At 43.3% G+C, this 57,671-nt stretch carries 55 protein-coding genes and 1 riboswitch (1 of these 56 running past the window's edge); of the genes, 16 read left to right on the forward strand and 39 right to left on the reverse strand.

All coding sequences use genetic code 11. The annotated features are described in order from the left end of the window. A partial coding sequence (locus FC07_RS12760; RefSeq protein WP_057905475.1) for a Cna B-type domain-containing protein occupies window positions 1–4,608 on the reverse strand: 4,608 nt, incomplete at its 3' end. A gap of 64 nt (window positions 4,609–4,672) precedes the next feature. Then, a complete protein-coding gene (locus tag FC07_RS12765) occupies window positions 4,673–5,368 on the reverse strand; it encodes an EAL domain-containing protein (protein ID WP_083483320.1) in 696 nt (231 codons plus the stop codon). A gap of 827 nt (window positions 5,369–6,195) precedes the next feature. On the opposite strand from FC07_RS12765, the gene FC07_RS12770 reads away from it, so the two are divergent. Continuing rightward, the gene (locus FC07_RS12770; protein ID WP_057905477.1) at window positions 6,196–7,041 is read left to right on the forward strand and encodes an oxidoreductase; all 846 of its coding nucleotides are present in this window, start codon (window positions 6,196–6,198) and stop codon (window positions 7,039–7,041) included. 43 nt (window positions 7,042–7,084) lie between these two features. Here FC07_RS12770 and FC07_RS12775 read toward each other — a convergent pair whose 3' ends face one another. From FC07_RS12775 to FC07_RS12815, 8 genes are all read right to left on the reverse strand, one after another. Continuing rightward, window positions 7,085–7,645: a sugar O-acetyltransferase gene (locus FC07_RS12775; protein WP_057905478.1), complete on the reverse strand. Its 561-nt coding sequence runs from the start codon at window positions 7,643–7,645 to the stop codon at window positions 7,085–7,087. An 84-nt stretch (window positions 7,646–7,729) separates the two neighbouring features. Further along, window positions 7,730–7,939 (reverse strand): hypothetical protein, encoded by a 210-nt coding sequence (locus tag FC07_RS12780; protein WP_057905479.1) that lies wholly within the window; start codon window positions 7,937–7,939, stop codon window positions 7,730–7,732. Between the two features lie 86 nt (window positions 7,940–8,025). Beyond that, entirely contained in the window at window positions 8,026–8,349 is a 324-nt protein-coding gene (locus FC07_RS12785; RefSeq protein ID WP_057905480.1) for a YnfA family protein, read from the reverse strand. A gap of 269 nt (window positions 8,350–8,618) precedes the next feature. Beyond that, on the reverse strand, window positions 8,619–9,614 hold the full coding sequence (locus FC07_RS12790; RefSeq protein WP_057905481.1) for a D-2-hydroxyacid dehydrogenase: 996 nt from the start codon (window positions 9,612–9,614) through the stop codon (window positions 8,619–8,621). 568 nt (window positions 9,615–10,182) lie between these two features. Further along, on the reverse strand, window positions 10,183–11,598 hold the full coding sequence (locus tag FC07_RS12795) for a 4-hydroxyphenylacetate 3-hydroxylase N-terminal domain-containing protein (protein ID WP_057905482.1): 1,416 nt from the start codon (window positions 11,596–11,598) through the stop codon (window positions 10,183–10,185). Between the two features lie 333 nt (window positions 11,599–11,931). Continuing rightward, a complete protein-coding gene (locus FC07_RS12800; RefSeq protein ID WP_057905483.1) occupies window positions 11,932–12,249 on the reverse strand; it encodes a type II toxin-antitoxin system mRNA interferase toxin, RelE/StbE family in 318 nt (105 codons plus the stop codon). Window positions 12,250–12,251: 2 nt separating this feature from the next. After that, window positions 12,252–12,539 carry a type II toxin-antitoxin system RelB/DinJ family antitoxin gene (locus FC07_RS12805; protein WP_057905484.1) on the reverse strand — a complete coding sequence of 96 codons (288 nt, stop codon included), beginning with the start codon at window positions 12,537–12,539 and terminating at the stop codon, window positions 12,252–12,254. Between the two features lie 202 nt (window positions 12,540–12,741). Then, complete coding sequence (locus tag FC07_RS12815) at window positions 12,742–12,963, reverse strand: hypothetical protein (protein WP_057905486.1); 222 nt, start codon at window positions 12,961–12,963, stop codon at window positions 12,742–12,744. A gap of 143 nt (window positions 12,964–13,106) precedes the next feature. Between FC07_RS12815 and FC07_RS15930 the strand changes: the two genes are divergently transcribed. Next, window positions 13,107–13,520 (forward strand): hypothetical protein, encoded by a 414-nt coding sequence (locus tag FC07_RS15930; protein WP_155797799.1) that lies wholly within the window; start codon window positions 13,107–13,109, stop codon window positions 13,518–13,520. 118 nt (window positions 13,521–13,638) lie between these two features. Here FC07_RS15930 and FC07_RS12825 read toward each other — a convergent pair whose 3' ends face one another. Beyond that, entirely contained in the window at window positions 13,639–18,246 is a 4,608-nt protein-coding gene (locus FC07_RS12825; protein ID WP_057905488.1) for a MucBP domain-containing protein, read from the reverse strand. 421 nt (window positions 18,247–18,667) lie between these two features. On the opposite strand from FC07_RS12825, the gene FC07_RS12830 reads away from it, so the two are divergent. Then, complete coding sequence (locus FC07_RS12830; protein ID WP_191981097.1) at window positions 18,668–19,696, forward strand: NADP-dependent oxidoreductase; 1,029 nt, start codon at window positions 18,668–18,670, stop codon at window positions 19,694–19,696. Window positions 19,697–20,153: 457 nt separating this feature from the next. Here the strand turns inward: FC07_RS12830 and FC07_RS12835 are convergent, their stop codons facing one another. Beyond that, on the reverse strand, window positions 20,154–21,230 hold the full coding sequence (locus FC07_RS12835) for a lipocalin-like domain-containing protein (protein ID WP_057905489.1): 1,077 nt from the start codon (window positions 21,228–21,230) through the stop codon (window positions 20,154–20,156). Between the two features lie 119 nt (window positions 21,231–21,349). Here FC07_RS12835 and FC07_RS12840 point away from each other — a divergent pair, with 119 nt between their 5' ends. Next, the gene (locus FC07_RS12840) at window positions 21,350–21,862 is read left to right on the forward strand and encodes a TetR/AcrR family transcriptional regulator (RefSeq protein ID WP_057905490.1); all 513 of its coding nucleotides are present in this window, start codon (window positions 21,350–21,352) and stop codon (window positions 21,860–21,862) included. A 567-nt stretch (window positions 21,863–22,429) separates the two neighbouring features. Here FC07_RS12840 and FC07_RS12845 read toward each other — a convergent pair. After that, entirely contained in the window at window positions 22,430–23,110 is a 681-nt protein-coding gene (locus tag FC07_RS12845; protein WP_057905491.1) for a type 1 glutamine amidotransferase domain-containing protein, read from the reverse strand. A gap of 1 nt (window position 23,111) precedes the next feature. Beyond that, the gene (locus tag FC07_RS12850; protein WP_057905492.1) at window positions 23,112–23,444 is read right to left on the reverse strand and encodes an ArsR/SmtB family transcription factor; all 333 of its coding nucleotides are present in this window, start codon (window positions 23,442–23,444) and stop codon (window positions 23,112–23,114) included. Window positions 23,445–23,656: 212 nt separating this feature from the next. On the opposite strand from FC07_RS12850, the gene FC07_RS12855 reads away from it, so the two are divergent. From FC07_RS12855 to FC07_RS16010, 3 genes are all read left to right on the forward strand, one after another. Then, window positions 23,657–24,229, forward strand: coding sequence for a DUF2975 domain-containing protein (locus tag FC07_RS12855; RefSeq protein WP_057905493.1), 573 nt, complete (start codon window positions 23,657–23,659; stop codon window positions 24,227–24,229). 17 nt (window positions 24,230–24,246) lie between these two features. After that, the gene (locus tag FC07_RS12860; RefSeq protein WP_057905494.1) at window positions 24,247–24,453 is read left to right on the forward strand and encodes a helix-turn-helix domain-containing protein; all 207 of its coding nucleotides are present in this window, start codon (window positions 24,247–24,249) and stop codon (window positions 24,451–24,453) included. 240 nt (window positions 24,454–24,693) lie between these two features. Continuing rightward, window positions 24,694–25,086, forward strand: coding sequence for a pentapeptide repeat-containing protein (locus FC07_RS16010; protein WP_162255883.1), 393 nt, complete (start codon window positions 24,694–24,696; stop codon window positions 25,084–25,086). Between the two features lie 93 nt (window positions 25,087–25,179). Here FC07_RS16010 and tenA read toward each other — a convergent pair whose 3' ends face one another. Then, window positions 25,180–25,845 carry a thiaminase II gene (gene tenA, locus FC07_RS12870; RefSeq protein ID WP_057905496.1) on the reverse strand — a complete coding sequence of 222 codons (666 nt, stop codon included), beginning with the start codon at window positions 25,843–25,845 and terminating at the stop codon, window positions 25,180–25,182. Window positions 25,846–25,906: 61 nt separating this feature from the next. After that, window positions 25,907–26,002, reverse strand: a riboswitch (TPP riboswitch). 163 nt (window positions 26,003–26,165) lie between these two features. Next, the gene (locus FC07_RS12875; protein WP_057905497.1) at window positions 26,166–26,729 is read right to left on the reverse strand and encodes an NADPH-dependent FMN reductase; all 564 of its coding nucleotides are present in this window, start codon (window positions 26,727–26,729) and stop codon (window positions 26,166–26,168) included. Between the two features lie 113 nt (window positions 26,730–26,842). Between FC07_RS12875 and FC07_RS12880 the strand changes: the two genes are divergently transcribed. From FC07_RS12880 to FC07_RS12895, 4 genes are all read left to right on the forward strand, one after another. Next, window positions 26,843–27,310 carry a MarR family winged helix-turn-helix transcriptional regulator gene (locus tag FC07_RS12880; protein ID WP_057905498.1) on the forward strand — a complete coding sequence of 156 codons (468 nt, stop codon included), beginning with the start codon at window positions 26,843–26,845 and terminating at the stop codon, window positions 27,308–27,310. A 63-nt stretch (window positions 27,311–27,373) separates the two neighbouring features. Continuing rightward, window positions 27,374–27,838: a MarR family winged helix-turn-helix transcriptional regulator gene (locus FC07_RS12885; protein WP_057905499.1), complete on the forward strand. Its 465-nt coding sequence runs from the start codon at window positions 27,374–27,376 to the stop codon at window positions 27,836–27,838. A 168-nt stretch (window positions 27,839–28,006) separates the two neighbouring features. Next, window positions 28,007–28,903 carry an MDR/zinc-dependent alcohol dehydrogenase-like family protein gene (locus FC07_RS12890; protein ID WP_057905500.1) on the forward strand — a complete coding sequence of 299 codons (897 nt, stop codon included), beginning with the start codon at window positions 28,007–28,009 and terminating at the stop codon, window positions 28,901–28,903. Window positions 28,904–28,917: 14 nt separating this feature from the next. Beyond that, window positions 28,918–29,457 (forward strand): serine O-acetyltransferase, encoded by a 540-nt coding sequence (locus tag FC07_RS12895; protein ID WP_057905501.1) that lies wholly within the window; start codon window positions 28,918–28,920, stop codon window positions 29,455–29,457. A gap of 101 nt (window positions 29,458–29,558) precedes the next feature. On the opposite strand, the gene FC07_RS12900 is transcribed toward FC07_RS12895, so the two are convergent. The 3 genes from FC07_RS12900 to FC07_RS12910 all read right to left on the reverse strand — a co-directional run bounded on the left by FC07_RS12900 (window position 29,559) and on the right by FC07_RS12910 (window position 32,082). Next, a complete protein-coding gene (locus FC07_RS12900) occupies window positions 29,559–30,776 on the reverse strand; it encodes an LPXTG cell wall anchor domain-containing protein (protein WP_057905502.1) in 1,218 nt (405 codons plus the stop codon). Between the two features lie 24 nt (window positions 30,777–30,800). Continuing rightward, window positions 30,801–31,172, reverse strand: coding sequence for a hypothetical protein (locus FC07_RS12905; protein WP_057905503.1), 372 nt, complete (start codon window positions 31,170–31,172; stop codon window positions 30,801–30,803). Between the two features lie 466 nt (window positions 31,173–31,638). After that, window positions 31,639–32,082, reverse strand: a complete 444-nt coding sequence (locus FC07_RS12910; RefSeq protein WP_057905504.1) for a flavodoxin — start codon at window positions 32,080–32,082, stop codon at window positions 31,639–31,641. A 463-nt stretch (window positions 32,083–32,545) separates the two neighbouring features. Between FC07_RS12910 and FC07_RS12915 the strand changes: the two genes are divergently transcribed. Both FC07_RS12915 and FC07_RS12920 read left to right on the forward strand, forming a co-directional pair. Continuing rightward, on the forward strand, window positions 32,546–33,187 hold the full coding sequence (locus FC07_RS12915; RefSeq protein ID WP_057905505.1) for a hypothetical protein: 642 nt from the start codon (window positions 32,546–32,548) through the stop codon (window positions 33,185–33,187). Between the two features lie 55 nt (window positions 33,188–33,242). Next, window positions 33,243–33,782: a hypothetical protein gene (locus tag FC07_RS12920; protein ID WP_057905506.1), complete on the forward strand. Its 540-nt coding sequence runs from the start codon at window positions 33,243–33,245 to the stop codon at window positions 33,780–33,782. 644 nt (window positions 33,783–34,426) lie between these two features. Here FC07_RS12920 and FC07_RS12925 read toward each other — a convergent pair. The 4 genes from FC07_RS12925 to FC07_RS12940 all read right to left on the reverse strand — a co-directional run bounded on the left by FC07_RS12925 (window position 34,427) and on the right by FC07_RS12940 (window position 38,520). Continuing rightward, window positions 34,427–35,923, reverse strand: a complete 1,497-nt coding sequence (locus FC07_RS12925; protein ID WP_057905507.1) for an RNA-binding domain-containing protein — start codon at window positions 35,921–35,923, stop codon at window positions 34,427–34,429. Window positions 35,924–36,128: 205 nt separating this feature from the next. Beyond that, the gene (locus FC07_RS12930) at window positions 36,129–36,380 is read right to left on the reverse strand and encodes an AbrB/MazE/SpoVT family DNA-binding domain-containing protein (protein WP_057905508.1); all 252 of its coding nucleotides are present in this window, start codon (window positions 36,378–36,380) and stop codon (window positions 36,129–36,131) included. Window positions 36,381–37,500: 1,120 nt separating this feature from the next. Then, the gene (locus FC07_RS12935) at window positions 37,501–37,722 is read right to left on the reverse strand and encodes a hypothetical protein (RefSeq protein ID WP_083483325.1); all 222 of its coding nucleotides are present in this window, start codon (window positions 37,720–37,722) and stop codon (window positions 37,501–37,503) included. 108 nt (window positions 37,723–37,830) lie between these two features. Then, window positions 37,831–38,520 (reverse strand): 2,3-diphosphoglycerate-dependent phosphoglycerate mutase, encoded by a 690-nt coding sequence (locus FC07_RS12940; RefSeq protein ID WP_057905510.1) that lies wholly within the window; start codon window positions 38,518–38,520, stop codon window positions 37,831–37,833. Between the two features lie 159 nt (window positions 38,521–38,679). Here FC07_RS12940 and FC07_RS12945 point away from each other — a divergent pair, with 159 nt between their 5' ends. Beyond that, window positions 38,680–38,874, forward strand: coding sequence for a hypothetical protein (locus FC07_RS12945; protein ID WP_057905511.1), 195 nt, complete (start codon window positions 38,680–38,682; stop codon window positions 38,872–38,874). Here FC07_RS12945 and FC07_RS12950 read toward each other — a convergent pair. From FC07_RS12950 to FC07_RS12970, 5 genes are all read right to left on the reverse strand, one after another. Then, window positions 38,871–40,064: a MalY/PatB family protein gene (locus FC07_RS12950; protein ID WP_057905512.1), complete on the reverse strand. Its 1,194-nt coding sequence runs from the start codon at window positions 40,062–40,064 to the stop codon at window positions 38,871–38,873. The genes FC07_RS12945 and FC07_RS12950 overlap by 4 nt on opposite strands. Before the next feature lie 64 nt (window positions 40,065–40,128). Then, entirely contained in the window at window positions 40,129–41,184 is a 1,056-nt protein-coding gene (locus tag FC07_RS12955; RefSeq protein WP_057905513.1) for an AI-2E family transporter, read from the reverse strand. Window positions 41,185–41,211: 27 nt separating this feature from the next. Then, on the reverse strand, window positions 41,212–42,543 hold the full coding sequence (locus tag FC07_RS12960) for a thymidine phosphorylase (RefSeq protein ID WP_083483326.1): 1,332 nt from the start codon (window positions 42,541–42,543) through the stop codon (window positions 41,212–41,214). A gap of 8 nt (window positions 42,544–42,551) precedes the next feature. Beyond that, window positions 42,552–42,812, reverse strand: a complete 261-nt coding sequence (locus FC07_RS12965; RefSeq protein WP_057905515.1) for a hypothetical protein — start codon at window positions 42,810–42,812, stop codon at window positions 42,552–42,554. A gap of 17 nt (window positions 42,813–42,829) precedes the next feature. Next, window positions 42,830–43,396, reverse strand: coding sequence for a hypothetical protein (locus tag FC07_RS12970; protein WP_057905516.1), 567 nt, complete (start codon window positions 43,394–43,396; stop codon window positions 42,830–42,832). Between the two features lie 186 nt (window positions 43,397–43,582). On the opposite strand from FC07_RS12970, the gene FC07_RS12975 reads away from it, so the two are divergent. Beyond that, window positions 43,583–44,791, forward strand: a complete 1,209-nt coding sequence (locus tag FC07_RS12975) for an SAM-dependent methyltransferase (RefSeq protein ID WP_057905517.1) — start codon at window positions 43,583–43,585, stop codon at window positions 44,789–44,791. A gap of 135 nt (window positions 44,792–44,926) precedes the next feature. Here FC07_RS12975 and FC07_RS12980 read toward each other — a convergent pair whose 3' ends face one another. The 9 genes from FC07_RS12980 to FC07_RS13020 all read right to left on the reverse strand — a co-directional run bounded on the left by FC07_RS12980 (window position 44,927) and on the right by FC07_RS13020 (window position 54,945). Then, window positions 44,927–45,646, reverse strand: coding sequence for an aspartate/glutamate racemase family protein (locus FC07_RS12980; protein WP_057905518.1), 720 nt, complete (start codon window positions 45,644–45,646; stop codon window positions 44,927–44,929). Window positions 45,647–45,666: 20 nt separating this feature from the next. Further along, window positions 45,667–46,935, reverse strand: coding sequence for a carboxylate--amine ligase (locus tag FC07_RS12985; RefSeq protein WP_057905519.1), 1,269 nt, complete (start codon window positions 46,933–46,935; stop codon window positions 45,667–45,669). A gap of 1 nt (window position 46,936) precedes the next feature. Continuing rightward, entirely contained in the window at window positions 46,937–48,484 is a 1,548-nt protein-coding gene (locus FC07_RS12990) for a UDP-N-acetylmuramoyl-L-alanyl-D-glutamate--2,6-diaminopimelate ligase (protein WP_057905520.1), read from the reverse strand. A 340-nt stretch (window positions 48,485–48,824) separates the two neighbouring features. Beyond that, entirely contained in the window at window positions 48,825–50,045 is a 1,221-nt protein-coding gene (locus FC07_RS12995; protein ID WP_235807521.1) for an MFS transporter, read from the reverse strand. A gap of 2 nt (window positions 50,046–50,047) precedes the next feature. Continuing rightward, complete coding sequence (locus tag FC07_RS13000) at window positions 50,048–51,259, reverse strand: MFS transporter (RefSeq protein WP_057905521.1); 1,212 nt, start codon at window positions 51,257–51,259, stop codon at window positions 50,048–50,050. 5 nt (window positions 51,260–51,264) lie between these two features. Further along, entirely contained in the window at window positions 51,265–52,140 is an 876-nt protein-coding gene (aroE, locus tag FC07_RS13005) for a shikimate dehydrogenase (RefSeq protein WP_057905522.1), read from the reverse strand. A 27-nt stretch (window positions 52,141–52,167) separates the two neighbouring features. Beyond that, window positions 52,168–53,046: a shikimate dehydrogenase gene (locus FC07_RS13010; RefSeq protein ID WP_057905560.1), complete on the reverse strand. Its 879-nt coding sequence runs from the start codon at window positions 53,044–53,046 to the stop codon at window positions 52,168–52,170. Between the two features lie 112 nt (window positions 53,047–53,158). After that, entirely contained in the window at window positions 53,159–53,998 is an 840-nt protein-coding gene (locus FC07_RS13015) for an SDR family NAD(P)-dependent oxidoreductase (protein ID WP_057905523.1), read from the reverse strand. Between the two features lie 113 nt (window positions 53,999–54,111). Then, window positions 54,112–54,945: a sugar phosphate isomerase/epimerase family protein gene (locus tag FC07_RS13020; RefSeq protein ID WP_057905524.1), complete on the reverse strand. Its 834-nt coding sequence runs from the start codon at window positions 54,943–54,945 to the stop codon at window positions 54,112–54,114. 158 nt (window positions 54,946–55,103) lie between these two features. On the opposite strand from FC07_RS13020, the gene FC07_RS13025 reads away from it, so the two are divergent. After that, a complete protein-coding gene (locus tag FC07_RS13025; RefSeq protein ID WP_057905525.1) occupies window positions 55,104–55,985 on the forward strand; it encodes a LysR substrate-binding domain-containing protein in 882 nt (293 codons plus the stop codon). A gap of 67 nt (window positions 55,986–56,052) precedes the next feature. Here the strand turns inward: FC07_RS13025 and FC07_RS13030 are convergent, their stop codons facing one another. Together FC07_RS13030 and aroD are read right to left on the reverse strand one after the other, a co-directional pair. Continuing rightward, window positions 56,053–57,225, reverse strand: coding sequence for a GGDEF domain-containing protein (locus FC07_RS13030; protein WP_057905526.1), 1,173 nt, complete (start codon window positions 57,223–57,225; stop codon window positions 56,053–56,055). Window positions 57,226–57,276: 51 nt separating this feature from the next. Beyond that, a protein-coding gene (aroD, locus tag FC07_RS13035) for a type I 3-dehydroquinate dehydratase (protein WP_057905527.1) crosses the window boundary here: on the reverse strand, window positions 57,277–57,671 show its 3' portion. Its footprint extends 355 nt past the window's final position; the window shows 395 of its 750 coding nt (coding positions 356–750); its start codon lies beyond the right edge, outside the window — the gene reads right to left on this strand; it ends in the stop codon at window positions 57,277–57,279.

A 57,671-nucleotide genomic window follows, 5' to 3' on the forward strand; every position in this document is an offset into this window, starting at 1 on the left:
CATAATGTTACCTTGATCATGCTGATCAATTTGAGTGGTATAGCCTGGTATTTTTTGGGCCTCTTTGACCACATACTTAATTTGTTTACCATTTTGTTTGGCAGCTAAGTCCTTCCAAGTATACGTCCAATCCGTGGCTTCACTTAAAATAACTGGTGCCCCAGATTTCTTACCATTAGCGTATAGCTGTACTTTAATGCTCTTTGGACGTAACCCATCTTGATCAGCCTGATCATTCCAATGCTTCGTCACGGTCACACCTGTTTTCATCGGCGTGTAATGGTTGATCACATCATGATTCTTAACTTGAGTTGTGTAATCTTTTACCGTCGCTTCAGTAATGGTGTACACGATTTTTTTACCATTCTGATACATCGGTAAATTTTTGAAGTGATAACGCCAATGATCGGCAGCTGTCACTTGTTGCTGGGCAACTTGCTGGCCGTTAGCTAATAAGTTGATTGTTACCGCCTTTGGTCGCAATCCATCTTGATTCTGATTATCATCCCATTTTTTAGTCCCACTAACTTTAGTCACACTTGGTTGGTGGGTATTCGTGATCATCATATTACCTTGGTTTTCAGCAACAACTTTGGTGGTATAGCCCGGTACCTTTTGGACTTCCTTAACAACATATTTAATAGATTGGCCTTGCTTTTTTAAGGCTAATCCCGTCCAGGTATAGGTCCAATTCGTAGCTTCGCTTAAACTAACTGGCGCACCGGATTTTTTGCCATTGGCATAGAGTTGTACTTTAAGTTGGTTCGGACGTAAGCCATCCTGATCATGTTGGTCAACCCAATGTTTCGTCACTGTAACGCTGGTTTGTTCCGGTGTGTAACTATTTTTAATATTACTACCGTTAATTTCTGTTGAATAATCAGTAACTTTATTTTCCGTTACTGTATAATTTATTTTCTGACCATTTTGGAATTTAGGTAAATTCGTAAAGTGATACTGCCAATGCTGCTCTGCTGTCACCTGCTGACTCTGAACTAGTTTACCATCAGCTAACAAATTAACCGTAATCGTACTTGGACGGATTCCGTCTTGATCGTTATGATCGTTCCACGTCTTAGTACCTTGTACACGAGTTGTTTCTGGTGTATGTCGATTCGTTAAATTAAGCCCAGTTACTTGCGTCGTATACCCCGTTACTTTTGCTTCTTGAATCGTATAAACAATTTTCTGACCTGATTGATCATACAGGGACTGGTGCTTAAATTCGTACTGCCAATTATTGGCGGCAGTAACGGTTTGCTGCGCAACACGTTTACCATTGGCCAACAAATAAACAGTCACTTGATTAGGCCGTAAGCCGTCTTGATCATCGTGATCATCCCAGGTCTTTTTCCCCGTAATCGTTGTGACGGCCTCATTGTCGAGCTTGATAGCTGTGTTCAATGAATCGTCGTCTGTATCACTTACCGTCACTGTTTTACCAGCCGCAAGTTCTGGTGAGATCTGATAACCTGCCGGTGCTTCGGTTTCAATAATTTTATACTGGCCAAGCGTTAGGTTCTTAAATTTTAATTGCCCCTGCTCATCAGTCGGTTGATCTTGCAATACTGCGTTGCCTAAATTGCCATTCGCCTGCACACGATAAAGTGAGAATTTTGCATTTTGTAAAGCCTTGTGGGTCACGGCATCTTGTTTCGTTAGCGTAATGCTGCCCATGAGTCCTTCGGCACTTCCACCTGCGTTCGGGGCAGTCAACGTTACTGTTTTATTCGTTTGTGAGCCACTAATTTTATTTCCAGAAATCGTCACAGTATTACTAGGCTGAATATTTTGACCAGGCAATGTCCCTGCGGGAATCAAAATGGTGGCGTCATACGTAATATTAATTTCCTGATCAACAATGTCATTAAACGTCAGCGTGAAACCTTGTTCACCAGCAGCTAGCTTATATTGTGATTCAGGCAGGAGATTTCCTTTTTGATCCGTAATTTTAAAGGAACTTGGATCGACCCGTAAAATGCTTGTATCATCTGGTTTATCTGCAATCACAACATCTTTCAGTTTCAGTTTATGCGTTCCAGAATTCGTGGCTGTATCAGGATTCACCTTCACAGTATAGGTTACTTTTTTACCATTTTGTTGTGCATCTTTCTGCAAAAGATCACTAGTAGAATTGTAACTGACCCGCGCTGTTAAATTGGCTGTTTGATTATCATCATCTGAATACTTGGCAGTATTTGTGACATCTAAATTAGGTAACGTGCTATCTTGATTTGAATCAATATCAGTTGTCAAAACAATTTGATAATCGGCCTGACTGCCTTTTTCAAAACCGGTAAACGTAAGCTGCCGTGTTTTTGCATTGTAGGTTGCTGTCAGATGATCGACCGATTTTTCGTTTTGCGTCACCTGGTAGTCTTTTTCCGGAACCGTTTGATCACCTTCGGCATTGGCATCGATGCCCGCTAACGAGATGCCCTGCGGTAACGTGTCAACTAGCTTGCCATCGGCACCAAAAGTCGACTTTTGATCATCATTTAGCTTGATCGTCCAATCAACTGTTCGCTGTAACGGATTGATTGCACCACTTTTAGAACCCTTCATTGTTGCCCGGGCCCCAGGCGTAATATTGATTGTCGTCCGATCTGAATAATCAAAGCCATTAGTCTCGTACGTATAAGTTGCAGTATTGGCTTGCTGCTCCCCACGCTTAGACGCATCGTAATTCGTGGTGTATTTAATGATAAAAGTATCCGTCGTACCGTCTTTCACGGCCTTGTCAAGGTTAAGCGTAAATTTCGTAAAAGGCGCTTCTCCATCAGTTGTGATGGTATAGTCATTTGGATCCACCACTGTTTCCTTACCTGAAGCAGCCCCTTTACTCAGTCGATAAACTTTAATCCCCTTGATTTGCGTCTGATCCATGGACAACCCAGCCTGTTTATCAGTGTCCATTTCATCGACAACAGTTGCTTTGTTGATTGTGGCATTATTTTTATTCACCGTAATTTGGTAATCGGCCGTATGGTTGGCTGTATCGATTTTGGTGTTTTGCTTAACAACGCCACTCGTTTTATCGATTTTACCAGTTGTGCTATGCTGGCCATTCCAACTGATCGTATTATTATAAACGGCATTCGGTTGTTGACCCGTTGCTTTGGTATAATAGGTCAGCTTAAATTCTGTTTGATCAGCGGCTTCATCCAAAGTAAAGGTATAATTGCTTTGACTACCTGAAGCAACTATTTTAGGACCAGTACTTTTAACGGCATCACTAATATCTGTTAAGGCCTGACCGGAGGCATCTGTTAGCACTTGATCATTATCCATTTTATCCGTAAAGGCTGTGCCCTTTGGAAGCGCCATGCCTGAACGGTTAACAGTGATCGTCCACTTAATGACACCATTTGTTGCCATTGTTCCTTCTTTTTTAAAGTTAACATTATAGCCAAAATGAGTCGAGGCACTGGCATTGACAGCAGCTTCCCCTGGTTGGATCAATTGTGCGGTATTTTTTATGGCAATCGAATCCGCATTAGCGTCCGTATCAACTTTTGTGAAATCAACTTGGGTATCAAATTGTAATTCGTAATACTTTTGATGATCTGCGCTATCTTTTAATTTAAAGCTGACTTTTCCGGATTGCTGATCAACCGTAAAAACATCCTTAAAAGCCACTGTCTTTTCATTGTGTAAAGAACCGTCCGCATAGACATCGTAGGCTTTTAGCACTTCATTACCAGTGTAGGTGACACCGGCTGGTAATGTATCAGTGATCGTCGTCCCATCTTTTAAAGTCGAAGTGGTTTTATTAATACCTAATGACCAAGTAATGACCGCTTTATTATTTTTAATATCAGTATCTGGTGTCTGATCCACCACTTTTTTACTGAGGCTTACCTGGTCCGATGCAACGATATCGGGAACTGTGACATTATTGGAATCGACAAAAGGAATATCCAGTCCTGGATTAGTGCCATCATCACGCATCGTCACTTTACCAGAAACAAATAAGGTCCCTTTGATTTTAGAGTGCTTCTGAACATTGTCAGTAAACGTAATTTTAGCACTGCCATCCGAATTGATTTCAAAGTGGCCGAAAACTGTGCCTTGTGAATCGGATAAATCACCTGTTAGCTGTTGATCTATTTTCATCCCCTTTGGCAACGTAAATGAGAATGTATCGCCAGCATTGATCTGATCCCGAATACTTTCTGGAATTGCCCATTCATATTGGAGCAAAACGTCATCACCAACATGCACCTCTTTAATGGTGTTGCCTGCTTTGTCTGTGATTTTGGCGCTTGTGAAAATGGTTTGGTTCCCTTCAGCGTCTTTTGGTAAGAGATCATTGATCGATTTTGATTCAGTAGGTGCACGTGGTTGAGCCGTTGTCTTAGTCGCTTCGCTGGACTTTGCATCGGTAGCGCTACTCTGACTATTGGTAGCGCTTGTGCTATTTGTATTGTCGGTTGCAGTTTGTTCTTCCTCAGCGGCTTTAGTTTTTGCATTCGTATTAGATTTTGTCATTGTGCTTTGCGTTGACGCTGTCGTATTATTACCATCGGCCGCAAACGCTGATACTGGTGTAATCATGACAGAGACCAGCATGACCAGCAATGCAAAATAAGTATTAAACTTTTTCAATGTCTTCCTCCTTAAATTCAAACGTTGTGAGCGATTGTTTATTTATAGCTACGCCAATTTTTCATTAAGCGAAATCGCTAGCAATCGGTAACAAATAGGGTTTTCCAAAATAATAACCTTGCACAACATCCGGTCGAAAAAGTTGAATCAGCGCAAGATCATCGAATGTTTCAAGCCCTTCTAACACAAACAATTTATGTTGCTGTTGCGCTCTTTCACGCCAAATGCCAATCTGCGTTTTCAGTTCTGTTAGCTGCACTAATTGCCGTATATTTTGTAATGCAAATTTATACTCAAATACAAATGGCGCTAACTGTTGGACCAACTCATATTGATTGGCACCAGTCCCTATATCGTCTAAACAGAGATACATGCCTGCCTGTTGATACGCCTTAGCCATTGTCACTATTTCAGAAGACTCACATGCCGTTTTATCAATAGCCTGCTGTTCTGTTAATTCAATTTGCAGCTTAATTGGTGTTTTTGGCTGTAAGGCTGTCAATAATTCGAAATAATTTAAATCGACAAACTGTTCTTGATTCAAATTAATCGAAATTGAATTTAGACCTCGAGGTAATGTTTTCAGAGTATCGGTCAATAATGTTATTATTTTCTTTGGTGTAAATTTGTTGAAATTTTCTGGTAAAAACCAAGTACTATCACGTGTCTCTCGTTTACGAATAAATAGTTCATAACCAGTCAGCTTTGCGTTTATAATCGAATATTTTGGTTGTGCAAAAAATCGAATCAAAGTTGCCATCTCCAATTTTTATTGAATAAAAACCACACAAAAAAGCCGTCTCATAACTGTTCAGTTATGAGACGGCTTCAAATTAAAGATAAAAATGACCCGTTTTATATTGTTTTAATTTATTTTATAGTGAAATTTAACCTAAATCATAAGAAACCATTTAGGAATAACACATATTTATAACAAAACCAGAAATCACATTGTAAGTGCTTCATTAACAATGTAATTGTACAATTATCTCACAACTTAACAGTTATGAGACCGATATCACCTACCATCAATAAATTAACATCACGCTACCATTATAAAAAATAGTAAAAAGTGTATCATGACAGTCTTCTAAAAACGCATCAATCTCCGTAAACTAACCATAAAAATACACATTGTAACCATTTTTGGAACATTCAGCTTCGATAAAATAAGATGGTTACTTACTTATTTTCTAATCATTCTTAATTTCAACGAAAATCAATCAACAAGCCCTAGCATTAAGACCGACATTTTTAACCAATTTCTTCAAACTTGATACTTTAATACTACTCAGTTTTCAAGTGAAATACAATCTCTTTTTTTACAATTATTATAATATATACAACTGATTTTTGAGTGTTCCTTTTTAAAGAGATACAACACCATCAACTTATTAAAGATAGAAATAATAGCTGATCACAATTTTAACACGACCTGACGTGTCTTATCATAAATGGCCCCCCGTCTAAACCTTAAAGTGGACTTTAAGGCAAGGCCAAAAATAAAAAAGTTATTCAGTTGACGTGCTTCACGTGAAAGCATACGCTTACGAAGTACATTTCATTTGTAAAGGAGCGTTTCAAAAAATGACAACTAAAACTTGGTTGATTACCGGTACTTCCACTGGTTTCGGCCGCGAACTGGCCACACTATTGGCCCAAAAAGATGGCGTCAACTTAGTGGCCACTGCACGCCACACGGAACAGTTAGCCTATTTAGATCAATACGACCACGGCCAAATTCAAAAACTGACCCTGGATGTTACGGACCGTGATCAAATTCAAGCGGCCGTTAAAGCCGCCACTGCAAAGTTCAGTACCATTGACGTACTGGTTAACAACGCCGGCCTTGGCTACTTTGGTACCTTTGAAGAAAGTGACCGGGATGCAGTTCGTTACATGTTTGACGTGAACGTGTGGGGCTTAGTGGACATGACCCGTGCGGTTTTACCAGCCATGCGCCAACAAAAATCTGGCGTCATCGTCAACTTCTCATCGATTGGCGGTTTGTTCTCCTTCCCAACTATTTCCTTCTACCATGGCACCAAGTATGCCGTTGAAGGCATCAGTGAATCCTTGGCCAAAGAAGTGGGCGACCTTGGTATTAAGATCATGCTTATCGAGCCAAGTGGTTTCCGCACAGACTGGGCTGGCCGTTCTTCCCAAAAGAAATTCCCAGAAATTGACGACTACGCGCAATTTAAAGATTCCATTCAGTGGAATGTGAATACAGCTCATCATGAAAATGGCGATCCCCAGCGGGCGGCTGAAATCATTTATGACCAAGTTACCAACCATACGGCTAACTTGCCATTACGGCTTCCACTAGGTCAATTTGCTACTGATACGGCGATTGATAAATACCGCAAGACGTTGAAAGAATTTGAAGCTTTACATGATTTATCAGCTTCAGCCGACCGGCCAGAGGCCTAAAAAAATCCATATCGCAAGTTGAGTGCTTGCGGTATGGATTTTTTTAGCGGGTTGGTAATTTTTTGATTACTTTTGCCGGGACACCACCGACTAGCATATTATCAGGGACATCTTTAGTCACCACAGCTCCAGCGGCAATCACCACGTTGTTCCCAATGGTGACGCCAGGGGTAATTGTCACCTTACCACCGATCCAAACATCATTGCCAATGACAACCGGACTACCTTTGCCTAAATGATCTCGCCGGCCTTGTGGGGTCAAGGGATGGTTCACAGTGTAAATGTCCACGTTTGGCCCGATCATCACATTGTCACCAATCGTAACTGGCGCAATGTCTAAAATCGTTAAATTGTAATTGCTGAGAAAATGATCCCCAACATGAATATTCTGTCCATTATCACAATTAAAGGTACTTTGCATGGATAGAGCCACACCAGCCGATCCCAAAATTTCCCGGGCTTTGGCCACCTGTTGAGCGGGTTGCGTTGCTGGAATGGCATTAAATTCCTGGCACAATTGTGCAGCGCGCGTTTTACGTGCTACAACCGCTGGGTCATCAAAGTGATACCACTCACCTTGTTCTAATTTATCTAGTTCACTCATTACGTCTGCTTCCTTTCCTGTTTAGTCTAACACGACCAGCAAAAAACGACTTCACACCCTACTTTTAGATGTGAAGTCGTTCTTTTAATTGGCATCATCGCCGCAACGTTGATGAATATAGCAGCGCTTACCAGCCTTAAATTGATTGGGGCTCAAATTAAAGGAAAAGCAACACTGATGTTTGATTTTTAAAAGCTCATTGGGATTACCATGATATTCATCGAGCCATTGATATTCATGACCGTCTGCTGCTTGCGCCAATACTTCTGTCAAATAATCTTGTTCTGCTGCCATGTGCGTCCCCACCTTTCTATCCAACTATGAAAGCACCTTCAGTTTACACGATAACCTGCTTGATGAAAAGAAAATAACCCGACAATTTATGACCGTGGCCATAAAATCACCACGGCCCCCACCAAACAGATCAATGCGCCTAGCACATCTAACCGATCTGGTACTTTATGATCGATGCCCCAGCCCCACAGCAAACTTAGCACAATAAACACGCCACCATAGGCCGCGTAAACTTTTGAGAAATCCGGAAAGTGTTGCAACGTAGCTACGATGCCGTAAAGAAACAGAACCAGCCCACCGATTAAGCCAATGATGACGCTCCGTCCTTCCCGTAACCATTGCCAAACCAAATAGCCACCGCCGATTTCACAAATACCGGCTAATATGAAAAATAGACTTGCTCTCAGCATTCGTTTACCTTCTTCATAGAATCAACACTCAAAATCAAAATGTCATTATCCGCCCAAACCCACAAAACCTGCAGAAAATAATCAGAAACCTGCAGAAAAAAATAATGATTAAAATGGTAATCTACCTATATTCTATCTAAAATAGGATCAGGAAACTAGGTTGAATCGATTTACTAAGCGCCTACACAAAAATCCCGCTAAACCCTTATCCAGGTCTAACGGGACTTTCGCCTAAAACTGTTTATGTCATCAATTACGTATGACCGATTTTAAAAAGCGACTTCGCTATCATCTGAGCCGGTTTCGATCAGATTTTTATTACTCGTTAATGCAAACTGCACCATATTTTTAACAGCAGTTGTGGTATAAAAGGCAATATGTGGGGTGACTAAAACGTTATCCCGCAGCATTAAATCCTTTAAACGGGCGTCTGGAATGGCATCGAAACTGCCAAAGTCGGTATTAAATACCCCAACTTCATCTTCATAAGTATCAATGGCGGCGCCAGCAATCTTACCGCTATCCAGCCCTTTAATCAGTGCATCTGTATCGATCAATGCACCTCTGGCAGCGTTGACTAAGAAGACGCCGTCTTTCATTTTTGCAATTGATTCATCGTTGATCATGCGATCATTATCTTTAGTGGCAGGTGCATGTAAGGTGATCACATCTGCTTGGGCATATAACTCATCCAAGGTATCCACGTACATGCCTTCCGCTTCCAAAGTGGGGTTGCGGAACACATCATAGGCAATCACTTTGGCCCCAAAACCTTTATAAATTTGAATCGCAGCACGACCGATCCGGCCGGTTGCCACAACCCCAACGGTCATTTGGTTTAATTCCAAAGCAATATCAGGCGCCCATTTCAAATTCCCAGCGGCTTGCTTTTTGTCGAAAATATTCGTATACCGCAACAAACGCATGAGTTGGGTCACACTTAATTCCGCAATTGCGGCTGGTGAATAAGCTGGGACATTGGTGACTTTAAACCCATTGCGCTTAATGGCGTCCGCATCAATGTTGTCCACCCCAACATTACGAAGGGACAAGGCAGTAATGCCATAACTGGCTAATTTGTCTAAAACTGCGGCAGTATAAGGCTTTTGCTGATACACAACTGCCCCGTCATACCCTTTGGCTTGTTCAACGGTGTCTTCATCTAATAATGCACTGACAATCTTGACTTCAACATTTTGACTTTCTGACCACTGCGCGACATAGGGACGTTCATCATCACGAATACCATAAGCAACTATCTTCATAACTTACCTCCGTGCCTTTGCTTTGCCTGCCTAACTTCACTTGTCAAAAGTTCTCCTCAACAGTACGTTAACATCCAGACGGAAAGCTCGGTGCCCCCGACTCATGTCATCTCCAAGCCTAATTGAAAATGAGATTCGTCATCAGCTAGAACCAATCCATACATTAGTTAAACCTAATTACACTATGAGTGTGTCTATCATAGCATGTAAGCGCTTTATTATCAATAACTTTTGTGACATTTTGAAGTGAAATGTAAGTGAGCTACAAATTGTGAATACAAGTAGCCCTTTCATTTTGCCCCTCATAAAAGCTGGTTGCGCAATTGAATTATAATAATTCAATAATAAAATTACTATACCAATTGATAGACAGCTTTTAAAAATCAACCCATCCACAGAAATAAATGCTTTTCATTAAGCGACTTTCATTTTGAGAAACAGCTTAGAAATAAGCAACCAATTCTGATTTAACATCAACAGAATGACCTCAGAAAGCCGAATCATGTTTGTCTTATTCAGGACGGATCGAAAAAAGCCTCCCACCTTAAAATAGCAGAAGGCAATCATTTTATTCCGATAAAATGCGATATAACATATCGCGGCCTTTATCCAGTGCTTCATTTTGGTAATGGTTGGCCCGAATCCGAATCGGATCACCACCGTGATAATACTCATACATCAATTGACGTTGCCCAAAAGCCTCACCCGTTACATCCCAGCCTAAGTTCAACAACTTCGCCCGGAAAGTGGCATCCATTAAATGACTCCCCATGGTTGCCTCTAAAGTGGTTCCTAATTCGCCGTCGAAATCGCGAAAATCAGGAACGCTCATCATCGAACCTGCTCCTAATAACTGAATCGTTTTAATGGCTTTTTCGTACATTTTCGGCAACTGCGCGCGAATGGCCAAAATGGCCTGCATATTAGGGCCAAATACCCCGGCATCATCCAACTCACCTGAAACTTCTGCATTTAAAAGGGCGCCGCGAATCAACTCTAAGTTGGCCGTTAAATCGCCAAGCGATTCCTGAACATTTAAGAAATGGTCCACCCCAAGCCGTTCCGCAATTTCAATGGCCAACGTGGTGACAAATTCCAATTTGATGACGCCACGCGCCTGATCTTGATGGGAGGTGTGGTCAAATAACCCACTGTCCATAAAGAATTTGTTCGACTGTACCACATCCTGGAACACATAAACTTGTTCCCAAGGCACAAATACCTGGTCGAAGACGATATAAGCGTCGATTTCATCAAATGCATTGGAGAGTGGGTAATCATCCCGACTGTACCCCGGCCGATTAAACGGCTTGCGGCAAATGATCTTCAACCCGTCTGCATTGTTTCGCAGTGAAAAGGCCAGCGCATAGGCTTCATCCCCAGGTGACAAAGTTGGGGTGTTGAAAATCAACAGTTCATCTGACAACGGCGCCAAGGTGTTCACCATTTTTGCCCCCGAAACATAAATACCTTGCGCGGTGACTTTTGTCGCTTGCACCCCAGTGGCGCCACGCTTCACATCATGCAGTTCCTGCGCCCGATCAATTTGCGGATTCTGTAAGGCATGGGACACAAATACATCGTCTTGCTGAATATGCTGACAATAAGCCTTGGCATTTGCCGCAAAATCGGTGTACTGGCCTTGCCCTAAAAAATCAGTGTGTGCCGCAAAAGCCGGAATACCAGCATTAATGAAATCCGGTGTCCGCCCTAACATGCCGTAAGACAGTTCCGCAATGTCCTGATAAACTTGCCGCTTAGCTGCCAAGTCAGCTGCCGACCGTGGCGTTTTAAACACGGTATCAGCTTGTTTGCCAGCCGCATCCGTAAACAAATGCGTTTCTGGCCGTTCTTCCTGTAACCGATAGTAACCATTCACATACGTCAACGTATCCCGAAACAACTGAACGGTGGAAGGCTGTTGCACCCGTTCACCGTTCAAATAAATCGTACGTCCATCATCTAAACTTGCCAATTCAATCATTTCGATCCATCCCCTTCGATGTCGTTAGCGCTTTCTGCCAGTATACCGCATGTTTCAAGCGCTGACCAATCTGACTTCTAAGGTAAATTTAAGCGAAAAATCACAAGCCAAGGTTAACTGATACTGGCCTTTCAATTTAATGAAATTAGCCTACGCACTGCCTATACCAATGAAAAATATTTTGTGCGTGTTCAGTGGCTTTCCAGGCGGCTCAATCAGTTCAAAGTTTCATTATGGATAAATACACGCGCTAATAACATATTTTATATGAAATTTAATCTTGTTCACGATTACGTTTGCATGGCTTTTAAAATATAACTATTTTTAACTTCATTAAAAGCGTTTGCCTGACGCAAACTCTTGATGATTTGTAATTGTTACCATTCGAATTCGTCGCTCTACATCTATTTTAGAATAGACAACCAATAAGTCTGCTAAAACATGAAATTCACGGTAGCCACGCCATGGTTCATGTTCCAGTACATGATCATCATACATGGCTGGTAACTGCCCCTCGACTGCCAATAATTCAACCGCATCAAGAATTGCTTCACGAGCATCTTTTGTATCCTGAACCGACAAATTAAACAACGTCGTCAAATGATCCATACGTTTTATAAATGTTTTTTCAAGTCTGATATCATAGCTCATCGTTATCCCCATCGCTGCCGTAATGCTTGAAAATTAGTTACCTGCTCACCAGTGTCAGCTAACAAGCTTTGCTCTTCCGCTTTCGCAATTAGCATTGCATTTTCTACAGCTTCCGGTAGTTGTGGCGTCTCCTTTGCATTCACCGGATAGCTAAATCCCTTATCGCGATTAAACTTTGCGATAAACATTTTAAGCGCCGCCGCAGGGGTTAGACCAATAGCTTTTGCATTTTTTTCAAATTCGCGTTTCTCTTTTTCATCAAGGCGAAAACCAATTTGTGATAAGGCCATAATGACCACCTCCTGTATTTATTATGCAGCATTATTTAAGCAATTGGCTAGTAAATTGCTAGTATTTAAAAGCTATTTACTATTCTTTTCATTAACAATTCACGACTTAACGATTGACACAACTACAAAGACACTACAATCTTGGAACAAACAAAAAGGCCGCAAGTCATTTGAACTTGCGGCCTGAATCGTCCTTCAAACCCTAATTGGTGATCACATGCTGAAACTGAATGGTATGATCCGCCAGACTAGCATGAAACAACCCTTTCACGCTGGTTTTGGCGTCAACCATGACCACGGTGTAATCCTCACCGCCGGTTTCGCAATGCGCAATGCTGGCATATTCCCCACGAAAACCATTTTTCCGAAATAAACTGACTAATTTCATTGTTTCTGCTGGTGTGACTGTTGCGAGATTCCCCAAAATAATGTCCCCTCTATTTCTCATTCAATAACACGTCTTTTCCAGTGCTATCCCTATCGATTTTACCGCAATTCAAAATGAAATGTAACGGCTTTCTCATTGTGTATTTTAAAACCAAAATCGACCTGTTATACTGAATTAAAATGGGTTATGTCATCGCTGAACTGGAGGAGGTTCACCGTGAAAATCAAGCGCTATTGGCCAACACTGTTACTTGTGATCATCTGGGTAGCAGGCTTCCCCTACTGCCTCAATTAAACCCCTATGCTGTTCTGGTATTCGATATCGTCCTGCTGATTATTGTCATAATTGGTGCCCTTTGGAGTCGGCGGCGGTTGCGCGGTGAGCTGCGTGAATTATGGGCCTTAGCGGCGCAATTAGGTTACACCACCCAGCAAGTCCGGGCCATTGCTGAAACCGCCTATCCGCAATTCAAATATGGCCTGATCGACTGGGACCAATCCCGTGGCGCAACCCCGCAATTTTTTCCCAGTCGGCGGGTGTTAGTCATTTTAAAACAGCGTTTGGCAACCACCCTTGAAACAAACAACCTTTGAATCCTAACCTGATATGTTAGCGTTGCTTGCGGCTTTGCTGGTCAACGCTTTTTTTGCGCCTACAAAAAAGCACCTAGGTCCCTTAAGGCCTAGATGCTTCCAAAATAAAGCTCAGTGTTTACTGCTTACGGCGCCGTTGCGCACCCAATCCAAACAGACTAGCAACTGCCACTAATCCGATGCCACCTAATGTGCTGGCTGTGGTTGTCGCACTGCCGGTTTGTGGCAACGCGGTTTGCGTCTTACCGTTTGAAATTGTTTGACGCTGTTGTGCGATCGTTGTGTGGGTCGTAACCGGCGTGCTGGTAGTTGGCACTTTAACCGCTACCGCGGCCGTTGGCTTAGCTGTCACTTGCCCTACAACTGGTGTTGCTGTTGGTTGTTGCGGTGTCGCATTTGGTTGTGTCGGTTGTGCTGGTTGTTGCGGCGTTACATTTGGTTCTTGCGGCGTTACGGCTTGATAAACCAGCGTCAAGGTCATGGCATTGCCTTGATACTGACCGGTAAGCGTAGCTTGTGCTGGATTTTGTAAGGTATAGCCGTTGATAGTTGGCGCCGTAATGGTAAAGGCCGTTCCGACCAAACCGTTTTGCGTGGTGTCAGCGGCAATTGGATGCCCGTTTTCATCCACATAATGAACGGTTAATTGGGTCTGGGTCTGGCTTTCATCTGGCGTCACACCATCTTTTTGATAATGGAGCGTTAAAGTCATCGCGTTACCTTGATACGTCCCAGTAACTACTCTTTGCTGCGTCGTATAACCCGAAATTGTTGGTGCCGTGACAGTAAAATCAGTTCCAACTTGACCACTTTGCGTGGTATCCGCTGCAATCGTTTTGCCATTTTGATCCACATAATGCACCGTTAACTGCGTTTGTGTTTGGCTTTCGTCCACTTGCGGAATCGCTTGGTACGTATACGTAATGGCCATCGCATTGCCTTGATACGTGCCCGTTACCGTTTGATCCGGGCTCACCAGACTGTAATTGCCAATCGTTGCTGGCGCTGTCACGCTGAAAGCAGTCCCTTTAGGTGCCGTTTTAATAACACTTGGCGCCAACTCATTCCCTTGGTCATCTACGTAATGAACCGTTAACTGCGTTTCACCTTGACTTTCGTCTACTTCCGGAATTGCTTGGTACGTGTACGTGATCGTCATGGCGTTGCCTTGATACGTGCCCGTCACCGTTTGGTCTGGGCTGATCAGACTGTAACTGCCAATCGTCGCTGGTGCCGTCACACTAAACGCCGTTCCTTTAGGCGCCGTTTTAACAACACTTGGCGCTAATGTGTTGCCTTGATTGTTCACGTAATGAACCGTTAACTGCGTTTCGCCTTGATTTTCATCCACTTGTGGAATCGCTTGGTACGTATACGTAATCGTCATCGCGTTACCTTGATACGTGCCCGTCACTGTTTGATCCGGGCTCACCAGACTGTAACTACCAATCGTTGCTGGCGCTGTCACGCTGAAAGCAGTCCCTTTAGGTGCCGTTTTAACAACACTTGGTGCCAACTCATTTCCTTGGTCGTCTACGTAATGAACCGTTAACTGCGTTTCGCCTTGGCTTTCGTCCACTTGTGGCACCGCTTGATACGTATACGTGATGGTCATGGCGTTGCCCTGATACGTACCTTTGACTGTTTGATCTGGACTGATCAGAATATGATTGCCGATCGTCGCTGGTGCTGTGATGCTAAAGGCGGTTCCTTTAGGTGCTGTTTTAACAACACTTGGCGCTAATGTGTTGCCTTGATCGTCCACGTAATGAACCGTTAACTGTGTTTCGCCTTGGTTTTCTTCCACTTGTGGCACCGCTTGATACGTATACGTAATGGTCATGGCGTTACCTTGATACGTGCCTTTAACTGTTTGATCTGGACTGATCAGAATATGATTGCCAATCGTTGCTGGGGCCGTGATGCTAAACGCCGTTCCTTGCGGTGCTGTTTTGGTGATGCTTGGTGACAACACGTTCCCTGCCTGGTCTACGTAATGGACCGTCAAGTGCGTTTGCGTCTGCGTTTCATCAACCAACGTGCTGGCTGGCTGATACGTAAAGGTCACGGCTTTGGTAATATCAAACCGAATCAAATTCGGCATATTAACACTGCCATCCGTTCCAATCCCGGCGGCTGTTAGTTCGGCGGTTGCATCTGCGGTACTGAGTTGGGTACTACTGATGATGGTTGCTGGGTCATCATAAGTCTCGACCAACACGGTTTGGTCCGAATTAAAGGTATAACGAACGTACTTGGTGCTTGGTAAACCTAATTGGGCACCGATTCCAGCTGGTTGGAGTGCTTGTAAGGCATCTGACGTTTCCAACACGATTTGTTGCAAGGCACCGTGCGCATTCAGTGTCAGTTGCGCTGCCGTTAACGCGTCAGCCGTTGCTTGGGGTCCGCTTACCAGCGTTGATTGTAAAATATGGTCTGCGGTTAGCGCAATACCCTGTGTATTTTCGTAATGAGCCGTGATTTGGCTAGGGACTTCTTCAATTGTTTGCACTAAGTTAGTGGGTTGTGTTGGATCGATAATCGCAAAATTCTGATTGGTATAGCCTGGTATGGTCGTAACAGACCCTGTATCCGTAATATAACCGCCATCCCATTGATAATCAGCTGGTAATTCAACTAGATTTTGAGTCGCGGCTGTTTCGGTTAAGTCCTTGAAAATCCCAATAAACGGTAATGACACCTGAATGGGGTTTCCGTTAACATCTGTCAACGTTTGCGCATAGGCGCTAAACAAATAATGCGGTTGACCGTCTTCAATCACTGGCACCGAAACACTAGCCGACAGCAAGTCGCCTTTCAGCGAAACATTCGTTGGGTACACTGAAGTCGAAATCCGTTGACCAGTTGTGGTTTGTGCGGTATAAGTCACCTGGGCGATTTGGCCTGGATTGGCAAAACCTTGGCCAGCATAAACAAATTGAATCTGATCAAACTTGGCAAAATCAGCGTATGTGCTGAAATTAACGGTCCCATCGATACCAATTCCTTGCGCCAACAAAGTTGCCAATAACTTATCGGCCGCCTTGTTTGTGCTGTCATTTAAATATGGAATGCCAAAACCTAATTCAGTGGCATTTTCGTCATACCAATTTTTATCGTCTGTACCCGCTTGTAATTGGCTCGTTGCTTGGCTTGTCCCATCATCGTTATTGGCCTTCATGGTCACATAAATTTTATTAAAGGTGCCATTGTCATAATCGGACAGCGCATACGTATAAGTCCGATCGGCAGTGGTCAAAATAATCTGTTTCAGCGTGCCGCCTAATAGCGCATTATTCCGACTATCCCCGGCAATATTACTGTTTAAGGTGGTGGCATAGCCGCCAGTTGTAATTTGGTCATCCGCAGTTAGCTGACTGTCAGTGGCGGTTAAAATCGCCGCTGGTTCAGTCGGGTCGATTGCGGCACCATCAGCGTACGTATAGGAAACTGCCACTTGATGGGTCCCGGCAACAGCTGCTGGGTAACTGGTAAATTCGATGCGCTCATATTGGGCAAAATCAAGATAATTCGGAATATAAACTGTGCCATCTAATTGGATCCCGTTAGCAGCTAATGTTTGAACGGCCTCATCGTAGTCAATGGTTTCGGTGGTATCAGTGGTGAGTGTTGCCGTTTTGGCCTGTGAATCAAGTTCAAATGTGACTTTTGCAGGTGTTGCTGACCCGCTAAGCTGACCACTTTGGGCCAAAGCACTAAAATAAAGCGTAATGGTTTCTTTACCAGTGCTATCAAAATTCTGACTAGCATGGTATTCAGGCACACTGTCGGCCGTATAGCTCCCGATAATCTCAGACCCGGTCACCTGTTTGCCATTGTCGATCATATAAGCCACTGGCAGGCTTAACGCTGGGTCAACCGTATAATTTAAGGCCAACGCCACCGTATCTGCATCAGGAATGACGATTTTATCTGACTCAACTTGATTGCCGCCATTTAACGCATACCCCACATATTGCAACAAGTGTAGCTGACCGGCATTATCCGTCACGAGATACTGCGCATCCGGTGTCAGTTCGGTGCCCACTGGAATCGCAGTGGTGTTTTGGTCAAAAAGTTGCCCATCCGCTAAAATTTGCGTGGTGACTTGGGCGGTTGTTTCAGTCCGACCAGTCAACGCTGTTGTCGTTTGCTGATCCGTCGTTGTGGTGGCAGCAACGGCCGTTTTCGTTTGGCTAGCTGGTAAGGTCACGCTATTTTTGTCAGTGGTCACCTTCGCTGTTGTCGCTTGCGTCGTTGCAGTTTTGGCTGGCGTGGCCGTTGTCGCAGCTTGTTTGGAAGCGGTTGTATCCGTGGCCGTTGTCGTCATCTGTTGCGACACGGTTGTAGCAGCACTTGACGTATCTTGCTTGGTAGCCGTGGTATCAGCATTGGTTGTCGTCTGTTGGGCAGCAGTTGTATCAGTGCTCGTCGTAGTTGGCGCCGAACTTGTCACTGCAGCGGCAGCCGTTTTAGTCGTTTCACTGGTTAAAGTTGACGCCGCCGTGTCAGCACTGGCCCCCGTAGCGGCTGAATCAGCTGTGGTTTCAGTTGTGGCGGTGACTTGGCTAGTGGTCGCATCCGGTGTCGCGGCTTGAGCAGTTGGCGCTAACATGACAAAATCAAATAGTGCCACACTGGTTAATCCTGCAATTAGCCAAAGTTTGCCGCTTTTATATAACCGATAGCGGGTTTTAGTGTTCATTTTTGCTGCTTTTTGTTTCATCTTAAATTCCCCCTGGTTCCCCTGATCCAACTTTTTTAATGGTCGATTGCCCCATACTGGTACCCCTACTATATCGGGCTGGCACTAGCTGTTTCAACCTCATATTTTGAAATATTATTCGTTAAAATGTGACACAACCGCTAGTCGTCTACTTCATAGTTGTGCTGTTGATGCAATTGAAAGCGACGCTTTTTTCCATTTAGCTCTAAAAAGACCCTTTCATGACAGCTTGTGCCCTTAACTGGATCGACACACCGTTTTAAAACACGTTCTTTCCAGTAATTGCATTTAAACTAGCTATCGCACAAAAAGACGCCATTTCAATGGTTGACATTTTTAAACCAATTGGTTAAACTACAGTCATTAACCGTTTAAAAAAATAAACCATCAATCAAACTGTGGAGTCCTTTAATTGCAAACAATGATGAAAGCAGCCCAAATTACCCACTACAAACAAGCAATACCAGCCATCACGCAGGTGCCTATCCCGTCAATTGGTCCCCATGATGTGTTAGTGAAAGTCGTCACTGCCAGCATTAACCCAATTGATCTAAAAACCCAAGCTGGGGGCTTAAAAATGTTACTCACTTATCGTATGCCGTTAACCTTAGGCAGTGATCTAGCCGGCATCGTAGTCAAAACTGGCGCACAAGTAACCCGTTTTAAAGTCGGCGCTGCCGTTTACGGTCGAGTACAAAAAAAGCGGATCGGTACCTTCGCTGAATACATTGCGGTGACACAAAATGACTTGGCCTTAAAGCCCAAAAAGCTTTCTTTTGCGGAAGCAGCGGCCCTGCCTTTAGTGAGCTTAACCAGTTATCAAGCCCTACACGACATCCTGCGGCTCCAACCGGGACAAAAAGTCCTGATTCAAGGTGGTGCTGGCGGGATTGGCACGATTGCGATTCAAATCGCTAAAATGTTAGGTGCCTATGTGGCCACCACGGCTAGCCCGAAAAATTTTGACTTGGTCCGCGATTTAGGGGCAGATCAGGTCATTGATTATCACACCACCCCTTTTCAGAGTGTTCTACAGGATTATGACGCCGTTTTCGATACCCGCGGTGGTCAAACGTTACGAGACGCCTTTCAAATCGTTAAACCTGGTGGCCAAATTGTCAGCATTTCCGATGTTCCCACTGGGCGTTTTGCCAGAACTTATGGGCTACCGCTTTGGAAACAACTGGTGTTGCAATTCGCCACGCGCCGGGTCACCGCTTTGGCCAAACGGACGCAAGCCACATACACCTTTTTATTCATGCGACCTGATGGTCAACAATTGGCCACTTTAACCCCGCTTTTTGAAAATGGCACGCTAAAACCGATCATTGATCGGGTGGTACCTTTTGACGACCTATCAACGGCGCTGCGCTATGCCCGGGCAGGGCACGCAACGGGCAAGATCATTATTCAAATCGCTACTGATCAGGAAATGGCAGGCCGCCTATGATGCGCTTACTGAGTAGTATTTGTGTGAGTTTTCTGACCCTAACCTTGATTTTAAAGCGTCGTACCAGTCCACAACCTAGCCTACTTTTTCCTGCGCCACGTGATATGATTTTATGCTTATTGTGACCGGCTCAATAACGGTCACTACGGTTATTTCTTAAACCCCGTTGGATACATGCAAGCCACTGTATGGTCGCTGATCAGGCTATTGGTCGTCTACATCCTTTGAAAAATTTGCTTAAGTAAGGAATGGCAAGACAAATTGAAAATGAAACCAAATTCACAAAATTAATAACTATTTTTCAGCAAAATAAAAACCACTCGCTAGGATGAAGTACTCTCCAGGAAAGCTAATGGTTTTTGATCCGACTTAATATTTAGATGATTGTTGGCTTACATCTTTGCATACCACAAAGAAGACCATTAAGACTTTGAGTAGGCCCTCTTGCTCCGACTTACTATTCCTTGATTGTTTTGCCGAAATACATCAGCTCCCAGATACCGTCAGGGTTGACTTGCTGGTCCACTTCTTGACCGTTAATCAGTTTCTGTACAATAATATCACCAGTAAAACGCAAGTAGGCACCATCAAATCCGGCGAGTTTGGCTAAGGCTTTCTTAGCACCAGTAAGCTGATCAATCATCTTGAAACCTGAAATGACTTTCTTTTCAGCATACGTGACGATGTACTCGGTATCACCATTTTTCAAGCGGTAACGTAAGGTCTTTTGCACGGGTTTGTTGGTGTCTTCATCGATGAAAGTATCTGAGTCTTCGACAGTCATATTCGCTGCATCGCCACTGATGAGTTGCCCATGATCGTCAATCATCATTACAGGCAGTTTGGTATAACCAAATGCTTTTTCAGCAGTCGTTTCCGTGGAAATCACTTGATAATCTCCGACTGCGGCACGCCCCCAATACCAATGATGCATCAACTTAAGCATTGACTCGTTGCCCCAGTTATGGTCATGATAGCCTTTGCCGGTCAAAGTCGTGATTTGATCATTCATCTGAATCGTCGCCGAAACAGTTGCAGCAGGGACTGCTGGGAGCCAGGCAAAGTAATGATCACCAAATTCATTTGCGCCGGCACCTGGCCGCCACGCATGACGCGTATTTTCAAAGGTCAAGTCGGCGACAACATCATCTTTTTCAAAATGCACGGTGTAAGTCTTTAAGTCACCGCTTAACGTGTTTTTACCAATTTTCACATCACAATGTTCCTTAGACGCACTGAATTCTTCTGGTGAAACATCGACGCGCCATGATGTCGTCTGCCCCGCCTTATCAGTCCATTCAAAGGATACCCAAGGTGTCAGTTTGGTGCCAAAATTCATTGCGTCTTTGGTCATGTAGGTTAACACGACACTAGAACCGTCATTCATTGATGCATCGAGATACCACCATTCAAAGGATCTATCCGCGGCATTGGTACGCATGCCATCTTCCCAGGCTTCAACATAGTCCGGATTGACGTGATATTTTTTGAAATCTGCCGGTTGATTTGCGGCACGTGCAATTTGTACAGACATCATAAAACTTCCTTTCTAATTGGTTTGACAAAAAGATTATGAGTCGTATGATAAGTAAAAGTTTTACACGTGTCAATGATTTATCCATAAGTCGAACACATGAGAGGAAGTGTCAAACTTTGTATAAGGGAACCAATCCTTCCGCACTAAAATCGCGTGATATGATTATTTCAGCGATGTTTGCCTTACTTAAAACGACCCCATACACTAGCATTAACGTTAAATTACTGACTGATGAAGCCAAAGTTTCGCGGCAGACCTTTTATGCACTATTCGCTAATCGCGATGAGGTTATCCAGTGCCGCTTGGAAGCTGTTTTTAGTGATTATCAAGCAGCTTTGGCTAAACTTCCAACAACGATGCACGTTTTGGTGACATTGTTTTTTCAATTTTACGAAACGCACGCGGATTTGTTTAACTGTTTATTGGATAACCATTTGGAGAATTTACTAACGGTTAACGCAAAACGCTGCATGCAGGCATTGGATTTGGCCAATAAGTCTATCTATGCCAGTGATTTTATCGCCGCTGGCTTGACACAAATATTAAGCGATTGGCACCAACGACAAGATATCGATTTACAGACCTTAGTTGCACTAACCGAGTCGCTACTGAACCCTGCGGCAGTATGAGTTAAATCTACTTTGAGAGTATGGTCGTGCTGTCAATAATGTATTTGATTCTGCTTGAAGTTCGACCGTTGCAACTAAGATAACGTCATAACTGTTAGCGGTTGGTCCAAATGCCTGCCCAAATCAGGGTTCATCACTATCAACTCAGGGGTGTAACCAATTGTAGGGCTTTTCTGATGATCAAGTATAGTTGTGCGTTCAAGGTGAAAATTGTATCAAAGTATTTAAAATTATAAGGATCGAGTTGTACCAATTGGCGTTGTTATCACGATATTGACATTTGGCAAGCCAGCTACTTCCGTCATTTTGACAGGCGTTTTCAACGACACACTTGATACCATCATTGAAAGTGACGTCAAAGTACCTTCGTTATGTTCTGGTGCAGATTATGTGACTTCTTCTCGAAAATTCACCTGATTGAGGTTAATTCCAAGCTACTCAAAACCTGCTGGTTGATCCATCAGTCTGCTTTGATACCAAACCTTATTCCAAATCAAAGGTGCTAATCGTCTTGTAACAAAGCGGTTAGCCCTTTTTAGTGAAAAAAAGCCGCCAAGGAGGCGACTTTTAAACCGTTAATTGTTTGATCAAACGTTGGGCAACAGCATGCACTGAAAATGGGTTTTGCCCGGTGATTAACTGACCATCTTGAATGGCGTATTCACTGTAAAACCGCTTCTTTCTAAAATGGGCCCCATGCGCTTCCGCTACGGTGCGGTTTAGAAAGGGAACCACTGACTTTTTACCGGCTAAAATTTCTTCAGCTGTGGTAAACCCTGTGATATTTTTACCAGCAATTAAATATTGTCCGGTTTCGGTTTTTAAATTCAGTAAACCGGCGATACCGTGACAAACTGATGTGACATACCCACCATTTTGATAAATCGTCAACGCAATTTTTTGTAACGCCGGATCGTCTGGAAAGTCCCACATGACACCGTGACCGCCGGTATAATAAATCGCCGCATAATCAGCTGGGTCAACCTGATCTGGGCGCAACGTCTGGGTCAGCCCGCGTTGAACAAAATCAGCACTTTCATAAACTTTTAAAATCGTTTCATCCGTATATTTCATGCTGCGTGGATCAAGTGGCACAAACCCACCTTTAGGACTGACATAATCCACTGCGATACCAACCTGTTGCATGTCGGCCACAAATTCTGCGGCCTCCCCTAACCACAACCCAGTTGGATCCGTGGTCTTGCCGTAGCGGGTCACATTGGTTTCAACAATTAAAACTTTTATCATCTTAGTTGGCCTCCGCAGTCATCACCTGCACCACATCCTGTAACAATTGCTGTAATTGTTGAACAGCGGCCGTTTCATGCACAATATAATAGAAGTTTTTGGTTCCTTCACGACGATAGTCCACTAATTTGGCCTCTTTCAAAATTTTCAAATGATGTGAGATAGCCGGGCGCGATAACTGAGTGGCCGCCGTTAACTCGCTTACCCGGACCCCTTGACAGGCGCGATCCGCCATTAAAGCTAACAAAATGGCCTGACGTTTTTCATCCCCCAATGCCACCAAAAACTGACTAGACGCTGTAAATTCTGCTTTTATTTTCGATAAATCTGCCATTGTACGGCCTCCGTTCATTTCTTTAAACCATTAAAGCATCCCGCTAAATACTTGTCAATTGATTCGTTTATTTTTTTGAACTAATTTTCATTAATAAAATCTAACAACGCTAGTTAAGTTTTAAAACTCAATAGATATATCGAATAACGATATTTTATTATCGATAAACAATATGGTATACTGGATTCGATAAAATTAAAGGGGAAATTCAAATGTCTAAAGCACTCAGTATAAGTAGTCGCGTTTTAATCTTGTTGTTCTATTTCATTCTATTTTGTCTGTATGTATCTTTTCTTAAACCACTGACCTTTCTTTATACCGGTTTTAATGGCAATGTTGCGCAAAGTATCGTAACCGATCGTAATTATTTGTTGATTTTAAATCATACGCAACTTTCGGCACAGGCAGTTCAAAACTTTCCTAGTAAAACATACAGTGTTTTTCTGGCCATTGGTATTTTATTTGCACTGATTGCAGCTACATTGCTCATGCGTGCAGGTATTCAAATCCTTCGCAGCTTGCAACGCCAACAATACTTTTCTTTACACAATGTCCATCAATTAAAGCATATCGTCATTGCACAACTATTTGGTATTAGCGCTGATTTATTTATTGCAACCGCAAACCAAATACTTCGAACAAATCTATATCGTATTAATAGTCAATTGACCATCAGTTGGTCTGATTTACCACAAGATATCATTTTACTTATTGTTTTAGGATTGGTTTATTTTATTTATGATAAAGCCGTTTTACTGCAACAAGAAAACGAACTAACTATTTAAAAGAAAGTAGTGTCGCAATGATACATGTACAATTAGATGTTATGATGGCTAAACGTCACATCACAACCACACAACTGGCCAATTTAGTTGGTATCACCCCTGCCAATATTTCAATTTTGAAAACTGGTAAAGCAAAAGCCGTTCGGTTCAGTACCCTTGCTAAAATCTGTCAAGTACTTGACTGTCAACCCGGTGACATCCTTTACTACGCCGAAGAACAATGACCTAATTAACCACAATTAAAGATTGGAGCCCTGAGCATCGAACATCTCAATGAAACCTTACGTTTAGCCGACTGTGAACCGTTAGACCAATATACGAAGTGCACTTTTACGGACACTGACTTACCGGTTCATCTCAGCGATATTACCTTTAAACGCTGTACTTTTCCTGAAAATCAATCCCATAATGACTTTGTTAGCGTCACGTTTCAACATTGCGATTTGGCCAATACTGACTTTAAAATGGCAAAATTTGGCAGTTGTCAATTCACCGACTGTCGTTTATTAGGTGCTGATTTTACCCAAACCACACTGATTGCCACCACATTTAAAAATTGTCCGGCACAAATGATCAATTTTTCGGAAGCCTATTTTCAAAAATGCCAGTTTCAAACTTGCGATTTCACGGACGCCTTGTTTCTAAACGTCACCACCCGCTTACGCACCAAGGTCCAATTTGACGATTGTCAACTTCAACGCGTTGATCTACTGGACACCAAGCTGAAAGGCTGGGACGTTAGCCGTTCAACACTTGGTGAATGGCACCTTAGCGCCCAAGATATTGGCGGCTTAGTGATTGCCCCTTGGCAAGCTGCCAACTTAATTAGCTTATTTGGGGTGCAAGTTAAAGCTTAATGCCAAACCAAAATCAAAATAAAATAGCCCACAAAGTCGTGAAATACCACTTTGTGGGCTATTGTTGCGCGATTCACTTCATTCAAGCTATTCTTAGATTGCCCATTTTTGCTGATCTATTGCCATTTGCCAGAAGGCCAATTCATACGCACTACTGCGTACAAAAGAACTTTGCATGCTAGCTTGCTCTTGGGCATCCGCTTTTGCGGCCGTTTTATTAGTCAATTCAATCATGGTGTTAACGCTATCGGTATAGCCGTCACTATCGTAAGTTTCGATCCAGCGTTGGTATAAGTCAACCGGTGACCCTTGGGCAATTAAGCGTTGGCCGATTTCATTATAAAGCCAGTAACAAGGCAACAAACCGGCAATCGCCCGTCCAGGTGTGCCGCGATCTAATTCCGCATACATATGATTCACATAGTTGTAGGTCGCCGGTGCCATTGGTGTTTGCGCCACTTCAGCGTTGGTGATCCCTAAGGTTTCAAAAAAACCATCCCGAACCGCAATTTCGCCGTCCTTTAGGCCTTGCGCACCAGCCTCTAAAAAGGCCACATCGGCAGGATCTGACAACTTTTCCGCGATCCGTTGGTGCAACTTTCCAAACTCATTTAAATAATGGTGATCTTGAATCAAATAGTACCGAAAAACAGCATCTGGTAACGAACCATCGCCAATTTCATGAATAAACGGATGGTCAAAACTTTTTTGCCAAAATGGCGCTGCGGCAGTGTGAATTTGATCGGTAAATGTGGTCAAAATGGTGCCTCCCTATACCGGAACACAAAAAAGTCGCTTGCTCTGAAACCCAGACAACCGACTTTAAAACAGTTAACTTTCCTACGCAAGGGTTGCCTTACAGGTTCAAAGGGTTCGGTAAAACCGTCTCAGCAAATTTGCGCCCCTAGTTTTTATATTTAATTGACATTTTTATTGTAGCACAAATTAGTGATCTGAAAGCGGTTGATTAGTGGCGCGTTGTCATCAGCATTCTAAATAGTACAATCTCTCAGATACGAAGTTAAATTTATATTTATAAAATAATCACCAAGCTTATTCGTCTAAAAATATTTGCAATACTAGTGTGCCGCATGCGCCAATTGCAACGCCATTTCATCACCCATAGCCTGAACTAATGGTTCGAATGGTTTAAAATCCGCCGCAACAGTGGCCTTTGTTGTCGTCGACTGCAACTGACAGCCTACATTCGTTGCTAATTGACGCATCCCTAATCCCGCCAACACCAAACGAATGGCAATATCCGCTTGAAAGGTATGCCGACCATAAATAATCGTTCCCACTGACTTATCTTGCCACTCGGCGTACACCGTATCCAACGCATTTTTTAAAACGGCTGGATACCCCCAATTATATTGAGGAAAAACTAAAATCAACCCATCACAGGCTGCAATCGACTGCGCAAATGCCTGCGTACTAGGCTGTTGGTAATGCCCGTGAGCAGGCACGTCTGGTTCATCTAAAAATGGCAACTTAACGGTTGCCAAATCAATTAATTGCAGGTCATATCGTGCCGATTGTAAGGCTGTCATTGCCCATTCTGCAACGGCAGCTCCAATGCGTGCTGTGCGATTGGTCCCCAGCATAACACCGACCACTGGTTGGTGTGCTTTAACTTGATTCATGTTAAATACCTCGGATTTCATTTTAAAATATTGATTCACGCGAATACATTTGCTAGTATAGAGACTGGCTTTTGAAAAGTCAATTATTAATTCACGTGAATGGATATGAATAAATGATCAACGAAATCTTACAATCAATCAATCAATTACTAGCGCTGGATAGTACGGATGATGCTGAAAAAGAACGACTGCTTAAAAAAAATTCAGAGGCTGATATTCGTCAGCTGGCCGGTCACTTAACGACCCGCGATATTTTAATCTTGGCTAAAATTGCGCAAACGTCCCCCTATCTTCAAAAGGACTTACACCGGCAAATCAACATCTCACAACCAACGGCCAGCCGAGCCGTTGACCGGCTTATCAAACTAGACCTACTAACCCGCACCAAAATGGTCCACAACCAAAAAGAGTGGCAACTCACCCTGACACCACTTGGCCAACGCATTGCCACACTGAAGCAGAACTTTGACCAAGCACGCCAAGCGCAAGCTGCCACAATTGCCAGTCACTATACCGCAGCTGAACTGGCTAAGTTTAACCAATTTATCCAAGAAATAATCGCCCTTAAAACGCCGCAATAGCGACTATTTGATTTCAGAACCGCAAACTATCACACAATTAGATCAAGAGAAAGTAGGCAGCACATGACACCGCAACAACAATTTGAAGCGCAGCTAGGTACCCTGATCGATAAGCTGACCTTGCTCAGTAAGGCCCAATTAGAGGCCCAACTAAACGGTTATAAAGCCGCAGAAGTCCACACGATTCAATACATTGGGGATCATCCCACTGCTAATGTCACCCAAATCGCCAAAGCGCAATATGTCACCCGTGGCGCCGTTAGTAAAATGACGCAGCGCCTGATGAAACGTGGCTTGATCCAACGTTATCAGAAACCGGATAATAAAAAAGCCCTGTATTTTCGGCTCACACCTGCTGGCGAAAAAATTTACCAAATTCACGCCCAATTATCTCGGGGATTTCAACAACGTGATCAATCCGTTTTTGAAAATGTCGCGCCAGCTGAAATACAAGCAACATTAGCTTTTTTAGAACATTACAATCAACATTTAACGCAAGAAATCACCAAACGCGGCCTCGAAAAATAAGGCCGCGTTTATTTTTTTGTTGACAAAGAAACAAAAACAGTTATTATTGTTTCCATAGCAACAATAAATCGAAGGTAGCCCATTTTCTGCAGTGTACTTAACCGCAACAGAAATGGCCAACCTCCGAAATCAGATCTTACATAATTCAGTATTGGGAGGTGCCATATAATGCGCACTGTACTTCAAACTAATTTTAACGGTATCGATGCGTTAACGCTTGCGACTGTACCACGACCTAAACTAACGGCGACTGGGGTGCTGATCAAAATGCAAGTGGTCCCCGTAGTGCCATCCGATTGGAAACGTGAAACAAACCCGGCCGCCACCAAAGAACAGCTTACTGACCTACCACGGCCCATTGGTATTGGCGGTGTTGGTCAGGTTGTTGCTGTTGGTGCTAAGCGCGACCCAGCGTTGTTCAACCAGCGCGTCTTTGTCCTACAACCAAGCGGTAGCTACGCGGATTATATCGTTTCGGAAAATCCAGATTTTATTTTCCCACTACCGGCAACCGTCACCGGAGCCAGTGCCGCAGCATTAACCGCTGGTCCAGGTACTGCGTGGGTTTTACAACAAGCTATCCTGGCAAGTGCTGCCACTGAGATTTTGATCACTGGCGCAAATTCTGTAATCGGTCTGTACTTACTTCAATTATTACAGCCCACAGTGAAACGACTTTATCCCTTAGTCACTGCGGCCAGCCAGGCTTATTTCAAAACGCAATGTCCCACTCAACCAGCTTACACGCCTGCCACCTTACCCCATACGCTAAACCAACCTTTGATCATTGACATTGCAGGTTACCGACCGCTGTTAGTCAACTTGACCCAACGTTTTCCCGAAGCCGAACTGGTTTCAATTGCCTATCAACAAAAAGATCTACCACATTTAAGCTTTGTTCACGAACAATTTGAGCCACAACGCTACCGCCAATTCATCCAACAATTAGCAGTTGGCCGTTTAATAGCACCCATTGACCGCACTTTCCCAATTGCTCAAGTCAAGCAGGCGCAACATTATGCTCAAGACCATCACAGTCGCGGCCGCGTACTGGTCGCCTTTTAGAAAGGAACTTTAACATGTCAAATTTTAAAATATTACTTCAACAAAACTGTTTTGCCACCGATCCAGAGCAACGCCAAAAAGCAGCGCAAGCCTTAGAACAACAATATAATTGTGAGATCAATTGTGTCGCGTTAGCGCCCGATGTTCAATTTGCGCATCATGGCCGCGGTTGTACCATTGCGGCCGCTAAAATCGACCAGCACGTCACCATTTTCCAAAATGTCACCTTAGGTTCTAATCAACGCTTTAACCGGCAAACACAACAATGGGAACATTTAGGCGGCCCTGTAATCGGCAACGATGTGGTGATTGCCGATGGCGCCAAAGTACTAGGTCCCGTGATGATCGGCGCTCACACGGTGATCGGTGCAGGTGCGATTATTACCAAAAACGTTCCCGCCAATAGTGTCGCCTATGGTGTTAATCAGATCAAACCACGTGATCCCAACTACGACTTGGTTTTTCACACCCCATTGCCTGATCAACAAGCCATTTTAACAGCCTGCCAACACTTAATTGACGTTTATGAAACAAGTAAAACCACCAATGCTTGATCATTGATTTGAAATGACGCTACGACCGTCAGTCATAGCACACAAAACCCCCGAGATCATCACATCCATCTCGAGGGTTTTAAACAATCTAATTGATGCTGCTAATGGCGCCGTTGATAACGACTGCGGCCATTGAAACGCACGGCGCTAATGCCTAATAAAGCTAGTAATACACCGCTAATGGTTAACGCTGGTGTTACAGTTTCATTTGTTTGCGGCAAATTATTGTGATTGCCGGTACTGGTCTTCGTCGCGTTATGCTGCGTGGTGGTTTGATTTGTAGTGCCTGTTGTATTTACCGTTGTCTCGCTAGTCCCTGAGGCAGTGGTGCTAGCTTGCGTACTTGACGCCGCGCTGGCATAAGCGGCCCGAGTCTGCGCAACTGTCGCTTGTTGTTGCTGCGTGGTGCTTACTGCACGACTGGCGACTGAGCGCGCACTGTCCAATTTGCTTTGTGCCTGGGCCACATCGGTGCTAGTCCCTTGTTGTTGGGCCTGAACCACAGCAGCCTGATGGGCCTTGACGGCTGCTTGCGCCACATCTTCCTGACTTTTAGCCGCCACGGCACGCTTTTCAGCCGCCGCATAACTAGCTTTCGCACTGGCAACGCTGGTTGTTGCTGCATCACTGTCGGTTTTAGCACTGCTGGTGTTGCTTTCAGACTTTGAATTTAAAGCCGCTGCCCGCGCTTTTGCGGTGACCATGGTGTTGTGCCGTTTTTGATAAGTGGCTTGTGCCTGCGCTAATTGGGTTTGCGCCTTGGTCAAGGCTGCCTGGGCTGCTGCAACGCCTTTGTTAGCAGTTTGTGCTTGGGTCAACGCTTTTTGTGCGGTTTCAACTGCGGTTTGCGCCTTGGTTAAATCAATCTTGGCATACATTTGTTCCCCGCCAGCGGCGGCTAATTGCCCAACGGCTAAGTCAGCGTTCCCGCCATCATTAGCTTCACTGGCGTTGGCGTTTTGGTAGCTCGCCTTGGCAACTGTTAAACGCCCTTGATCCTTTTGCAACGTTTCTTTGGCAGTTTTTAACGTTGCTTGTGCGGCGGTAACGGCAGCCTGTGCTGTTTTAACAGCGGCCGCATCCCCTGCCTTTTTCGCTGTGGTTAACGTTCCTTGGGCCTTGGTCAACGCATTGGCGGCCGCTGTGTAATCCTGCTGACCGTACAGCACTTCTTCCGAAGCGGCCGCTAACCCGGCCGTTGCTGAACCAACGGTTGAACTTGAATCAGCTGTTGTTGCCGCCTGTGTTCCCGTAGCCAGCCCCAAGCTGGCTAAAACGACCGTTGCCATCATGCATTTTGTCATAACCTTTAATGTCATTTTAAATCCCCCACAATTCCATTTTTAAAACCACGCTGTCAGCAATGCGCGATAGGTGGTTTGGTCTAGCTGAACGCGATAACGCAGTAACTGCTGGCCTTGAAATATTAACACGCTCCAAGCCTGCCCTGGTACAAAGGTAATCTGTACCGGCGTCATGCGCTTGCGACTGCCTTCCGTGTGAATCGAACCATCTGGTAACCTTACAAAATAAACATTTTTAACTGGCCCTTGTGCCACGCCACGCAGCCTATGCGCATCCTCACGTTTCACATTCAACGCAATGTAGCGAAAACCTTGTGGAAAACGGGCGCTTTCTGCTGCTTCAAATACTTGTTGCCGATCCTGTCGGGCGTCACGCTGATTGGTGACAAAAAAGCCGACTGCTCCAATCACGAATAGCACAACACCGATGATTAAAATGCTACCGGATACAATTGTTATTTTGCCACCTCTTTTTTTAAATCATTTGAACTTTGTTAACCTTCATTATAGGGCAACCCCCCCCCGGTTTTTCAAGCGTTTGTAGAACACTTTACTGAATTATATTTTGATGTAACTGAGATTATTTCATGTAACATGTGTTCTATCATCACTAATTACCACCTCATGTAAAAAAATCACCTGCTAAGATCTGTTTATATTGGGTACTCTGCTTAAGCCTTGTTCGATTCTGATAACAACAGTGCTTTAAATCTGAAAAAGCCGTTATGATCTGATTAATTGACCGTCAATTCATTTAAAAAATACCCCTCGCTTGTTTCTAAAATCAATCCTTGCACACAAAAAAGAAGCCCTCCTTAAGAAAGCTTCTCAATAATCAAATCTAGCCTTTTAAAGGCTGATTCGTTTTTGCTGAAAGCTATGCCTTAACCAACTCATCGACAAATGTTTGCAATCGTGTAACATCATCGGCTTCAGCATCCTGATCGATTTTAACAGTCGCGCTGCCTTGTTGAGCACCTGTTGCTTCAAAAGCTGCTTCAAACAAATCGGCTGCTCTGCAGAATGTTGTTGCATGCATTTCTTGATCCCCGCTGCCAACAACACCATAAACTTTACCTGAAAGTGTTTCAGTTGATAACGCATTATAGAAATCTTCGAATTCATCAGGTACTTCACCAACGCCATAAGTGTACGTGGCAACAACCGCAAGATCTGCATCCGCAAAAACATCACTTTCTGCGTCATCAGCTTCAATGCGTTCAACTTCTAATCCCGCCGCTTTGAATTTTTCCTCAAGAATTTCAGAGATACCTTCAACATTACCGGTCATACTTGCATAAACAATTTTAACGACTGTCATTTGGACCATCCTTCCTGCTATCGATTGCCAACTACGGCTAGCCTGCCGCGCAATCGATAGGGATCATTTTATCAAACAAATTGATTATAATGGCTGACCAAACTTTTTGTGTAGTCAGATTTAAAACATCATTTTATGTTTTTCTGACGAATTCCTGTTTTAAAGCGCTTTAACGATGGCATCAATACCGCTTGTTAATTGGAAAATAGTCGTAAGACTCGCTTTGGCGTTTTGAAGTAATTGAGACTGTTTATCAATGACATGAAAGAATAACGATTCAGGTTAATAAAACTAACTGACCCAAAGCACAAGCGCAACCAATGTCAAATTTACGATTATCATTATAAAAACTGCTACTCAATCTGATATTTTCCAATGTTTATGCCTTGAGAATCGTCTATAATATAGCTTGAATTTTAATACAATAGGTTGTAACTTAAGCATGAATAATAGGTGATCAATTATGAAAAAGGCCATGGCATTGGCAGTCTCCGTTTTAACGGCTAGTGCGTTTTTAACTGGGTGTGCTAACAAGTCCAATAATGGAAACAGCGCTGCTTCAGCTAGCAGCTCAAAACAAGCCGCTAGTTCGATTGAAGCAGCTTCTTCTAAAAACAAAGCATCTAGCGAATCATTGGCTAAAGCTAAGTCAGCAAGTGAGGCCAAAAAGAAGCAAAATCAATCGTCAGAAGCACAATCTGATAGTACTTCTCAAGCAACAAACAATACCACTACAACCCCTGATTTCAGTCTTGATATTCATGCTTTTGTGAACAAATATGGCATGACCGAAGCTGCCTATCGCAGTACTTATATGGGAATGAGTAGTAAAGAAGCCTTGTACGCAACACCTGATTCGCATGAATCCTCTGGTGAAATTCAATCTGAAAATCTTTTTAAGCAAGGTAAGGATCCATATGCTGATACAAGTAGTAACTCAGATACAAATTCAAGCGAAGACACAACAAATTATGATAGTGATTATTACAATGACGATAGCGACTATGTCGAATATCCTAATGGCGCACAAAAGGCAGTCTCTGGCAAAAATGATGATTGGTATACCGAACAATACCAGAAACATCATCCGGAAGCCCAGCAATAAAGTAACTGATTAGTCTGCCCCTGAAATAGTTACATGAAAGTATAGGTGATCACTCATGAAAAAAACCATTATCGTTCTCATATCTATTTTAACTGCTGGTACATTTTTAGCTGGCTGTTCTAGTCATTCTAGTCATAAAAATAGTGCTGCTTCAGCTAGCAGCTCGAAACAAGCTGCTAGCTCGATCAAAGTAGCTGCCTCTAAAAATAAAGCGTCTAGTGAATCATTGGCTAAAGCTAAATCAGCAAGTGAAGCTACCGCAAAATCAGAAAGCAAAGTGGCTAGCGCTTCAAGCCAGACAAGTGAATCAGTAGCTGCCGCCGAAAGTAACGCTCAAAGCTCATCTAATCAATCAGCAACGACACAAGCTAGTAGTAGCTCACAGGTAGCAAATAGTGACACGACCCCTGATTTCAGTCTTGATATTCATGCTTTTGTGAACAAATATGGCATGACCGAAGCTGCCTATCGCAGTACTTATATGGGGATGAGTAGCAAAGAAGCCTTGTACGCAACACCTGATTCGCATGAATCTTCTGGTGAAATCCAATCTGAAAATCTTTTTAAGCAAGGTAAGGATCCATATGCCAACTAGCTTAACAATGAATGATTTGCTGATCTAAGTTTCCCTAATTATAATAACAATGTAAAAAGACAGTTTGTCGATGGCACTCGACAAACTGTCTAACGTGAGCACAGCACATGTATTGAGGATGGAGCTAGCCTTTAATGGTTGGCTCTTTTTATTATTTCGTAAGCGAGGACAAACTTAATTGGTGCCACTGAGATAATATCAATCGTAATGGTTCCATTTTCCGCCTGCACAGCAACCATATTTGTAAATGGTCATCGCTTCATTCACACCATTTTGAAATGACGTTCACTTACCCATACTTTTTCGCGCCAGCCATTTTCAGGTCATCATGCCAATCGATTATGACATGATGATAACAAGCTAAATTGATGATTAACAATTAAGACTTGTGCACTGACTATGATATTCGAATAGAATTGATTATTTCTTACCTGCTAACCTTAATTAGTGTTTCCATTCAGCACATTGTTCGTGCTATTTCCGGGCTATAGCTATTTATTTCGTCTAATTGTTGATGAGACAATACCTAAATTTTTGAACTTTTCTTTCCATGAAAGCAAAAATCAGCCAATCAGATATTTCCAGTATGACGATCACTTATCTCTATCTCATCATACCTTATCATACCTTATCATATCTCATCATTACCGTTGTATTAATACATACCGTGTGCTCGGCCCGCCACCAACTTTTCGCAAAATATTGGCGCTAATCAATTGTTTTAAGTATCGAATCGCCTGCGCTTGTTTAACATTTAAAAGCGTTTCTACGGTTGACCTGTCAATCGAATCATGTTCGCTTAAGTACGTTATAATTTTACTTTGGTAATTTGGAATAAACGGATCAATTTCTACTTTTTTAGTTTGTAGCATATTATCTGCGTTCAAATTATGGCCGTTATCAATAAAAAAGTGCTGTGCATTTGAAAGATTATTTAATCTCTCAGGCGTAATCGGCAGTTTAACAGTAAACTGATCTTCATTATCAATGAGCGGTTCTGCCCCTAATAGGATTGGCGCAAACTCAAAAATTTTACTAACGCCTGAACCTAATTCTTCAACTAAGCCAATGAGATGAAAAACCCGGGCAATATTGGGATTTTTAGGATACGGCCAAATATCACCACGCCGTATTTTCCCAGGATGCATCGGTTTATTGGCATTTTCAAATTGAATTGACGTTGCAGTGATGGTGATTCTCGAAACAAATGGATTAGAATACTCGCGGTGCACCAGCATGTTTACGATCAGTTCACGAAAAAGTACATCTCTTATTTCAATTCGTTTATCTTGGCGTAAATAAAATGGTTGATTGATGTGTTTTGCAATAAAAGCCATCATTTGCGAATAACTATCAATGAGGTTGGTTGAGATTCTTAATCGATCATCATAACGATCAACGTCTTTGATTTTCACCACAATATCAAGTGCAAAGTAAGGCAACACACTTCTAATGACATCATCTTTTCCAAACAATAAAATACTTGCCAGTGTGAAACCTGCTATCCCATTCGCGTAATCCTTTTTATACATTGATAAACTTTTTAAAACTTGCAAGTCTGATTGGTTGGCCAGATTATGCTCACCTTTTACATTCGTGCTGGATTTTCTAACAAAATCAGTCAAATCAGCACGAAAATCCGTTATCTCAACATATGGATAAATCTTGTTTTCAGTGTATTCAACTTGCTTTCTCGCATACATCTGTTGCACTAGATTCGTATTATTCGTAATGTCAATATCGGCATCACCATGACGATCAAAAATAATCCGGCCATTCATACGATGAACCTGTGAACTATTGGGAACATAAATATGCAAGATTATTTTGTCATCAATCCAGTAAGGCGCAATGTCCAAATACAAAGCAGGCATTAGCTTATTACCCGACTGAATCGTCGTGATAAATTCTTTCGTCATCTTAGTAAGATTCACGTCTGACAATCCTAGCACATTGCCCGTATCATCTACCCCTAAATAAATGTTACCGCCATCTCGATTCGAGAACGCACACACGGTTTCATACACATCTTTTGGAATTTGACCTTGTCCATCCCGCCCTTGCGCCGCCTTAAACTCAATGCGAATAGATTCTTTTCCATCAGTAATTTCATGCTCTAAATTTTCGGGGATCCTTTTCAAAAAAATACCTCCTCAAGCAAACGTCAGGTTCGTAACCACTATCTATATTCTACCTGATTGGGATTCTTTTTTGTTATCACCTTTAGGACCAGTTGCATATGTCAGACCCATAACGTGAGTAGCCACCAGCTAGTCCGAGTTTCTGAATTTTAATGCCTGTAGCTGGATCAAAATTAATAGCAATAATGCAGCCGTTTAGGTATGTCTACCACAACTCTTTCCCTACTGGTTTTGTATTTTCCCAAACGTTGAGATCAGTTGCACGCTGATAACACCCATGCCAATTTTTGAATAGGTCATCCAAGCGATTTATTGTTTTCTTCGAAGGCTTAAGAATGAATTCTCCGTTAGCCTTTTTCTCAACTTTGTACCGCGTACCAGGTGTCACGGCCAAGTTACTTGGAATGATAGCAACAATGGCGTTATCCTGTTTTTGAACCCTTACATCGCTTTTCATGAGTCTAGCCTCACTTCCAATTACTATTTTCTAACTCATAACATGCCCACGTGAATACACAAGCTTAACACATTTTGAAAAACCTTTCCTAGAGAGTACAGCTTTTGGGACCATTTTTGTCAATTAACATTAGTTTACGCATTTGCTTTTATGATCTATTTCCGATTCTGTATCTTAAACACTTCGATAATTGTTATAACATTACAATTTTAAGTGCGCTTCACTAACACCATAGGCTAGCCTATTCAAATAGTGTTGCATTGATTTGACGATTCAGGAAGTTATCTTCCTACTATATATTCTACATTTTAGTCACTAATTGATACTCCGTTTATCTATGCTAGGGAGCACCTTAAATTAAGCACAACTCATTTTTACAAATTAAGTGATTTGCTTATCCAGCTTTTCCCAGTTATAATAACAGTTAAAAGGACAGCCGTCGATGGCACTCGACAAACTGTCTAGCGTGAGCACAGCACGTGCATTGGGTCGGAGCTAGCCTTTAGCGGTTGGCTCTTTTTGTTATCTCGTGAGCTAAGGCAAACTTAATTGCCGCCTCTGAGATAATATCAATCGCAATGGCCCAAGCCATCTTGATTTTCCTGCTGCACGGTGACCGTATTTGCACATGGCTGTCACCTCATTCGTTCACTCAGTTTTTGAAATGGGAATCACTTGCCCGTACTTTTTTCACGCAAGCCGTTTTCAGGTCATGACGCCGTCAATTGGCTATGATGCCATTATAACAAGTATCATTTTTAATTCCTTATATTAAGAATATAGAACCATAAGAAATACCGAAACAGCTACGGCAAGCATCCAACTCAGATTTTATCATTTTATAAAACGCATTACTTGCACGCTCCCTTTTCCAAAGTTATTGGTCACTGGCCAATAACTAGGCTGTTGTCGACAAAAAACAATTCAGGGGCCGAGGGGGCAAAGAGGGCAGACAAAATTTTTCGATTCTAATTAATTATGAAACCAACTTTTATCAGCTAATTTCCCGCTAAGTTTTAGGTAAAATCGCCTCAAGGGTGCCCAAAGAGTGCCCTTGTATTTCAAAAACATTCTAAAAAAGAAGACCACCCTTAGATGATCTCCCCATAACGTAGCTCTCTTAATCCACAATCACATGTTGGAAATTAATGGTATTTTCAGCCAAGTTAGCCGTAAACAAGCCTTTTACACCCGTTTTCTCATCCACCATAATGACGTTATATTCGTCACCACCTGCTTCGCTGTGTTCAATGGTGTCATACTCCCCACGAAAACCGTTTTTTCGGAACAAGCTAACCAACTTCATCATTTCTTCTTGTGTGACTGTTGCGACATTATCCAAAATTCCTAACCCCTCATCTGATCTCATTCTTATGCTATGTATCCGGTAGGTTACCCCACCGATGGCGACAAAAAAGTGACCCCCACGGGATCACTCTTTGCCGTTAAATTAGTTTAATTTCTTTTTGCTAACAACGTTTAATTTTTCGTCCAAGTCGTAAACAACTGGTTCGCCAGTTGCCATTTCAACGTCCATGATGTCGTCATCAGAGATGTTTTCGATGTACTTGGTTAAGGCACGTAATGAGTTACCATGTGCTGCGATGATAACGTTCTTGCCGTCGATTAATTTTGGTGCGATTTCATCTTCCCAGAAAGGAATAACCCGTTCCAAGGTAACTTTCAAGTTTTCGCCACCAGGAATTGCACGAGGGTCTAAATGAGCATAACGACGATCTTGTGCTGCTGAGCCTTCGTCGTCAGCGCTCAATAATGGTGGTAAAGTATCGTAAGAACGACGCCAGATATGAACTTGGTCATCCCCATACTTTTCAGCCGTTTCTTTTTTATTTAGGCCTTGTAAAGCACCATAATGACGTTCGTTTAAGCGCCATGTCTTTGTTTCAGGAATCCATAATTGGCCTGAGCCTTCTAAGGCATAGTGTAATGTCTTGATGGCACGAGTTAATACAGAAGTGTAAGCTTGGTCAAATTCGATGCCTTCTTGTTTCAATAAAGCACCAGCATTTTGTGCTTGGCGTACGCCTTCTTCACTTAAATCAACGTCAACCCAACCGGTAAATTGGTTAGAAAGGTTCCATTCACTTTGACCGTGACGGATAAAGACTAATTTTGCCATTAGATGATAACCTCACTTTTATGTTTTGTTCCTCTCATTGTACACTTTCATTTTGAAATTGAACACCTTTGGTAGCGCTTTTTTCAGAAAGTTTTTCATTTTTTAATCGTTCTGCTACAATAGAAATATTTAAAAAATCGTTTTCACGGAGGAACTTTTATGCGACACATTGTACGCGGGATCTGGTTCTTGACCTTGATCTACTTTATTGTTTATTTACTAACACCAGCCTTACGCGGCGCCGTAGACGCTAGCCAAGCGTTGTCGTTTGTGCACGCCTTATTCGGTCTGATTCTAGTCGGCGGTGGCTTTTTGTGGCTGGTTTTGTCGATCCACCGTTTCTTTACCCGTTAAAGCAAGCGCGCTTGTTGCACCACGTTGGCCACGGCCTGTTTGACGTTAGCTGGGTCAGTGGCCAAGTTAAAGCGGACAAAGCCAGCATCTTGTTCCCCAAACCATTGCCCAAAATCAACGGCGATCCGGCATTTATCTTGAATAAATGTTTTGGTATCAGCGACTGGCACTAAGTCACGTAGGTCTAACCATAAGAGGTAAGTCCCTTCTAATGGGGCAATCTTAATGGCTGGCACTTTGGCACCTAGTTCGGTCCGAACATACTGTTCGTTTTCGCGAATGACGGCTAATAAACTGTCTAACCAGGCACCACCATTTTTGTAAGCTGCTTCAGCAGCTACTTGGCCTAGCAAGCTGATTTCGGTTTCATTAAAGCGTTTCTTCCCTGCATCATACTGCGCCCGAATTTTTTCATCTGGAATGATCACATGAGAATTCAGCAAGCTAGCTAAGTTAAAGGTTTTAGAAGGTGCGGTGACCACGATCAATTCATCATCATAAGCGCCGTTCGCAACGTTTAACGCAGAAATAAATGGCCGAGTGCCAATTTCAATGTCCTGATGAATTTCATCTGAAACCACTAAGACATGATACTGCCGGCACAAGTCTAACAATTGCTGCAATTCAGCTTCAGTCCAAATACGCCCAACTGGGTTATGTGGTGAGCAGTTGATCAACAGCTTCACTTGGTTGGCCTTGATCTTAGCTTCAACATCAGCAAAATCAATGGTGTATAAGCCAGCGTCATCTCGTTGTAATTCAGACGCTACCAACTTGCGGTGGTTGTCCTGTACCGCATTACGAAATGGATAGTAGACAGGTGTTAAGATCATCACGGCATCGTCAGGGGCGGTAAAGGTATTGATAAGGCCATAAAGCGAATTCACCACGCCATTATCAAACCGCAGCCATTCCTTTTTCAGCGTAATATTATGACGTTGCTTTTGCCACGTAAAATAAGCATCATAGTATGAATCTGGCGTAAATGAATAACCATACACCCCTTGGGCGATTCGCTTTGTTAAAGCGTCTATCACCACTTCTGGGGTGCGAAATTCCATATCGGCTACCCACATGGCAATCAGATCAGGGTCTCCATAACGTGCTTGTAATGCATCCCATTTCAAGGAATTGGTACCGTGACGCTTGGTGGCATACTTGGCCACAAAAGCTGCTGTTTCTTTGCTCATGCTGCAACCTACTTTCTTTGATGTGATTGATTAAAAAAAGCCTTCGAAAGATTCGAAAGCTTTTTTATTTAGTTTCATCATAATGACCTGTCTCATGCTTGTCAACGGTCACGCCTGGTAACTGTTGGACGCCTAAAATATCCAACAAGAATGTAAAAATTGGGATCCCGACGATCAGTCCCCAAGTGCCGAATAAATGGTCACCGGCTAATAGCACCACAAAGGTGTAAAAAATCGGTAACTTGGTGCGACTAGACATGAATTTTGGATTTAAAACATACGTTTCCAAGGAATGGACGATCAAGATCATCAATAAGATATACACCACATCTTGGATCCCGCCAATCGAATACCCAATCAAAGACAGCGGAATACACGAGATGATCACCCCTGCCACCGGCACCAAGCTTAGCACAAACACCATAATGGCCAAGGTTGGCAGCTGCGGCAAGTGCATAAAGGCCAAGCCAGTGGTGGTGATCACCGTATTCACCACGGCAATCAGTACCTGCGTTTCGATCACAATGCCAAAGGTGTTGACAAATTTCTTGGCAAAAAAGTAAATGTCTTGGAAAAACCACGCGTAATGACTTTTCAAAAATAACCGTGAAAAATGATACATTTTATCCCGCTCGATGGTAAAGAAGAAACTCAACAGCAAGGACATCAGGAACGTGACGCCCATACTGCCCACGCTGGTTAAATAAGTCAGCGCCACAGACATCCCATTTTTAAACTGCCGTGTGAGTTCACTGGCGGAAATATACTGATTCAGCCAATGAAACAGCTGATTGGTGTCCTGATCCGGTTTCTGATAAAACTTGTAAACCGTATCCACCATTTTCACCGTTTGTTCCGCAATCACTGGTAAGTAATTGGTGATGGCTAAGTACATCAGGTAAATCACCCCTGCATACAACAGCAACACCAATAACGGTGCTGGAATGGGGAGCCAACGGCGAATGAAATTCACCACTTGAATCACCAAAAAGGCGAAAATAAAGGTGAGTAAAATTAAACTTAACACACTGCGCACCAACCATAATACCAATACGATCAGCGCTAATACCACAAACCGGCGTAATTCAACGTTGGCTAAAAACTTTTTCCAAACCGACACCTATGCAAGACCCCTTACTTTCCAGACTTACGCTTCTTCAATGTCACGTACGGTGACCACTTTTTCAATCAATGGTGCCACTTCGATTGGTTCTGCCCCAACGGTAATGGCTTGTTGGGCTAATTCTGCCATCGGTTGTAGATCATCACTTTGCCCATAGATCGTCGCCAAGGCTTCACCAGGTGCAACGGCTTCCCCTAACTTCTTATGTAGCAAAATGCCAACGGCTGGATCCGCTTTTTCACCTGAACCTCCTAAGGCTACAACGACTTGTTGCAACCGGCTTAAGTCAAAGTTGGTGACATAACCTTCGCCAACCGCCCATAGATCACTCATAAAGGCCGGCTGTGGCAATAATTCAGGCGCATCGATCACCCGTTCATCGCCACCTTGTAACCCGATCATTTCTTTAAACTTATCTAAGGCCTGACCATTTTCTAATTTACCGATCAAGGCAGCCTGAATCTGTTCATCGCTACCGGCGTAACCCCCTTGACGGGCCATGGTCGTGCCTAAGGTCAATACCATTTCCTGTAAGTCTGCTGGACCTTGGCCGCGTAACGTCTTAATGGCTTCGGCAACTTCCAAGCTGGCGCCGATACCTTGGCCTAACGGTTGCACCATATGCGACACCACGGCAACGGTTTGCCGGCCAACACTGTCGCCTAATTGGACTAACGTTTTCGCCACGATCTCTGCCAATTCAGGTGGTAACAATTGCTGACCAACGCCTGTTTTAATATCAAACGTCAAGGCATCCGCGCCAGTAGCAATTTTTTGACTCATCATTGAGCTTGCCAGTAAGCCTGGAACGGTAAAAGTCGCTGTCCGCACGCGTAAGCGCCGTAATTTTTGGTCAGCTGGGTCTAATTCAGCCACCGGTGCCGCAATGGCAAGACCTGTTTCCCGTACTTGGCTCACAAATTCATTAGGACTAAGCGTGGTTTTAAACCCTGGAATAGCGGCCAAACGATCTAAGGTACTGGGTAACCCGGCCAGTCCTGGTTGGCTCAGCTTTGCGACTGGAATGCCTAAACTAGCAATCAATGGCAATAAAATCAGTGAGGTTTTATCACCAAGCGCAGCAGTGGCTTGTTTATCTAATTTGATACCTGGAATATCCGAGAGATCATAAATACCGCCTGAATAAGCCAACGCCATGGTGAAGTCCGTTAATTCAGTCGTGTCTGTCATATCCGTAAACGCATACGTATCTAAAAAAGCGCCGATTTGGGCGTCGTCCACGTCTTTCGCTGATAACTGGTCAATAAAAAATTTCAATTCAGCGGCGGTTAAAGTGTCCCCTTGCCGCCGTTTTGCAATAAGATCTGTGAGCTGCATATCTTCCTCCTGTGCCATAAAACGACCTACTTTGTTTTGATTTTAGTCTGATTGGAACGTGTGCCACGACCATAGCGGAAATACAAAAGTGGGCCAATGGGTTGCACAAAAGTCAATGGTAACCACAGCCATTTATTGCCGCGTTTAAAGATTCCCCGGTGTAAAATACTGCGAATAGCAGTGCCTTGCAGCAATAATTCAGCGATTGCCACCGGCCATAACAGCTGACGGAAACGTAATTGCCGATATTTTTGATTGAGTCGTGCTTGTTTTCTACTTTGGCGCATCCTCATCAACCTACTTTCTATTGGGCATTCTTTTGCATTTGTTTCAATTGATCAGCATTCGCTTCTTTCAAAGCGGAGGCCTCTTGACGCACTTGGCGATAAGCAGCTTGCTTTAAGGCCGGTGTGGCCAACAGTTCCTTGAGTTTTTGGTTGGAACCAACAATATTGCCGTTATCACTTAATGCTCTGGCCTTGGCCAATTGCCGCTGATAAACCTGCGTCTGCTTGATCACAGTTTGCGACGTTTGTTGCAACTTGGTGGCCTTTTGATGCAATACCGTTAATGCTGGCTTGGTTTGCTTGATCACTTTTAATTCATAAGCCACTTGGGTATAATTCCCGGTTTCTTGGGCCTTTTTAGCCGCCCGCCAAGCTTTCACTTGCGTCAAAGCTGCGGTGGCTTGTTTGGTTCGTTTCAGCTTCACTGCCTTTTGAAAAGCAGTTTGTGCCTGTTGGTATTTCTCAGCTTTCACAGCGCGCTGGCCTTGACGCCAAGCACCTTGATAGGTCAAGGTTGCGTGACCACAACTGGCTAACGCTAAGCAAACAATGAATAAGCCGAATAACTTGAAACTTTTTTTCAAAATTGGTACCTTCTTTAAAAGCGCTATGATTGCAGTCTAGATACCATGAGTATACCATGTTTTAGCGGTGTCGTTTTCGCCGGCCAGCCCTTTTTTAAAGAAATATCAAAGTTTGCCCATGGCATTTTCTGAAAAAGGCGTATAATAGATAGTCGATATAGTTTAAAGAAAAGGAAGGCGCGCACTATGCTTGAAAAGACATTTTATAAGACGTTATTTAGTCACTCGTTTAACTTTCCCGTTAAAATCAATTTCTGGGATGGCAAGAGCGAAGTTTATGGAGACGGCGAACCAGAAGTTACCATTACCTTCCACGACATGATCCCGGTTAAAGAGATCTTGAACAATGCTTCTCTCTCATTAGGAGAAGGCTACATGGACGGCAAGATCGATATCGAAGGCGGCGCAGATGCCATTCAACGGCTCTTAATGTCCGCTTACGAAAGTGCCGATAGCTTTATGCGTAATTCGAAATATATTCGGTTCCTGCCAAAACAATCTCATTCTGAAAAAAAGAGTAAAGATGACGTTCAAAGCCATTATGATGTTGGGAACGACTTTTACCAACTCTGGCTTGATTCAACCATGACTTACTCTTGTGCTTATTTCCAATCCCCACAAGATACGCTTGAACAAGCGCAAATGAATAAAGTACGGCATATTCTCAATAAATTAGACCCACAAGCTGGTAACACTTTATTAGATATTGGCTGTGGCTGGGGCACTTTAATGCTGACAGCAGCCAAAGAATACGGTTTGAAAGTGACTGGGATCACTTTAAGCCAAGAACAATATGATTATGTTCAACACCAAATCGAGGAACAAGGCCTTAGCGATGTGGCGGACGTCCAATTAACCGACTACCGGGAATTAAAGCATGCCGCCTTTGATTACGTGGTTTCCGTTGGGATGTTTGAACACGTTGGGAAAGAAAACCTCGCCTTATACTTCAAGACAGTTGCCAAGTATTTGAAACCAGATGGCACCGCCTTGATCCACGGCATTACGCGGCAACAAGGTGGCGCGTTAAACGCTTGGATCAATAAATACATTTTCCCTGGTGGCTATATTCCAGGTCTCAGTGAAAATATCGATCACATTATTGCCGCCGACTTACAGATCACTGATATGGAACCATTGCGGCGTCATTACCAACACACCCTTGAAATTTGGGACCAAAACTTCAACGCCAAGCGCGCTAAAATTGAAAAAATGGAAGGCACGCGCTTCACCCGCATGTGGGACTTATACCTACAAGCTTGTGCCGCTTCCTTTGAATCAGGTAATATCGACGTGATCCAGTTCTTAATTTCCAAAGGGCCTTCTGGTAAGGTTTTGCCAATGACCCGCGATTACATTTACGCCAAAGAAATCAAGGCTGAAACTGAAAAATAATACTTTTGATAAGCTACCAACTGCAAATGCGGTTGGTATTTTTTTGTGCTGAAAGCTGCTTCGAGTGGCGATTGCACAATATCAACACAAACGACCGCCCATAAAAATAGCACCCCACCATCGGGATGCTATTGATTAATAAGGTTTATGTTGTAATTTTGCGGCTAATGCTAAGGTGCGATCGGCAATAATCGATTGCGCATCGGCGAGTGGGAATTGGTCCGTTGGCGCCAATTCTTGGGCTAACGATAATTCGGTACAGCCTAAAATAATCACATCAACATTTTGTTCCGTCAGCATTTTTTGTAAAATGCCATGATACAAAGCTGGGTCGACTTTGCCACGTTCTTCTTTGATCTGATGATAGATCAATTCATCAATGTCGTCCTGAATCGCTGGTGCCGGCACGATTTCTGTTAAACCAGCATCTTGGATCACTTTTTGATAAATCCCGCTGCCAATGGTGCCCCGCGTCGCAGCCACACCGATCCGTTTGGCTTGTGGAAATTTTGTCTGGATCTCCTTGACCGTTTCCACCGGCATATTCAAAAATGGTACATCACTGGCGGCAGCCAGTTCATCATAAAAATAGTGAGCTGTATTGCACACCATCACCATAAAATCAGGCTTTAGCAAATTTTGTTGGCGCACATCATCGAGTAGTTCTGGCAAAAAGTTTTGCTGCTGGTGGTCTAAAATATAGGCCGTTCGATCAGGGACACTGGCGTGATTCACCAAAATATAGTTTAAATATTCTTGGTCATTATTGGCCGGTGTGCGCTGATTTAAAATGCGAATAAAACTTTCAGTGGCCGACGTTCCCATACCACCTAAAATCGAGAAAAACTGTTTCATCCGGCGAAGCTCCCTTCTAACTACTTCAAGCCGGCTCCTTTGTTGGCCTTGAAGTACTGCTTAAAGCGACCATTATATAAGTAGAACGCATAATGCATTAATACGAACCGCTTAATGTTCCGATCGCCTTTATAAAACACCGTTGTACCATATTGCTTAGCGGCTAGCAAGTCCAGCGCCCGCTTTTTATCGTCATTATCCCGGGCATATTCTTTAAAGACTTTGGTTGGAACACCTAGCCATAATTTGTGGGTCTTTGGATCTTTGTTCCCATAGACCGTTGGGGTATCTTTTAACGTTTTGGTAATATAGTCCGCTACTGGATAAGTCGCCAAATTGTAACCATTTAGCGTGACAAAGAAGCTACTCCGGCCTTGGCGCAAGTTGATTTCAAACAGCTTGAATTGACCATCCCGGCGGTCAAATTTCATATCAAAGTTACAGAAACCGGTAAATTGAATGGTTTCCAAGAAACGTTGAATAATGTCATACAGATCTTGGTTATATTCTGGCAAAATCGCCACATAATTCCCAATATCAGCTGGGGTTGGGTCTTCCAGTAATGGATGACCTAAGCACATCATTTTCACGTGATGGTATTGATCCACATAGCAGTTTAATGTCCGCATGTTGGAATCATCTCCAGGAATAAAGTCCTGTAAGATCACATCAGAGGTGTAGCCGTTATCGTAAATTTTGCTCACAATGTCGTCAAATTCAGCCCGATCTTTAATCGTAAACGCCTTTTTCCGACCCTCAAAATGAATTTCCAACCATTCAACGGCATTGGAAGGCTTTAAGGCTACTGGGAATTCAAATGGCACTTCTATTTGAGCAACCCCTGCCTGATAAGCCGCCCGCGTAATGATTTTCGTGGCGGGATGTGGCAAATCGTACTTATCTGCCATTTCATAGAAGGCTTCTTTACTGATCAGTTTTTCGACCATGTCATAATCAGTGTACGGTACCACAAAGGTTTCACTTAATTCAGCCTTATGCTTGGACACTAATTCAACATAGCCGTCCCCACAAGCAATTAACAACACAGGTTTCGTGCTGTTTGCATAGCGCTTAGCGATTTCCTGCATGTTAGTCATGAAGCCTGGGTCATCATTAAAACCAGGGAACGTTTCAACATCGACTAATTTACTGTATTTGGTAGGTGCGAACTGAACGCTGGCAAACGCCTTCGACTTAATGCCGTACGCCTCATAAAATGAACGTGCCATCCCATAAACGTTAATATCACTGCCTAATAAAACTGGAATAAAATCTGCTTCTTGCGTCATGTTATTTTTGCAACCCTCTCACAATTTCTTTTGCAACCACCATATCCGTTGGGTACGGGGTATCCACACCATTAATTTTTTGATAAGCGTCGTCGCCTTTACCGGCTAACACCACAATGTCGCGGTTGGTACTTTGCTGAATGGCCAATGCAATGGCTTTCGGCCGGTCAATTTCAATGGTCACCGCCACTTTGTTGTGGTCGATTTTAGCATTGATCTGATCTGCAATCGCCTTAGGATCCTCAAAGCCCGGATCGTCAGCGGTTAAAATCGCCACATCCGCATATTCATTCAATGCTTTAGCAAAGCCTTCGCGCCGAGAGACCCCTTTATTCCCGGTACTGCCCACCACGACAATAACTTTATCAGTGGCTTGTTGGCTTTCCAAAAACTTGAGTAACGCCTTTAAACTGGCATAATTATGGGCATAGTCCGCATAGATCATGCCATGATTTTCAGTTTTCAAGGATTCCATGCGGCCGGGCACATAGGCTTGGGCCAACTGGGTTTGCGCTGCTGCTGTTGATGCACCAGCTAGCCCGCTGGTGATGATTGCAGCAACCGCATTACTTTCGTTAAAGGTCCCTGGCAAGCTTAATTTGTAGGTGCCTGCATGATCGATTTGTTGCGCCTTAGCCGTGACGGGGTACACTTCAAACTGACTGTGCGTTAAATTGGCTTGGTCGCTTTTATACCGGAAATCAATGGTTGGCACTGCCACTTGCGGCTGGAAATCTTGATGCGCAAATAAGTAGATATTTTCCGGATCTGTGGTGGCTTCAGCCGCCTGATAAACCTGCAACAGGCGGTCGGTTTCCGCATTGATCACACAAACGTTCGCATTGGCCAACAATTGCAACTTGCAATGCAAGTAGTTTTCAAAATTAGGGTGTTCATTGGCCCCTACATGGTCTGGGGTGATGTTCAAGAAAACCCCAACATCAAAATGCAAGCCATAAACTCGGTTTTTCAAATAAGCCTGTGAGGAGACCTCCATCACCAAATGCGTCATCCCGGAATCCACCGCTTCACGCATATCGTGGAATAAGTCCAACGACTCCGGTGTGGTTAAATGCGACTTGAATTCTTGTTCCGGCTTCGGACCAACGATCCGATCAATGGTTGAAAATAGCGCGGTTTTGTTAGCAGTCGCAGTCTTTAAAATATCATGGGTAAAGTAGCTCGAGGTGGTTTTACCTTTCGTACCTGTGTAAGCAATGATAAATAATTGATTTTGCGGAAACCCGTAAAATGCCGCACTGATCAAGGACATGGCCTTTTGAATATTGGTGACAATAAACGCCGCCATACCGTCACCTTCTGCCAATTCACGTTCAGCCATATACGCCACCGCACCATTTTCCCGAGCCGCGGTTAAATAGGCTGGCTTGTAATTGCCTTTACAAAAAAACAGCGAGCCAGCTGTACTTTTACGCGAATCATAAGCCACACCAACAATTGCTTGTAGTGCTGCGGTGATCACTGGCTGTTTTTTTAATAAATGATGTTCCGTTAAGAGTGCAGAAATTTCGCCCAATTGTAACTGCATCATTCAACTTCCTTTCGTCGCAAGTGGCGCTTGCAAAAAGTCCTGCAAACGCCGTTATCTCTAAATTCAAACGCACCGGTAACTTTATGACAGTCCGGTTACAATCCAGCCTTCATTATAGCATATTCCCACTAGCCCGGCAGTCCTTACCACATGCTTAAGGAATTCACAAAGAGTGGTTGTTTGATAAATCTTGCTTGCGCAACAAGCTATTGCAAAAATAAGCAGTATACTGCTTAAAATTAAAATATAACGAAAAATAAGCAATATAATGCTTATTGCCAAATATAGATTTTGTGCAATCAAAAAGCTGAACCACAAATGCGATTCAGCCTTTTGATTAAATAAAGTGATAGCGACGATTACGTTGCCATAAAATCAGTAACAACACGGCGCCAATAACAGTTACCACCACATCGATTTGGAACACTCGAATCACACTGATAGCCGTTTCATTAATAATGAAACTGGAAACAAATGGTCCAACAAAGTAGGTTAACGAAGTCGAAAAACTATAATAACCAGTTACCCGCCCTTTTTCCTGTGGGAAGTATTGCGTTAAAACAGTTAAACCTAACTGCCAGATCCCACCGGCAGCGAAGAAACCAATTAAAATGCTGGCGATCCGTGCCACCAATAAAGTTGGTGCAGTGACCATCGCGATTAAAGCAGCCACAGAAATCACAACATAAGTGAAGATCAAAGGCAGTAATTTGACCCGCGTTACAATGATCGTCGTTAAGAAAACTGAAATCAAAGAGGAAATGGCATACCATGAAATTAAGCTTTTGGCAGTCACTGCTGGAACGTGCAAGACTGTTGCCCCAAAGTTAGGTGCATACTGCATAAAAATGTAGAAGGTAAACGAAATCGTAAAACCTAATAAAATCAACGCCAAACCATCAACGGCCATTCGTGGCTGCGTGTGATGACTAACAGCTTGTGTCTCCGATTGCGCCTTTTGATCAGGTCGATTTTGCGGTGCAAAGCGACTACGGCTAACCAGTAAACAATTTAAAGCCACAACAATGGCCATCATAATCAACATTGGCCGCGCTGTTGGTAATAAAACAACTAAGAATGGTAATCCGAATTGGGCCAGTGACATAGCCGCCTTATTTAACGCGTTCATGCTAGCGGTATTGTCCGGAAAAGCATCCGACAAAGCCGGATAGCTTCCCGCATCGGAAAACGAATTGGTAAAACCTAAGAACAAAGCAAACACTGATGCCATTAACACACTACGACTAAATGCCAATCCTAATAGGAAAATAATCATCGATACCAAGCCGATCAGCAGCGTCGGTTTCCGTCCAAAACGATCTGAAATTGGACCGGCAAACAAAATTGTCGCTAATCGACCTAAACCAACCATCGCAATTACCGTCGAAACACCTGCAACATTTGTATGCCATAACTTTTGAAAGTTAGCACTATACTGGGAAACAACAATGGTTGCCATCCCCAACATCACATAAGCAAGATAGATACCGGATGCTACAGTCGTGTAAGCACGCCGGCCCTTTGTGTTTTCACCAGGAACTTTGTCAGAGGCCATCATTATCAATCCGTCCTTTGCGTTTTATTTTGTCGTACGATCACGGCTAAAATAACCCCGATCACAGTGACGACAATATTTAACAAGATAATCAAACGTGGTGCGTTACTACTTGAAGCACCTGTAATGTGCGCAGCCAACGATAACATCGCGTAATTGGCAATACTTGAGGCAAACATACACATCGAAGTCGCTAACCCTTTATTGAATGGGAAGAAGTTGATGGTTGTGGCCGTTGCCAATTGTAAAACACCACCGGCTGCCGCGTAACCGATCACAAAACTCCCAATGTAAAGAATAAATGGTGCTTGAATGAAATAACATAATGCTAACATAACGATTGAAATACTTGGATACAAAATTAAAATACTGGTATTCTTTAAGCCCATTCGCATTAACTGTGCCGTCGCTAATACGGCAACGGCAGCGCCAGCAGCATAGAAAGACTGCAATGTACTAGGATCTTTAATCCCATAACTCGTCCCTAATTCTTGATTACAGTTTAACCAGAGCATAAAAGTAGTTGAACTGGTAAAACCAATTAGAATTGCAGCAATCGAACCACTGGTAAAATGCAATTTTTGTTTTGGCGCTTTAGCGGCTGAAACTTGATCATCAACTGATTTTTCCGTATTTGGAAATGGTAAGAACAAGACCAGTGCAGCATCAACTAATAATAAGATCCCACAAATAATAAAGATCGTTTTATAACTGAGTTTTGCGCCAGCCACCAAACCGATAAAGAATGGCAATAAGAACTGCGCAATAACAATAGAAAACTTCGTAAATAAATTTGCGATGGAGGCGGACTTCGGGAACATTTCCATTAAACTTGGTGAGACACAAGTATCTAAGAAAGAATTGGCGATCCCGTTTAAAACACCAAAGGCATAAGCCATCCAAAAGTTCTTTGAAAAAACAATGCCGAAGAAGAACACCGCATATAAAATAATGCCAATTAGGCCACTGACCCGACGACCTAGTTTATCAGAAACTGGGCCAGCAAAGGGATACGCCACTAAGCGTCCTAAGCCAAAGGCAGCGACAACTGAAACCACCATACTCACATCAACCGCACCAGAGCTTAAAGTTTTAGCACCCCAAGCTGTGGCAAACTGACTTTTGTATTGGCTTAAAATTGAAGAAGCAATCCCTAAGATCGCATAAGAGAAGTACAGTGCAAAGGCGGTGGGCCAAAATTTCTTTGAATTTTCCATATTGACTACCCCTTACCAAAAATGATCTGTTCAACTTCTTTTAATGGCATATCTTCACCAGAGTAAAGCTTAAAGGCAGCTGCTCCTTGCCATAGCAACATGCCACGACCACCGATGGTTTTAGCACCATGGACCTTTGCTTCACGTAAGAAACGCGTTTCAATTGGGTTATAAACGGTGTCCGTTACCACTAACCCTTCATGGAAAACGCTAGGATCTGCAACAACGGTACCATCTGTATGTGGTGCCATCCCAACTTTCGTTGCATTTCCGACAATGTCGCTTGCTTTGATCAAGGCGTATAGCATGGCTTGGTCATTGACATCATTTACAGTGACTTTGCAGGCTGGCACTTCAGTCATGATCTTTTCAGCTGTTTTTTCCGCATTGGCAAAGAATGGGTCTTTGGGATTGAAAATGTTGATCTGCTTAGCACCGTCTAACGCTGTCTGAACCGCAATCGCAGTCCCTGCACCGCCAGCACCAATAATCGTAATCACTTTATCCTTGACATCAATCCCATTGGCTTTTAAGTTTTTGACATAGCCTTGACCATCCGTATTGTAGCCGGTTAACACACCATCATCGTTGACGATCGTATTAACAGCACCGATCAGCTTGGCTTCCGGTGACAATTTATCAACTAATTCGGCTGCTGCTGTTTTACAAGGCATGGTGACATTCGCACCACGCATGTTGAATAACCGCATGGTTTTTAAAGCTTGCGCCATGTCATTTTCCTGAATGTCAAAAGCCAGGTAAGCATCATTAATGCCTTTGGCTGCAAAACTATGATTATACATGGCTGGGGAGCCGGAATGACCTACCGGAGACCCAAATAAGCCCAACATGACTGTATGTCCATCAATTCGTTCTTCCATTTATATCACCTTTTTTATCTCTGATTGTTACTTATTTGCTTGTGCTGCTTCATAGGCTTGGTATTCAGCAACTGGCATTTGCTTGCCAACGAATAATTCGTAAGCGGCAGCGCCTTGCCATAATAACATTCCTTTACCAGGTGCCACTTTACAACCAACTTTTTCAGCATCTAAGATCAACTTGGTCTTCAATGGGTTGTAGACTGTATCGGCGACCACCAGGTCAGCACGCAAGAAGCTTGGATCAACTAAGGATTGATCATCATAAGGCTTCATGCCGATCACTGTGGCGTTGACTAAAATATCAGCGTCGGCGATTTCAGCTTTTAGCTTTGCCTGATCCGCTAATGGATAAACGTGAACGGTCACATCTGGCGCTGCTGTGGCTAACTTCTGAGCTGTTTCCTCAGCCCGCGCATAAAATTCATCATCTTGGTTGAAAATGCTTAAGGCTTGCGCCCCATCTAAAGCTGCTTGGACCTGTAAGGCTGTGGCAGCACCGCCGGCACCAATGACGACTAACTTCTTGCCTTTAATGTCAACGCCGTTTTCCTTTAAATTGCGAACAAAGCCAATGCCATCGGTAATGTGACCGGTGATTTTGCCATCTTGATTCACGAAAACGTTAACCGCACCAACTACTTTGGCAGCTGGTGATAGTTCATCAACTAAGGTGGCAGCAATGTTCTTCAGGGGCATGGTGAAGTTACCCCCGCGAATGTTCATGAGCTTAATAGCTTTGATGGCATCTGTCATACCTTCTTTTTTCACATCAAAGGCCATGTAAGCATAATCTAAGCCTTGATTTTGAAAACTGAAGTTATACATCGCCGGTGAGCCAGAATGCCCGACTGGCGAACCTAGTAAACAAAAGAGACCTGTGGTTCCAGCAATTCTTTTTTCCATCATTAAAAGATCCTTTCTCAAGTGCAATTTATCACAATCAACTGCAAAAATTAGAGCTAGTGCTTAGCTCTAATTTTTAAATGATTTAATTTTCAATCTTTCAGGCAACTTGCTATTTCTTAGCAGGTTGATGATGTTCGATGGCGTATTCGCGACGGCCACCTGGCTTAGGAATTTGGTCCCCCATCATAATGCCGAAGCCACCTTCAACTGTGACTTCGCCACCATTAGTGTAATCAGAACGATCACTGGCTAAGTAAAGCACTGTGTTGGCAATGTCGTCTAAGTTCCCGATCCGCTTGCTGGCGGTTAAAGCTTTCCGACCTTGTTCAACGGCTGGATCTGAGTAGAAGTCAGCTGATAATGGTGTTTTAACCAAGCATGGGAGGACACAGTTACTCCGAACACCGAATTGGCCCCATTCAGCGGCGATTTGGCGTGATAACATGTTGACGCCAGCCTTGGTGGTACTGTAAGCACCACTGTAAGTTTCTGGGAAGCGTGATGCAATCGTTGAAATATTGACGATTGTGCCTTTATGTTGCTTGATCATTGCCTTCCCAAAACGTTGTGACATTAAGAAGTATCCTGTTAAGTTAACATTCAAGGCCATGTTCCATTCGTCTAACCGTAAGTCTTCTAGTGGTGAGAAGCGTAAAATGGCGGCGGTGTTGACTAAAACGTCAACGCGGCCAAAATGATCAACAACTGCTTTAACGGCAGCGTCAACTTCTGCTTCATTTGTGGTGTTACACTTAACGGCTAATGTATCCACACCATATTGTTGCTTTAATTCAGCGGCCCGTGCTTGGGTCTTTTCTTCTAATAAATCAACTAATGCCAAGTTGGCCCCTTGTTTGGCAAATTCTTCAGTGAATTTTGTGCCCATGCCACCAACAGCACCTGTGACAACAACTACTTTACCTGCTAATCCTAACCATTGTTCGCTCATGATATTAAAACCCCTTCTAAAAGTTTATTCATGTGATATTCAACCAGGATAATGATCATTATCCTTAAAAATTAATTCATAGATAAAATTTATCTATTCATAAAAACTATCTATTAAAGCATTTCTGGCCAAGCTTCTTTTAACACTTTGGCCGTATTTTCAAACGTATAATCAGCCACATACTTCACACCTTTAGCCAAGTAAGCATCTGAGATCACTTCTACCCCGATGACCTTAGGATCAGCACCAGCATCCTTCACCATCTTTAAGAAGGCAACCGTATCTGCCTTCCCAGTGCCTGGTGCCAAACGATCATGCATGGATTCATCACGTAAGATTGAATCAGCATAAGGACGGGCATAAGCATCATCGATTTGGATTGAAATCACTTCTTTGGCTTGTTCTTTCGTCAAAATATCGTAAGATTGGTTGGCGCGAACCCAGTGCCAAGTATCTAACAACATCTTAGCGTTCTTGCAGTTAGCGGCCTTTAAGACTTTCCAAGTTTTGTCCAAGTTTGGCAAACCACTATATGGCATTGGTTCCAACGCAATGATCTTATCACCAGCGCGACTGCAAAGTTCTTGTAACTTCTTAGTCGTATAGTCAACGTCGTAAGATTCCATTAACCCAACATTAATGTGTTCAACGCCGAAGAGATCGCACATATGGAAGCAAGTTTGTTCCTTATATTTTTGTTCATAAGTCCGCTTGGCTTCACACCATTGCACAATGTATTCAACTTCGGTACATTTAATTTGATATTTATCTAAAACAGCTAAAATGTCCTGATCTGTTAAACCTTCGTTTAACGCATCCACGTAAGTTTCGGCGCGGAGCCCAATACCTTCGTACCCAGCTTCGTGTGCGGCTTTGCACCGTTCTTCAAATGTACATTGATCGCCTAAGGTCCAAGAACTAACTGTGATTGGATGAGATTGTGACATAATAAACCCTCCTATGATTTGTCTTGTTTTTCACATGAATCATTTTACAAGTTCATTGTAAGCGGTTCTCATAAGAGCGTCTAATTGATTCTAATCGACTAATCTATAGTGATAGGCTATAATTAGGCTGGAAGCCGGTTTAGAAAGGGGTTCACACAATGAACTTGTACCACCTACGTTATTTTTCGGTACTTGCCAAAACCGAAAACTATACTCAGGCCGCAAACCTGTTAAATATTACACAGCCTAGTCTCAGTAACGCCATTCATTCACTTGAAAAAGAAGTTCAAGTGAAATTATTTGCAAAAAAGGGTCGCCGCGTCCAATTAACAGATCCGGGCCATCAATTTGCCAAAGATATTGATCAAGTCTTAATGCAACTTGACCACAGCGTGGCAGCTTTACAAGCCACCCAGGAAACCACCAGTTTAATTCGTGTCGCAGCCTTACGGACGCTAAGCTCCCGCTGGTTGCCCCAAATGGTCCAACATTTTCTTACAAGCCATCCCGAAACCGCCAGCCAGTTTAAATTTTCAAATGACACCGGGATGTCGCCTGATATTGTGGAAAGTCTCCGCCAGGAAAATTATGATGTGGCGTTTTGTTCAAAAGTTGATGATGCCCCTGATATTCAATACACCCCCATTGCTGAACAAGATCTCGTAGTGATCACACCGCTGGACCATCCTTTGGCGAAAAAAAAGAGCCTCAACTTAAATGAGACCCTGCCTTATCCGCAAATCACTTTTTCGCCACGCAGTGGTTTATATCCGATTATTCACCACTTATTTGCAGAGATCGGTCATCAACCACAAAGTGCTTATGCCATTGAAGAAGACCAAGCGGTTGCAGGGATGGTGGCCAACAACTTTGGAATTGCCGTTTTACCTGCGATGGATAGTCTAAAGGGCATGCCGGTGAAGATCATCCCCCTGACATTCCCAAAATGGCACCGTTTGCTATACATGGTGACTTTAAAGCAGCATTACCAAAATCCTTCTGCTCAGGCCTTTATTGATTTTGTACAGGCCCAGGCTTAACGTTAACTTACTAGTCACCAAAAAGAACAGGTAAACTCACAAAACTGAGTGAGTGCCTGTTCTCTTTTTACTTTAGCGTCACGCGATGCTGCTGGGTAAAGTCAAAAATCACCCCACGCACTGTAATGGCATTCCGTGACTGCTTAGAATCATATAAATACTTATCCGCACGATTATAAATATCCAGATAATTTTTATCATCTAAAATCGACCGATCTTGTCCCAATGACACGGTGATCTGAAAGGTCTCACCTTCATCAGTGGTAAAGCGCAACGCGCCTAGCGCATCATGTACCCGTTTTGAGATCTCAATCGCCCGTTCAAAATTAGCTGCCGCATCCAGTAGCAAAAAACTGAATTCTTCGCCACCTGTTCGGTAAGTTTTCGATGCATATTCCAAATTAGTCATCAGCTGTTTTAACGTTTGAGCGACCTGTTGCAACACATCATTCCCGACTAAATGGCCGTATTGGTCGTTGATCTGCTTAAAATGATCGATGTCTAATGTGTAAAGGGCATAACCACGCTTAGGATCCGTATGAAAGTTTTGATAAGCAGTTTGGAGGTCTTCGTTAAATACCCGAAAATTGTACAAGCCGGTTAAATCATCGCGCCGGGCTTCTTGGCGTAATTTAGCTTGCGTTTTGGTATAACGAAGCTCAAAATACTGAACCATCCATAAAATCACATTGATCACCAAACAAGTGCCGAGCTGCCAAAGCCAACCGACATTGATGCCCCCTAAAGAAATGGCATTCATGGTAAAAATCGGTAATGCAAATACCAAACTAAAGGGAAAATAATACAGCGGTTGTTTAACGATTTGCGCACCAAATTGCTTCGCAACCAGCATGAGTGCCAGACTGACAACATAAAGCGGTAGCCAGTTCGATACATCCGGTAACCACCAAAACCAAATGATCATAAGTAACGCCAAACAATTAAACGTTTTCCAACTGCGTGCCTTCAGTAAGGCAAACATCACGGTACTGATTTGAAAATTAATATAAGTCCACCCAAACCCCGCTTTATTCCCTGCTTGACGCATACTCAGTATAGATGCCACATGAAATAGCAACAAAAACGCTACTGTAATGCCAATTAAATAAACCATTCTCAATTTTTTCTGTCTGGGACGATGAAATTTTGCCGCTTGTAACCAGTTAAACAGCATGGCATAACCAATCAAAACCAGTGTATTTGTAATAAAGGTTACAATCCGAATTTCCCAATCAAGCACCTTACCGCTTCCTTCTCTTCCGTCAATTCGTTTTCTGTAACCTGTGGCCTGTTATGCCAACGCTGTTAAGCCCATTTTTAACGTTGCCAGATCCAACTGGCCCGGTGCTGAAGCGCCGCTTACCGTTGCAAAACTCAACGTTGAGCCCGTTAAAGTACCGCTTAACCGGCTGATACGGCCTAAATCACCCATAGCCATCGTAATCAGCGGTTGCGTCAGTTGCTGATCAGCTTGGAGCGTCGCTTGCATTAACGTCAATACATCTTGCGGCTGGTGCGGCATAACGGCCATTTTCACGACAGCTGCACTTGTCTCCCCCATCACTTGCAATTGCTGCGTTAAAACGTTTAAAGGGGCAGTGGCTTGAAAATCGTGCTGGCTTAAAATCACCGGGATACCCTGTGCTTGGGCCGCGATTAAAATAGCTTGTACCACTTGTGAGCCAC

The sequence above is a fragment of the Loigolactobacillus bifermentans DSM 20003 genome, assembly GCF_001434575.1.
Lineage (GTDB): Bacteria > Bacillota > Bacilli > Lactobacillales > Lactobacillaceae > Loigolactobacillus > Loigolactobacillus bifermentans.

Bases quoted from the DNA above. Each gene is read 5' to 3' on its own strand.
- FC07_RS16010 (WP_162255883.1), top strand. From the start codon at position 24,694: ATGGCAAAATTTGGCAGTTGTCAATTCACCGACTGTCGTTTATTAGGT.
- FC07_RS12920 (WP_057905506.1), top strand. From the start codon at position 33,243: ATGAAAAAAACCATTATCGTTCTCATATCTATTTTAACTGCTGGTACA.
- FC07_RS12965 (WP_057905515.1), bottom strand. From the start codon at position 42,812: ATGCGCCAAAGTAGAAAACAAGCACGACTCAATCAAAAATATCGGCAA.
- FC07_RS12775 (WP_057905478.1), bottom strand. From the start codon at position 7,645: ATGAGTGAACTAGATAAATTAGAACAAGGTGAGTGGTATCACTTTGAT.
- FC07_RS12770 (WP_057905477.1), top strand. From the start codon at position 6,196: ATGACAACTAAAACTTGGTTGATTACCGGTACTTCCACTGGTTTCGGC.
- FC07_RS12835 (WP_057905489.1), bottom strand. From the start codon at position 21,230: ATGTCTGTACAAATTGCACGTGCCGCAAATCAACCGGCAGATTTCAAA.
- FC07_RS12980 (WP_057905518.1), bottom strand. From the start codon at position 45,646: ATGAAACAGTTTTTCTCGATTTTAGGTGGTATGGGAACGTCGGCCACT.
- FC07_RS12805 (WP_057905484.1), bottom strand. From the start codon at position 12,539: ATGGCCTTATCACAAATTGGTTTTCGCCTTGATGAAAAAGAGAAACGC.
- FC07_RS12945 (WP_057905511.1), top strand. From the start codon at position 38,680: ATGCGACACATTGTACGCGGGATCTGGTTCTTGACCTTGATCTACTTT.
- FC07_RS12850 (WP_057905492.1), bottom strand. From the start codon at position 23,444: ATGGCAGATTTATCGAAAATAAAAGCAGAATTTACAGCGTCTAGTCAG.
- FC07_RS15930 (WP_155797799.1), top strand. From the start codon at position 13,107: ATGGGTTATGTCATCGCTGAACTGGAGGAGGTTCACCGTGAAAATCAA.
- aroE (WP_057905522.1), bottom strand. From the start codon at position 52,140: ATGGAAGAACGAATTGATGGACATACAGTCATGTTGGGCTTATTTGGG.
- FC07_RS12795 (WP_057905482.1), bottom strand. From the start codon at position 11,598: ATGATTGAATTGGCAAGTTTAGATGATGGACGTACGATTTATTTGAAC.
- FC07_RS13000 (WP_057905521.1), bottom strand. From the start codon at position 51,259: ATGGAAAATTCAAAGAAATTTTGGCCCACCGCCTTTGCACTGTACTTC.
- FC07_RS13010 (WP_057905560.1), bottom strand. From the start codon at position 53,046: ATGGAAAAAAGAATTGCTGGAACCACAGGTCTCTTTTGTTTACTAGGT.
- FC07_RS12830 (WP_191981097.1), top strand. From the start codon at position 18,668: ATGATGAAAGCAGCCCAAATTACCCACTACAAACAAGCAATACCAGCC.
- FC07_RS12890 (WP_057905500.1), top strand. From the start codon at position 28,007: ATGCGCACTGTACTTCAAACTAATTTTAACGGTATCGATGCGTTAACG.
- FC07_RS12995 (WP_235807521.1), bottom strand. From the start codon at position 50,045: ATGATGGCCTCTGACAAAGTTCCTGGTGAAAACACAAAGGGCCGGCGT.
- FC07_RS12790 (WP_057905481.1), bottom strand. From the start codon at position 9,614: ATGAAGATAGTTGCTTATGGTATTCGTGATGATGAACGTCCCTATGTC.
- FC07_RS12915 (WP_057905505.1), top strand. From the start codon at position 32,546: ATGAAAAAGGCCATGGCATTGGCAGTCTCCGTTTTAACGGCTAGTGCG.
- FC07_RS12880 (WP_057905498.1), top strand. From the start codon at position 26,843: ATGATCAACGAAATCTTACAATCAATCAATCAATTACTAGCGCTGGAT.
- FC07_RS13025 (WP_057905525.1), top strand. From the start codon at position 55,104: ATGAACTTGTACCACCTACGTTATTTTTCGGTACTTGCCAAAACCGAA.
- FC07_RS12975 (WP_057905517.1), top strand. From the start codon at position 43,583: ATGCTTGAAAAGACATTTTATAAGACGTTATTTAGTCACTCGTTTAAC.
- FC07_RS12990 (WP_057905520.1), bottom strand. From the start codon at position 48,484: ATGCAGTTACAATTGGGCGAAATTTCTGCACTCTTAACGGAACATCAT.
- FC07_RS12845 (WP_057905491.1), bottom strand. From the start codon at position 23,110: ATGATAAAAGTTTTAATTGTTGAAACCAATGTGACCCGCTACGGCAAG.
- FC07_RS12855 (WP_057905493.1), top strand. From the start codon at position 23,657: ATGTCTAAAGCACTCAGTATAAGTAGTCGCGTTTTAATCTTGTTGTTC.
- FC07_RS12900 (WP_057905502.1), bottom strand. From the start codon at position 30,776: ATGACATTAAAGGTTATGACAAAATGCATGATGGCAACGGTCGTTTTA.
- FC07_RS12875 (WP_057905497.1), bottom strand. From the start codon at position 26,729: ATGAATCAAGTTAAAGCACACCAACCAGTGGTCGGTGTTATGCTGGGG.
- FC07_RS12910 (WP_057905504.1), bottom strand. From the start codon at position 32,082: ATGACAGTCGTTAAAATTGTTTATGCAAGTATGACCGGTAATGTTGAA.
- FC07_RS12825 (WP_057905488.1), bottom strand. From the start codon at position 18,246: ATGAAACAAAAAGCAGCAAAAATGAACACTAAAACCCGCTATCGGTTA.
- FC07_RS12800 (WP_057905483.1), bottom strand. From the start codon at position 12,249: ATGAGCTATGATATCAGACTTGAAAAAACATTTATAAAACGTATGGAT.
- FC07_RS12950 (WP_057905512.1), bottom strand. From the start codon at position 40,064: ATGAGCAAAGAAACAGCAGCTTTTGTGGCCAAGTATGCCACCAAGCGT.
- FC07_RS13015 (WP_057905523.1), bottom strand. From the start codon at position 53,998: ATGAGCGAACAATGGTTAGGATTAGCAGGTAAAGTAGTTGTTGTCACA.
- FC07_RS12785 (WP_057905480.1), bottom strand. From the start codon at position 8,349: ATGCTGAGAGCAAGTCTATTTTTCATATTAGCCGGTATTTGTGAAATC.
- FC07_RS12860 (WP_057905494.1), top strand. From the start codon at position 24,247: ATGATACATGTACAATTAGATGTTATGATGGCTAAACGTCACATCACA.
- FC07_RS12940 (WP_057905510.1), bottom strand. From the start codon at position 38,520: ATGGCAAAATTAGTCTTTATCCGTCACGGTCAAAGTGAATGGAACCTT.
- FC07_RS12960 (WP_083483326.1), bottom strand. From the start codon at position 42,543: ATGGCACAGGAGGAAGATATGCAGCTCACAGATCTTATTGCAAAACGG.
- FC07_RS12985 (WP_057905519.1), bottom strand. From the start codon at position 46,935: ATGACGCAAGAAGCAGATTTTATTCCAGTTTTATTAGGCAGTGATATT.
- FC07_RS12780 (WP_057905479.1), bottom strand. From the start codon at position 7,939: ATGGCAGCAGAACAAGATTATTTGACAGAAGTATTGGCGCAAGCAGCA.
- FC07_RS12930 (WP_057905508.1), bottom strand. From the start codon at position 36,380: ATGAAAAGCGATGTAAGGGTTCAAAAACAGGATAACGCCATTGTTGCT.
- FC07_RS13020 (WP_057905524.1), bottom strand. From the start codon at position 54,945: ATGTCACAATCTCATCCAATCACAGTTAGTTCTTGGACCTTAGGCGAT.
- FC07_RS12895 (WP_057905501.1), top strand. From the start codon at position 28,918: ATGTCAAATTTTAAAATATTACTTCAACAAAACTGTTTTGCCACCGAT.
- FC07_RS12885 (WP_057905499.1), top strand. From the start codon at position 27,374: ATGACACCGCAACAACAATTTGAAGCGCAGCTAGGTACCCTGATCGAT.
- FC07_RS12765 (WP_083483320.1), bottom strand. From the start codon at position 5,368: ATGGCAACTTTGATTCGATTTTTTGCACAACCAAAATATTCGATTATA.